This window comes from Bradyrhizobium sp. RDM12 (genome assembly GCF_051917485.1).
GTDB lineage: Bacteria > Pseudomonadota > Alphaproteobacteria > Rhizobiales > Xanthobacteraceae > Bradyrhizobium.
Map to the genome: position 1 here is coordinate 5,499,060 of NZ_CM133064.1, position 54,693 is coordinate 5,553,752.

The following is a 54,693-nucleotide window of genomic DNA, read 5'->3' on the forward strand; positions in this document are numbered from 1 at the left end:
AGCGCTGGTGGGAAGGCTTTCGTGATCCGACCCTCAACAAGCTGATCCAGATCGCGTACAATCAAAATCTGACCTTGGAGAGCGCGGGGACCAAGGTGCTGCAAGCACGTGCGGTGCTGGGAATAGCCATCGGCATAACCTATCCGCAGGTGCAGCAGGGCGTGGGGTCGGTCATTTACAATCGGACCAGCGCGGCGACGCCGCTGGCGGGACCAAACGCGACGCCCTCATATTTCTGGACTGACGCTCTTGCCGCGCAGGCTGCGTGGGAGCTGGACTTCTGGGGCAAGTTTCGCCGCGGGGTCGATCTGCCGATGGCGTGTACCTGGCTTCGATCGCGACCTATGACGGCGTTCTGGTGTCGCTTCTCGCCGATGTTACCGCGACTTATATCGGAATCCGCACCACGGAGCAGTTGATCGGAATTGCACGGGCCAATGTCCGCAGGCAGGAACAGGCGCTTGGCATCGCAAAGGCAAAGTTCACGGGCGGCGGGACTTCGGAGCTTGATGTCTTCCAGGCGACAAACGTCCTCGAGCAGACCCGTGCGGCAATACCCCAATTGACGATCCAATTACAGCAGGGACAAAACGCGCTCTCGGTCCTGCTCGGCCTTCCGCCGCAGTCGCTCGGCATGTTGCTTTCACGATCAACCGGCAGGATACCGCTGCCGCCCGGCTCCGTCGTCGTTGGTATACCTGCGGATCTGCTGCGCCGGAGGCCGGACGTCCGCGCCGCCGAACTCGCAGCCCTGGCGCAGAGCGCGCAGATTGGAGTTGCCAAGACGCAACTCTATCCGGCCATCAGCATCACGGGCACGTTCGGCGGCTCGGCCAGTACCGCCAACGGCCATACTCTTGGTCAAGTCGTCAGTTGGAAGGGCGTGGCGTATGCTGCAGGCCCGTCGTTTCAATGGAATCTCCTGAACTACGGGCAAATCACCAACAACATTCGTTTGCAGGACGCCAAACTTCAGCAATTGCTGATCGACTATCAGAACACCGTTTTGAGTGCCCAGCAGGAGGTGGACAACGGGCTTGCGACATATCTGCAATCACGGAGCCAGGCCGCGTATCTGCGTCGCAGCGTTGACGCGGCGAATGGTGCCCTCAAAATCGCGTTGGAGCAGTATGAGCAGGGCGGGACATCATTTACCACCGTCCTGACCGCCGAACAGAATCTCTTTCAGGCGCAGAACAGCCTGGCGGGCGCAACGGCCAGCGTTCCGCTCGGCCTCACTGCGGTGTTTCGGGCGCTGGGCGGCGGATGGCAGATACGGGAAGGTGGCAATTTCGTGAGCCCGGCGAATGCTGACCAGATGCGTGCGAGAACGGACTGGGGCAGCTTGCTTCCGCCCGCGAACGAGCCGCAACGGCCGGCTCCGGGCCTGCCAGGCCCTGAGGACATTGGGCCGACGATCCGGCCTCCGGAGTGGTGAGAACCGACACAGCACCCAAGAGCCAGAAAGCTGTCAGAAACTGTTGCGGATAAAGAAAGGCTGTACTTCAATGACGAACTGCGAGGTCACTTCCACTCGCCGTCTTTTTTCAACCTAAAGGGGTTGGGCCATGAAATCTTGCAGGCAGTTGTCAGCCGCTATCTCCGTACTCTCCGCTGTGCTTCTGTCATCGAGTGCCGGAGCGCTCGATACCCGCGACGCCGATCTCGCCCCTTTTACCTTCGCGGCTGCGCAGACCCCCAAACAGCAATGCACGAATTCCTGTCGTGCACGGTACCGCAGCTGCCTGTCCTTGAAGATGATACCATCCGGCGAGTGTCGAGGCATTTACCAGGACTGCAACCGATACACTTGTACTGGTTTAGGACCAGGATGACCGCAATTGCGGTGACAGCGTCACCGTAATTTATGCGTAGATGCCCTAGGCCCGCCGCATCAGCTTGAGCGAGGCCGCCAGCCGCAAGCTGCGCTTCCCTGCCAGTGCGACGCCATCGAGCTCTCCGCTGTCTTCCGCGCAGGTCCCCGAAAACCCGATCCCGACCTCGTTGCCGCCGAATACGGGATTGTCGCCCTTTGCCGGCGTGTGCTCCTGGTTGAGCATCTCGCCCTTCCAGCGGCCGTCCGCCGACGAATAGGCGCCGAGATAATAGAAGAACGCATCGCCGCCGAGGATGCGGCCGTCGATCAGCAGCATTACGCCGGAAAGGGAGGCGTCGACGCCGTCGAGCGCGCGGAGTTGGATCGCATAGAGCCCATTGGCGATGGCGCCCTGCCCGATCGCGCCGCGCGGCGGCAGCGCCTCGTCGTCAAGCGGCGCGAGGTTTGCCCAGAACACGAAGTCCGGCATCGCATCCGCCCTGCCCTCGAGCAGGATCATCGATCCCTCGGTCCGGCCGCGCACCTTGATCGCGGTGACGTCGGCGCCCATCAACGGCTTGAAATGGGGATCGTCATTGTGGCGCTCGGTGATGACCTCGGCTTCGATCACGCCGTCCCTGACATCGTAGCTGCCGAGATGCGCGAAGGCGGAATTGCCGCCCAGCATCTTGCCGTCGTGCAGGCACATGATGCTGCGGCCGAAAGCGCCGTTGATGCCGTATTCAACCTTGTAGAGTCCGTCGAGCAAAACCATGAACCCGCAAAATCAAAGGAATCGCGGGCGAGATAGCACCATCGCCAAGGCAAGGCCATCCGGCTTATCCGCGCAGGGGGCGCTCGCGGAGCCGATCGTGCCATGATGCCAGCATGCACCTGTTTTGCCCGACGGGTCAACCGGATTTCGCAAAATCCGCATCACACCGTTCGGTTCGGCCGTTCGGCAATTCAGTCAGCCACTTGGCTACTGTGCATGGGGTTATTTTCGAAATGAGCGCTATCAGCTGGAGCGCTCGATTCACCTCTCCTCCCGATTGCGCGTGCGCGGTGGCGGGCACGGCACGCGCGACGACGGTGGCAAAGACGTAGATCCGCATCGCCATCACGTTGCGTCCGCGTGCCGGCGATTTCAAGGCTCGAGTCCTGACTGGCGCAGCACGGGCACGACCGCCGGCGATGCCAGATAGCGCAGCAGCGCCTCGGCGGCGCCGGCCTGCTTCGCATCCACCATGCGTCCGGCGGAGAACACGGCCGGCGTCTGCAAATCGTGCGGGACCGGGCCGATCACCTCGATGCCCTCGACCTGCTTCAGCTCGCTGATCTGCTGCACGGCGAGATCGGCCTCGCCGCTGACGAGCCGCTCGGCGGTAAAACCCTGCTCGACGACGGTCGCCTTTGCGTTCACCTCGGCCGCGATGCCCATCCGCGCGATCAGCTGGGCGAAGTACACCCCGCTTGCGCCGAGCCGCGAATAGGCAACGGACCGCGCCGCGAGCAGCGTCTTGCGCAACGCCGCTTCATTGGCGATGTCGGGATGCGGCGCGCCTTTGCGCACGGCGAGGCCGACATAGGAGTGCGCCAGGTCGGCTGCAGTGTCCGCGATCACCCGGCCCTCGCCGATCATCTCGTCGAGCCCTTCGCGCGTGAGGATCACGAGGTCGGCCGCCTCGCCGGCGCGCAAGCGCTTGAGCAGCGCGAGCGTCGGCGCGAAGTCGGCATCGACGTGAATGCCGTGCGCCGTCTCGAACGCGGAGGACAGGCTGCGCATCGCGCCCATCAGGCCGAGCGTCGAGAGCATGCGAATTTTTTCCATAGGCAATTCCCTGTGGCGGTCAGGCGCGGTGCATCAGCTTGAGCGCGGCAGTCAGGCGCAGGCTGCGCTTGCCGGCGAGCGCGGTTGCTTCCAGCACGGCCTCCTCGCCGTCATAGCTGCCGGAGAAGCCGATGCCGACCTCGTGACCGCCGAAGATCGGATCGTCCTTGGCGGGCGTGTGCTCCTGATTGAGGATCTGCCCCTTCCAGCGGCCGTTCGCGGCGGTGTAGCTGCCGAGGTAATAGAACGACGCATCGCCGCCGAGGATGCGGCCGCGGTTGAGCAGCATCACGCCGGTGAGCCCGCCGTCGATCCCGTCGAGCATGCGCAGGTGAACCGAGTAAAGGCCATCGGCGATGCCGGCCTCGCCGATGCGGCCGGTGATCGGCACCTCGTCCTCCGTGATCGGCGTCATCAGCGACTGAAAGGGCACGCCGGGCAGCTCCCTGAGCTCACCCTTGAAGCGGTAGAGATCGCCGTCGGCAAAACCTTTCGCGATCAGCGTCGCGTCGTCGGTACCGGCCATGGCGCGGTAGTTCAGATCGGGGTTGTGGCGGACGGTCCTGATGACGATGTCGACGCCGTCTGTGGTCTTCTCGTAGGTGCCGATATGGGCGAACGCCGAATTGCCGCCGAGCATCTTGCCATTGCCGGCATGCATCACGCTCCGGCCGACCCTGTCGCCGAGCTGAAACCGCACCTTGTAGAAGCCTTCAAACACCAGCCGTGTCTCCGGCCCCGCGCGCATCCGGCGGGCACTCTATCCCGGTTTGGGCTGAATTGGACAGGCTCCAGGTCAGCATGGCCGGCAGGCCCACAACCAGCGCTGTCATCGGCAAGCACTGGCATCGAAATGCAAAAATCCGCCGGAGCCTTTTGAGCTCCGGCGGATTTGAAAGCCAACCCGGGCCAGTCCCCAAGCCCGGGCCGGGAGGATTTTTAGGCCGCAGCCTTCTTGTCAGCCGGGACGGACGCGATCGTCTTCAGGATCTGCGAAGCGATCTGGTATGGGTCGCCCTGCGAGTTCGGACGGCGGTCTTCCAGATAGCCCTTGTAGCCGTTGTTGACGAAGGAATGCGGAACGCGGATCGACGCGCCACGATCGGCCACGCCGTAGCTGAACTTGTTCCAGGGCGCGGTCTCGTGCTTGCCGGTCAGACGCTTGTCGTTGTCCGGGCCGTAGACGGCGATGTGGTCCATCAGGTTCTTGTCGAAGGCCGCCATCAGCGCCTCGAAGTACTCCTTGCCGCCGACCGTGCGCATGTACTCGGTGGAGAAGTTGGCGTGCATGCCGGAGCCGTTCCAGTCGGTGTCGCCGAGCGGCTTGCAGTGGAACTCGATGTCGATGCCGTACTTCTCGGTCAGGCGCAGCATCAGGTAGCGGGCCATCCACATTTCGTCAGCGGCCTTCTTGGAGCCCTTGCCGAAGATCTGGAATTCCCACTGGCCCTTCGCGACTTCCGCGTTGATGCCTTCATGGTTGATGCCGGCCGCCAGACAGAGGTCGAGATGCTCTTCGACGATCTTGCGGGCGACGTCGCCGACGTTGGAGAAGCCGACGCCGGTGTAGTACAGGCCCTGCGGCGCCGGATAACCGGAGGCCGGGAAGCCGAGCGGACGGCCCTCCTTGTAGAAAAAGTACTCCTGCTCGAAGCCGAACCAGGCGCCGGGGTCGTCGAGGATGGTGGCGCGCTTGTTGGAGGCGTGCGGGGTCTTGCCATCGGGCATCATGACTTCGCACATCACCAGCACGCCGTTGGTGCGGGCACCGTCCGGGAACACCGCGACCGGCTTCAGCACGCAATCCGAGCTGTGGCCTTCGGCCTGCTGGGTGGAGGAGCCATCGAAGCCCCAGAGCGGAAGTTGCTCGAGCGTCGGAAACGACGCGAATTCCTTGATCTGAGTTTTGCCGCGCAAGTTCGGAGTCGGCGTATATCCGTCGAGCCAAATGTACTCGAGCTTATACTTGGTCATTGAGCCTCTCTGTAGATGATGCGAAAGGTGGGGTTGAGAGCCCCGCACGTTTGTACCCGGCCATCATCGGCCGGCCCTTCACAAGCATTTTGCGTGCCAAAAAGCCGCAGCGCTGGAGGTTGTCCACCGCCACCGGGACCGGCCCGGCGGCGGCAAACCGTTACAGCAGCGTGCGTCATAGAAGCGCACCTTCGCGTGAAGCTGCACTGCAAAAATCACGCGGAAAACGCCTGATTCTGGAGCACGCGGGTCCCTGCCGCAGGTTGCCGATGAAACGCGCATCAACGTCCGGCAACTTTCGCAAAGGCCCGACCCCTGCCTCGCAACCTTCGGAATGGCCCATGCGTTAGTCACAAACACGCTGCCTTGGGGGATGCAGATAGTCGACTGCCTACAAAATAGGCGAGAACTGATCTCGTTTTCGGCACTTTCCAATTCGGGATGCGCGGCCGATATGGAGAGTCCAGTAACCACAATCGAACGAGTCGGGCGCACCATGGAGGCCAAGGCGCTTCGATCGAGGAGCAAATCGAAATGATGAACAATGGACTGAGTCACGGATCTGCGAAGATCTATCAATTCCCCGTCGGGGGCCGCGCGGCTCTCGCCGGACGCCGCAATGGCGACATCCGCTCTCCCGCCGATCACGCTTCGCTTCCCGCGAACGTCTCGATCTGCAGCGACAGCTGGTACCACCAGGACGCGGTCGACGAAGCAAAGCCCAAATGGGAACGCTAATGCCAGTGTCTGGTTTGAGACCGCCGCGCTCTTTCAAGCGCTCAGCGGAAGTTTGAAGAAGGGTCGAAACAATGAGGTTTCGACCCTTTTTGATTCCGACATGATTGCGGGCTCAGATCACGGCGCGCCGTCAGCGGCCGCATCAAATGCTTGGCCGTGGGCGCCCCGGTCTTGCCGACCGATCATTGCCGCCTGTAATGATCCGTCGGCAACATAACAAAAGAAGCTCCGATGTCGGACTCTCCTACCCGTCACCTCGCTTTGCAAGGCGCCAGCAATTTTCGCGACCTCGGCGGCTACACCACAAGCGACGGCCGCACCACGCGCTGGCGCCACATCTTCCGCTCCAACCATCTCGGCCAACTCACCGCTGAAGACATCGCGATCGTTCGCGCACTCGGCGTCAGAAGCGCGTTCGACTTCCGCGGCGTCGAGGAGCGCGCGGCCGGCGTCTGCGTCGTAAACGAGATTACCGTGCATTCGCTGCCGATCGAGCCGACGGTGGTGGCCTCACTGCGCGCCGAACTCGCCAAAGGCGCGCTGACGGCGCCGGTCGCCCTTGAGCTCATGCGCGAGTCCTATCGCAACTATGTCCGCCACAGCACGCACAGCTTCCGCATGCTGTTCGGCCATCTCCTGCAGGACCATGCCCCGCTCGTGATCCACTGCACCGCCGGCAAGGACCGCACCGGCTTTGCCAGCGCGCTGATCCTGCATGCGCTCGGCGTGCCCGAGGAGGTTACTACGGAGGATTATCTACTGACCAATCGCCACTACAAGCGCGACGCGTCGAGCGTCTCCGATCTGCCCGCGGATGTGCTCGACGCCATCGGCTCGGTCCAGGCCTCCTATCTCGACGCGGCTTTCGATGCCATCAGCCGCGACTATGGAAATGTCGAGACTTACTTGCGCGACGGCCTCAAGCTCGGGGCGGCAGAGCGGAGCGCGCTGAAGGAGCGCTATCTTCAGGCGTGAGCGACGCCAGGCACTCACGCCGTCGGAGTTGCAGCCTTAATGATGGATTTGGTCAGCGCGAGCGATACCTGCATGGTACTCCAATTGCTCTGATGCAGCTTCAGATCATCCTCCGGATCGAGCAGTTGCTCGAACGAAGCGTTATTTAGCACGTGCCAGTGGCGCATTAGCGCCCAGCGCTGGAACAGGTTGACCTTGGCGTCCTCCGCCGCAGTTCGGATCGCCGAAACCATCTTCTCCGCGAGATCAGCGTTGTCGTCGAACAGCATGGCCGTCACGTATTGCGGGTCGATCAGGACAACATCCATGGTCGAGTGATCGCGCAGGAGCGCCAATCCCCGATGATATTCGCGACCACTTCATCGAAGTTGAACTCTTTCTGGCGAAAGACGGCATTGGTTCCGACCTGCCAGAGAACCAGAGAAGGATCGTCAGCAAAGATATCGTCTTTGAACCGCGCGACTTCCAATGGCGCTTCTTGACCGCCCTGGCCACGGTTGAACACGTCGATCCGGATGTTCGGATGCGGATCGTCATCCTTGTAGTGCTTTCTCAAATACAGCTCGAGCCGCGCGGGATAGGGAACGACATTGCGAAGTCCCGCAGTCGAGGACGACCCCATCGCCACGACGCGCACGGAACCTCTTCCGCTCAACGCGGCCCGGAAATTCTCCAGGGGACGCTTCAAATCAACGATCTCAGGGGGACAATCGAGAGCCGGCAATTCGTCAGACATGGACCAACCTCCGCGCCATCCAAAGTTGCAGCTATCATTCAGCCTTGATGCCGCCGCCATTGCAAGTCCCATTCGCCTCACGCAATAGTCGGGGCGAGTGAGACGACGGAGAGTATCATGCAGGGAAAAATCATTGTCGTGACCGGCGCGCTCGGCGCTCTTGGCAAGGTGGTCGCCGACCTCGCGCAGTCGCGCGGCGCCCGGGTCGCCGGCATCGATCACGCGCCCTCTCAACTGCCGGCGACGCCCGCGCGGATCGAGATTGGCGGCATCGACCTGTCCGACGCGGCACAGGCGAAGGCTGCGGTGGAGGCCGCCGCGAAGCATTTCGGCAGGCTGGACGCCCTCATCAACATCGCCGGCGGTTTTGCCTTCGAGACTGTTGGCGACGGCGACATCAAGACGTGGCACCGCATGCATGCGCTGAACCTGCTGACGGCCCTCAACGCCTCGCACGCGGCGCTGCCGCACCTCGTCGCTTCGAATGCTGGCCGCATCGTCAATATCGGCGCCATGGGCGCGCTGCAGGCGGGCTCCGGCATGGGTGCCTACGCGGCATCGAAGGCGGGCGTGCACCGGCTCACCGAGGCGCTCGCCAACGAATGGAAGGACAAGGTCACCGTCAACGCGGTGCTACCGTCGACCATCGACACCAAGGCGAACCGCGCCGACATGCCGAAAGCCGACTTCGCCAAATGGGTGACGCCGCAGGAGCTTGCCGAGGTGATCCTGTTCCTCGTGAGCGACGCCGCGAGCGGCGTCACCGGTGCGCTGATTCCAGTGAGTGGACGGGTCTGATCAATCCGGCACAAGCAGCCGCAGATTGCCCTTGAAACGGATGCTCTGCTTGCCGGCGAGCGCCATGCCTTCGCCATAGGCGGTCTCGTCGGTGTAGGTGCCGCTGAAGCCGATGGTCACGACCTTACGCCCCCAAACCGGACGCTCGTCGAACGAGGGCGAATGCTCCTCATTGGTCAGTTCGCCCTTCCACTTGCCGCCGGCGGACGTGTAGCTGCCATGGGCGAAGAAAAAGGAATCGCCGCCGCGCATGGTGCCGTCACGCAGCACCATCACGCCCTGATTTGCCGCCCTGCACGCCATCCAGCATCTCGATCCGGATGTGATAAAGCCCGTTCCTGATCGTCATCTTCGCGTGCGCCCGCCAGTTCCCGCACAGGGGTACAGCTGGCTTGGCCGGGTCCGGGCAAATGGCCGGCAGCCCGAGTCCGATCCGGGCTAAACTGCCGCAACCGATTCTCCGATTGGAAACTCCCCTTGGAAACCGCGCTTTATCTCCCCGTCAAACGCTTCCTCGAAGAGCTCGGCTTCTCCGTGAAGGGCGAGATCGGCGGCTGTGATCTCGTGGGCCTGAGCGCCGGCGATCCGCCGGTGGTGGTGATCGGCGAGCTCAAGCTCACGTTCAATCTCGAGCTGATCCTGCAGGCGGTCGATCGCGCGCCGGCCGGCGACGAAGTCTGGATCGCCGCAAGGATGTCGATCCGCGGCAAGGGCCGTGAGAGCGACGCACGTTATCGCAATCTGTGTCGGCGCCTCGGCTTCGGGATGCTCGGGGTGAGCGATAACGGCCAGGTCGAGGTGCTGGTGAAGCCACCGACGGCGGCACCCCGCCGCGAGCCGAAGACGCGCTCGCGGCTCGTGGCCGAACATCAGCGCCGCCAAGGGGATCCCGTGCTCGGCGGCAGTACGCGAGCGCCGATCATGACGGCATACCGGCAGCAGGCGCTGGCCTGCGCATCTGAGCTCGCTGCACGCCCGCGGCGCGTGCGCGAATTGCGCGAGCGCTGTCCCGATGCCGGCAAGATCTTGCTTAACAATGTGTATGGCTGGTTCGAGCGCGTAGACCGGGAATCTACGGGCTCACAGAGGCAGGACATGCGGCGCTGAAACGCTGGCCGCAGCAACGGGTTACGATCGATGCCGGTGTCGCGTCACCGCCGTGACACCCGACCGGTGCATAGCTGAGATGCCACACCGATTTCATATTGCAATGCAGCATGTCAGGCACTAGGTATTCCGGCATCCAAACGAGGCGGTTATGAGCGCAGACTGGAATACTAAATATGGCACGCGGCGCGTGCGCCACGATCCGCCCACCCTGGACGAGGCGATCTTCGCCGCCGTCGGCATCACCGACGACCAGGAGCAGCAGGCCGAGATCGCTGCTGCGCTAATGGGCATGCCACTCGACGCCGTTCAGGCCGAGGTCAAGAAGCAGGCGCGCACCAACAGCCGCATCACTGCGACGCGCGTGATCGCCGGTGAACAGGGTGCGCAGCGCTCGGTCGTGGTCGAACGCCGCGTTGTCCGCCGCTTCGGCAACGACAAGCGCACCGGCACCTGAGCGCTCATTGCTTTGCTCAATCAAATAGCGGACCGGCGTTGCCGGTCCGCTTTTTGATTCAGACGTTTGAATTTCAGGCCTTTGAATTTCAGGCCGCGCGATTGCCGTACATGCTGGAGATCAGCTTCCAGCAGGTTGAGTTGAAGTTGAGAATTGCGCGGCCGGCTTTGAACGGCCCCGCGGCGAGATCGGCGAACTCTGCCTCGGACGTCTTGCCAAGATCGATTGTGCCGGTGGATTCGCCATGCCGGAAAGCGAGATGCGCGCCGAACTTCTTGGCGAGCGCCCGCATGGCGTAATTCTCTGCTCCCGTGGTGATGCACAGGCTCTTGTAGCCCTTCCAGCGAGCTTCCGCGATCAGGCGGCTGAACAGCACGGTGCCGACGTTCTGGCGGCGGGCGGAGGCTTCCACGCTGAAGGCGACCTCGGGCAACGAATCGCCCTCCGGCGGATGCAGTTCGGCCGCGCCACGGACCACGCCATCGACGATATAGGCGACGATCACGGTGCCATCCTCGGCACAGCGCTCGGCGTAACGCTCGATGAAGCTGTCGTCGAGAAAACCGTTGAAACGGTCATGCCGGCTCTCGGCATCGAGCCTCAGCAGATGATCGCGCAACAGCGGCAATTCTTCCTGCTGGATCAGGGTCCGCACATAACCCGGAGCGGTGCGGACGGTGTCTTCAGGTACCACGTCAAAACTCCTCTTGGTGTCCCTCGAGGAGGCGTTCAGATCCCTAGACCTCCAATATTGTGCGTTGCAGCAAATTTTTCAAGACGGGAACCTGCTCAAGTTTGAGGCAGCGAGAACGTCTAATTCGTTAACAAAACCAAGCCTCCGTGGTCTTACAGGACCAGCTGCGTCTGGGTCACGACGGCGACCAGCTTGCCGTCCTCGGTCTCCATACGTGTAGTCCAGACCTGGGTCCGCCGGCCCCTATGGACCGGCGTGGCGGTGGCGACGACCGTGCTCCCCTCCTTGGCGCCGCCGATGAAATTGGTCTTGCTCTCCAAGGTGGTCGTGCCTTTGGCGTCCTCCGGCAGGTTGATCACGGTCGCCGCCGCACCGACGGAATCGGCAAACGCCATCACCGCGCCGCCGTGGACGGTGTGGTGCAGGGTGCAGAGATCGGGCCTGACAATCATCCGCGCCACCACGCGATCCTTCTCCGCTTCGACGAACTCGACGCCCTTGAGCTCGGCAAACGGCATCTTCATCGCTTTGACTTTCTCAAGCGGCGTCATCGGATCTCCTCCCAGTTCGTTCTGTTCTCAAGGTGAATTGTTCCGCGCGGCAAAGCAATGACGCCGGAGGTCATGGTCACCCGTGACGTGGGGCGAGCGCAACTCTATCGTCCGTCGTTGCAAGCGCAGCGAAGCAATCCGGAATCTTCCCGCGGATACATTCCTGCATCGCGTCGCTGAACTCGCAATGCCGGTTGAGGCAGCGTTCTTCCTCACGTTACCGCATTGACGACCTGATACTCTGGTCGCCGCCACACCTCACCTGCGATCACGTCCTCGATGATCTCGGCCGCCCGCACGATCTCGCTCTCGCCGATATACAACGGCGTGATCCCGAACCGCATGATGTCAGGCGCGCGGAAATCGCCGATGAGGCCGCGGGCGATCACGGCCTGCATGGCGGCGTAGCCGCCCTCGAAGGCGAACGAGACTTGCGAGCCGCGGCATTCGTGTGCGCGCGGGGTCACGAGCTTCAGGGATGGACAACGCCGTTCGACTTCCGTGATCAGGAGATCACCGAGCGCCAGCGAACGGGCGCGGACCTCCTCGATGTCGACGCGATCCCAGATGTCGAGCGAGGCTTCGAGCGCCGCCATTGCCAGCACCGGCGGCGTGCCGACGCGCATGCGCTCGACACCGCCCGCCGCTGCATAGCCAAGCTCGAACGCGAAGGGCTTGGCGTGGCCCATCCATCCGGACAGCGCGGCGCGCGCACTGGCGGCGTGACGCGGTGCGACGTAGAGGAAAGCCGGCGCGCCGGGGCCGGCATTGATATATTTGTAGGTGCAGCCGGCCGCAAAATCGACGCCGCAACCGGCGAGATCGACCGGCAGCGCGCCGGCCGAGTGGGCGAGATCCCAGACCGTGACGATGCCGAGCTCATGCGCCTTTGCGGTCAGCTTCGCCATGTCGTGACGGCGGCCGGTGCGGTAGTCGACCTCGGTGATGTACAGCACCGCGATCTCTTCCGACAGCGCGGCCTCGACTTCCTCTGGCGCCACCAGGCGCAATTGATGGCCTCGCCCGAGCGTCGCGATCAGGCCTTCGGCCATGTAGAGATCGGTCGGGAAATTGCCGGTGTCTGACAAGACCACCCTGCGCGTTGCGTTCATGTCGAGCGCGGCGGCGAGCGCTTGATAGACCTTGAGCGACAGCGTGTCGCCGACCATGACCGAACCCGCCTCCGCGCCGATCAGCCGCGCGATGCGGTCGCCGACGTGGCGCGGCTGGACATACCAGCCGGCGGTGTTCCAGGCACGGATCAGCTCGTTGCCCCACTCCGCCGTGATTACGCGGTTGACACGCTCGGCAACGCGAAGCGGCAATGCACCGAGCGAATTGCCGTCCAGATAGATCACGCCGTCGGGAAGGTGGAACAGCGCCCGTGTGTCGTCATAGACGCGAAGCTTGGTCATAGAAATCTCTACAGAATCGTGCGCACGCGCCAGAGCTCGGGAAACAACTCGACCTCGAGCATGCGTTTGAGATAGCTGACGCCGCCGGTGCCGCCGGTGCCACGCTTGAAGCCGATGACGCGCTCGACCGTCGTCACATGGTTGAACCGCCACCGCCGGAAATAATCCTCGAAATCGACCATCTTCTCGGCGAGCTCGTAGAGCATCCAGTGCGCCTCCGGCGCCTCGTAGACGATACGCCAGGCGTGAAGCACGTCTTCGTTGAAGCTGTGGGTCTCGCGAATGTCGCGCGAGAGCACAGCGGCCGGCATCTTGAGCCCGTTGCGGTCCGCGAGACGCAGCACCTCGTCATAGAGGCTCGGCGTCGCAAGCTCGTCCTCGAGCAGCTTCGTCGTCTCGGCATCGTGCGCGTGCGGCTTGAGCATGGCGTGATTGCGGTTGCCAAGCAGATATTCGATCAGCCGGTACTGCCGCGACTGGAAACCCGATGATTGCCCGAGCTGCGAGCGGAAGCGCGTGTATTCGCTCGGCGTCATGGTGCGCAGCACGTCCCAGGCGCCGTTGAGTTGCTCGAAGATGCGCGACATCCGCGCCAGCATCTTCATCGCGGGCTGCACCTCGTCTTTGGCGATGGCGCGGCGTGCGGCGCTGAGTTCGTGGATGGCAAGGCGCATCCACAGCTCCGTGGTCTGATGCTGGATGATGAACAGCATCTCGTCATGCGCTTCCGAGAGCGGATGCTGCGCACCGAGGATCGCATCCAGCGCCAGATAATCGCCGTAGGACATGCGCCGCGCGAAATCGGTCTCGGCGCCGTCGCTTGAAGGATCGTAATCGCTGGACGTCATGACAGGCCCTCTCGATCGATCATCCCTTTGCGCCCCGTCAGTCGAGGCCGATCAGCCGCGCTGTGATCGGCGACGACGGGTCCTTGAGCGCATCGATCACAGTGAAGTGATTCAGTCCGGGATCAACGACGAGACGCGTCGGCACGTCAAAGCCGGTCCAGACGTTGGCGAACAAGTCGGACTGGCGGACGAATTCGGGCCGCTCACTGCCGCCGACCCAGGCGGTTACAGGCGAATGTCCACGCGGCAGATGCAGCGCCGCGCTTTCGAGCGTCGCCTCCTCCACGGTCATGCGCAACGTCTCGTTCATCCTGGTCTTGAGCAGGGGCCGCAAATCGTGCAGCCCGCTGATCGAGAGCGTACCGGCGATGCGGCTGAAGACGGCGGGTTCGAGGCGGCTGTCGTCGCAGAGCATGCGGGTCACGAGATGGCCGCCGGCGGAATGGCCGGCAAGCCGGATCGGCCCCGCGACGAGCGACGCCGCCTTCGCGATCGCGGCGGTCATCTCCGCGGTGATATCAGAGATGTGCGCGGCCGGCGTCAGCGTGTAGCTCGGCAGCGCCACCGTCCAGCCATGGTGCCGGGCACCTTCGGCCAGATCGGTCCAGGTCGACTTGTCGAAGCGCATCCAGTAGCCGCCGTGCACGAATACGACGAGGCCCTTGCTGTCGCCGTCGGGCAGGATCAGGTCAAAACGTTGGCGCTCACCGGAGCCGTAGGCGATGTCGGGACGAAAGCCCTTCAACACGGCGCGGTAGGCCGCCGCCCGCTCCGCCCATTGCGCCGGCATCTTGTCCGAGCCCGGGATATGGGCCGAATTGGCGTAAGCATCATCCCAATCGCGCATCGTGACTCCCGCGGACTTGCCCAGCACACCGAGCGCCAGTGTGCCACCGGTCAGGCCCGCATCCTAGTCTTTCTTTTAAGCTTAAAGGATTCGACGGAGCCGGTGTTTCGGGCAACGTGGCCTCAATTTCAGAAGCGAGTGGGCAAAGCGGAGCGTGCCCACCATCGCTTGGAGTCGAGGAAACATGGCGGGCACGGCGCAAGGGCGCCTTTGCCCTCGACCGCAGCCTGGATTGCTTCGTCGCTTCGCTCCTCGCAATGACGGCGAGAGTCTTACGCCTTCTCCACCCCACACCATTCCGCGATGAACAGTGCCATCGCCTTTGTCGTCTTCTTCAGCGAGTCGAGATCGACATATTCGTTGAAGCCGTGCATCTCGCCGCCGCTGGCGCCGAAGCACAGGCTGGGGATGCCGTGGTTGAGGCCGTAGAAGCGGGTATCGGTGAGCGCGGTGAAGACGAGATCTTCGACTGCGCCGCCATAAACCGTATTAAAAGCTTTGCCGAATGCGGCTTCCGGCGCCGCGGAATCGGTCAGCTCATAGCCTTCCGACAGGAAGCCCGACCATTCGACCTCCGGCGGATTGTTGGCGAGGAAGCGATGGTTGCGCGAGGCAGCGGCAACGCAGGCCATGATCTCCTTCTGGTGATCGGCGACCGACCAACCCGGCAGGATGGCGATACGGCAATCGACGTCGCACCAGGCCGGCACGCTGGAGGCCCAATCGCCGCCCTTGATGATGCCGGGGTTGAAGTTGATGGGGTGGTTGAGCGTCTTGAAGTGACGGTCGGCCTTGGCGCGCTCGTTCCACTCGATCTCGAGCTTCTGTAGCGCGTGGACGAGGTGATACGCCGCCATGATCGCATTGGAGCCGGAGCCGGCAAAGGCCACGTGGGTCGGATGGCCCTTCACCCGCAGCCGAAACCAGATTACGCCCACCTGAGAGCGCACCATCTTGCCGGCGGTGGGTTCCGGGATGAAGCAGGCATCGGCGCGGTAGCCGCGCTGCAGCGTCGAGAGTGCGCCGACACCGGTGCTCTCCTCTTCGATGACTGATTGAAAGTGAATCCGCGCCGTCGGCCTGAGGCCGGCCGCCTTGATCGCGTCTAGCGCATAAAGCGCGCCGATGGTACCCGACTTCATGTCGCAGGCGCCGCGGCCGAACATCTTGCCGTCCTTGATGACAGGCGAGAACGGCGGTGTGTCCCACAGTTCCAGCGGCCCCGCGGGCACCACGTCGCAGTGCCCCTGAAGGATCAGCGATTTGCCGGCCTCGGTGTTCGGACGGTAGGTGCCGACCACCGTGCGTGCCCTGGAGAAATCATGCTCGATCGGGCCGAAGCCGCGCAGATCCTTGAGATCATCGACATTGATGTGCCAGTCGTCGACCTCGTAACCGCGCGCGCGCAGGAGGTCGCCGATCATATCCTGGCACGGTCCCTCCGCCCCGCGGGTCGAAGGGATCGCGACGAAATCGCGTGTGGTCGCAAGCTGGGCTTCGAAGCCGGCATCGACGGCGTCAAGAATCCTCTGCTGCATTTCGGCATTCATCAGGCAACTCCGGGCATCCATTTGGTCAAGGTGCGCGCAAGCTAGCCGATTTCAGCCGTTTGGGTACTCTACAAAATAAGCATCCCGCAATGCATCTTCGAGCAAGCGGCCTTCCGAATAGCCATTCAGCGTCGCCGGCCGGCTCACGCCATCGAGCAGCCGCGGGCACGGCTCCGGCGCGCCGAGAACGGTGCGGACCGGAATGCGCTCGGCGTAGATCGGCAATTCGTAGTCCTCATCGTCGTCGGCGACACCCTTGGCGCGGACTTTTGCGGAAGCTTCCTCGATCTCCATCGCGATGAAGGAGGTCGCCTTGATCTCCTGGGTGCTGCTGGCCCGCAGGCTTGCGGTCCGATCGGGGAAGAAGCGATCGACCATCGCGACCACGGCGCGCTCTTTCTCCGCCGGGTCGGTCACGAGATAGGCCGTGCCGAACGCCATCACGGCGCGGTAGTCGGCGGAATGATTGAAGCCGCAGCGCGCCAGCACGAGGCTGTCGAGATGGGCGACCGTCAGGCACACCCGCTCGCCCCTGGTCTGATTGCGCAGCATGCGGCTGGCGCTCGAGCCGTGCCAGTAGAGCTTGGTCCCCTCGCGCCAGAAGAAAGTCGGCGTGCAATAGGGCTGACCGTCTATGACATAGGAGACGTGGCACAGCATCGAGGAATCCAGGATGCGATGAACCGTCTCATGATCATAGAAGCCGCGATCGTGCCGGCGCTTCACCTGGTTGCGCGCCGAGGTCGGATAGAAATCTTGGCTCTCAGTCTGGCTCACGGCCGCTCCTCATCAGAAATGGAACAATCCCAGAGCAGTTGTAGCCCCGCATTTGGTCTGCGATAGTGCCAATTCCATGCAAAAAATTCCGACCAATTCTCTCGCTCCGGCCAAAGCCGAGCTGCCGCTCGATCTCTCCGGCCCGCACATCACCGCCGGCGCCTCCTCGGCGCACCGGCTGCACCAGGCGCTGTGCGAGATGATCGTCTCTGGCCTCGTCAAACCCGGCGAGCCGCTACCGCCCTCGCGCAAGCTGGCCAGGCAGACCGGCTTTCGGCGTAACGCGGTCGTCACGGCTTATGAGCGCCTGATCGCCGACGGGTTCGCGCAAGCGACCGTCGGCTCCGGCACGTTCGTCGCAGCGCGCATTCCCGCGCGTGCCGCCACACAGAAGAAGCCGAAGATGATCGTGGAGGCGCCGGGGCAAGGCGCGCTCTCGCTCGGCTGCACTCATATCGACGAGCGCGCGATACAGCGCTTTCGCGCTTTCGTTGGCCGACGCATGCGCGCCTTCGGGGCCGAGCATCTGCACTACGGCGATCCGCGTGGCGGCCGCGAGTTGCGCGTCGCGATCGCGGACCATCTGCTCTCCGCGCGGGGCTGCGCTGCGACCCCGACCAGATCATGCTCACGTCAGGAACGCTGCACACTCTGCGCATCGTTCTCGGCACGATCCTGAAATCCGGCGATCAGGTCTGGTGCGAGGACCCCGGCTATCCCGTCGCGCGCAGGACCGTCGCGCAATGCGGCTATCGCACCGTGCCCCTTCCCGTCGATGCCCATGGCCTGCAAATCGCGAGAGGCCGCGCCGCCGCACCGTCCGCACGCGCGGCCTATGTCACGCCGTCGCATCAGTTTCCGCTCGGCGTGCAGATGTCGATGCCGCGGCGGCTGGAGCTGCTCGACTGGGCGAAGCAGGCGGGCGCCTTCGTGTTGGAGGACGACTACGACAGCGAGTTCCGCTATGACGGCGCTCCGCTGATGTCGCTCGCCGGCATCGACCATCTCCAGCGCGTGATCTACATGGGCACGTTTGCCAAGACGCTGTTTCCGGGACTGCGCATCGGTTATTGCGCATTGCCCGAACGCCTGATCGGCGACGTCACGGCCGCCCGGGCCGCGCTCGACCGTTTTCCCGGAACGCTGATGGAAGGCGCGGTCGCCGACATGCTGAATTCGGGCGCGTTTGCCGCAAATTTGAAGCGCGTGCGCAAGCTGTACCGTGAGGCCCGCGATGCGCTGGCCGAAACGCTCGAAGCGGCATCGGATGGCGCGCTGTCGGTCCCGGTGCCGTCGCAGGGCCTGCATCTCGTCGCGCGATTCGATCCGGCCGTGGCGCCAGCGGTTGCGGCCGAAGCGAAACAGGCCGCGGGCGCGGAAGGCTGGCTGCTCGCCGACACCTATGCACGGGCGCGTCCCCTGCCCGGTTTCGTGCTGGGATTTTCGGGGCACGAGGTTCCATGCCTCGTCGCCTCCGCCGAACGGCTCGCGCGGGAAGCGCGTGCTGCCTTGCGCGCCAGAGGTAAGTCGACCGGGCGCGCATGACAAAGGTCTACTTTGAGAATCGTGTGCCGCTCCCTAGATTGCGGCATCGAGGCCGGGAACTCTCATCATGCCACTTCGCCACGTTGTCTGCTTGTCGCTCTTAATTTCAGCCACGCTCGCGACGACGGCGTACGCAGCCACGATAGGCCGCGAACAGGATATCGTCGATCTCAAGCTTGGTCAGCGCGTGATGGTGGATGACGGAACCTGCCCGGCCGGGCAGATCAAGGAAGTTCGCGGTTCGAAGATGAGCGACAAGGGTATCGTTCGAATCAGTTCTTGCGTCGCCCGGTACGGTCCGAAATCCAAGTAATCGTCAGGATTTCGCCGGGTCGAACATGCACTGCAAGGTCGGCTTGGCGATCTTGGTGAAGGTCGCGCCGATTTCGCTTTGCTTTGCCGCCGGCACCCAATCGGTTTCGATCGTGGGAACGCCGGTCTCGCTGATGCCGCGCAACAGCGCCTCGCGCAAGTCGCGATCCTCGACCACGGCCGCAGCATGATCATGCAGACACCCGCAGACCTCTTCCGGATGCTCCCAGCGCCCGAGCATGCGCGGGGCACATTGCCGCACGAATTCGGTGCGCGGGTCCGGCAATCGGCTCGGCGCGCGCACCTGTGCCTGGACGGAACTGATCGTCAGAAGGGAGAGGACCGCTGCAGCGCTGACACCAAGATGCATGATGGCTTTTGCCGACTGATTTTCTTGTTGCGGATCAGAAGCGCGCTGCAACAACGATTGGCTGCCGCGCGGTGGTCGTTATGGGCGAGCCGCTGTACTGGAAGGTGCCGATGCCAGGCAGATTGCCGTCCGGCGCGCCCGCGAACGAAGAACCGGCAAGCACGAACCCGATAGCAAGGATGAAGCTGAGCGCGCGCATGGACATGTCACCGAATCGCGTGGCCGGCGGTCTGCCGTCTTCGTTGTGAGGTTGATAACCATTTGCGGTTTCTCCCGTGATGCGCCCAAAGCCCAAAATGGTTTCGTTCCCGATGAAAATTATTTCGTCGCCCCCGTCCTGACGAAACAATTCCCGGAAAACCTCAATCATTTCAGATGGGCCGCGTGACGGTCTGAACCGGCTTGGGAGCAATCATCCATGCAGGTTGAGGTGGGGCGGTCACATCCATGACGTCAGCGCTTCAACATGCATTTTACATTTTTCTGCTGAAGAGACGCAAACGAGGTCGGTCCCACCCATGAACCCGAAGCTCGCCGGGCGCAACCAAAGCCTTTGAAAACCGAAAGGCCCGTCAACCGGGCACATGTGAGGACCATCATGGCGCAAGATCGCGCAACGGCGCGCGACGCAGCCGACTGGAACGACCGCGCGGATCAACGCGCCGCTTCGCCAGGGGCGATGGCTCTCCAATCATACCGCGGCTACGAGGCCGCGCCACAGGTGTTCGTCCGGCTCAGCGGCTCGCACCTTGTAAAACCGCGTGTCAGCCGCGATCACATCATTGAGTGAAGAAGTCGCCGCACTTCTGGACGTTCGCGTCGGTCGGTCCCCACGGCATGATCGGCACCGTCGAGGTCGAGTTCTTCGGCGATCCCTCGATCAGCTTGTCCGAATAGAGCATGTAGACGAGCACATTCCGCTTGGCGTCGCAGCCTCGCACGATCTGCATCTTCTTGAAGAAGAGCGAACGGCGCTTGCGGAACATATCGTCGCCCTGTTCCATCTTGTCCCTGAACTTGATCGGACCGATCTGGCGGCAGGCGAGCGAGACGTCAGAAACCTCCTCGGCAAGACCGAGCCAGCCCTTGAAGCCGCCCTTTTCCGGCACCCTAAAATGGCAGGCCACGCCCTCGACCTCGGGGTCGTCGAGGCCATAGGTCGCGAGCTTGTCATTCGGGCTCACCCATTTGAACACGGTGGAGCGGCGAAAGATCAGATCCGGTTCGTCGGCGGCCCGCGCGACGCGGCCGGCATGGCCAGAACAAGGAGAAATAAAGCGAGATCTTTCAAGCGGATGCCCGAACGACCGGTGAAACGAGATGACATGAAGTTCTCCGAGAACAAGTCCCGGCAACGTAAGTATGGAGTCATCATTCAGGAAGATGATGGCGGCCAGGCGCGGCGGCCGTTTACCGCTCCGTGAGGCTTTTTTGCTACGTCTTGGACAAAATGTACCTGATGGCAGAACTGCCCTGCTGGTGAACGCGTATCCCCTCTGCGAGACTAATGTCTAATTTGGATTACGGATTCGAGGAATGACTAGCGTGAACGGGTCCCGTTTTGCTGCCGCGCCGGCATGGCTGTGGCAGTTCGCCGTTCTGACGGCCGCGGGTACGATCGCTACGGCCAGCCGGGCAGAAGCAGCGTTCTATTACACGCCGGATTATTCGGACGGGTCGTACTATTCACGGCCGGTGCGACATCCCGACGAGCCGCAGCAGAGGCCGCTCAAGCGCGGCTCGGCAGCCAAGAACAAGAACGCGGCGCGCGTCGAGAAGGAGACCGGCGCGAAGCCGCAGGGTCCGCTCGTCATCGTTGTCTCGATCAACCGGCAGAAAGTGACCATCTACGACTCCAACGGCATATTCGCGGAGTCGCCGGTGTCGACCGGCATGAAGGGCCACTCGACGCCGATGGGGGTGTTCAGCGTCATCCAGAAGCACAAATTCCACCACTCCAACATCTACAGCGGCGCGCCGATGCCGTACATGCAGCGGATCACGTGGTCCGGTATCGCCATGCATGCCGGCGTACTGCCGGGCTATCCGGCCTCACACGGCTGCATCCGTATGCCCATGGCATTCGCGGTAAAGATGTGGAACTGGACCAAGATGGGCGCGCGCGTGATCGTCACGCCCGGCCAGATCACGCCGCAAAGCTTCTCGCATCCCATGCTCACCTCGCTGCGCGTCCCGCCGCAGCCGGCTGCAAGCCTCGAGCCGACAACGAGCGTTGGCGAGAAAGCCGACAAGAGTGCGCCTGACACCAAGGTCACGGACGCCAAGCCCGTCGAGACCAAGTCATCTGAGACGAAGACCGCCAGCGCCGAGGGCATGCTCGAGCTGCGCTCCACGGTCGGCCATACCGTGATGTCGGATGTGACCACGGGCAATGCGGCGGTCCGCGAGGAAGCGGCCGAGATCGAAGTCAAGCCTGACACCAAGTTCGCCGAGGCCTCCGCGCCGGCCAAGCAGCCCGAGGCGGCGACGAGCGACGAAGCGAAGCCTGGGGAAGCTGCCGAGGCGAATTCGGACGACAAGCCGGCTGACAAGATCGAGGCCGCGAAGTCCGAGCCAGCCAAAGCTGACGCGGCTACGACCGAGAACAAGCCCGATGCGGCGGTGACGGCAATTGCGCCCGCGCTGGCCGCTTCGCCAGACGCGAAGAACGACCAGACCGGCGTCGCCGATCCCGCGCCGTCCGTGAAGCCGGACCTGCCGAAGCGGACCGGTCAGATTGCGGTGTTCATCAGCCGGAAGGATTCCAAGCTCTACGTGCGGCAGAATTTTGCGCCGTTATTCGAGGTGCCCGTGACGATCGCGGCAAGCGACCGGCCGCTCGGCACTCACGTTTTCACCGCCGAGATCGACAAGACTGATTCCAATGCGCTGCATTGGTCCGTGGTGTCTCTGCCCGTTGCCGTTCGTGCCGCCGCGCGCGAGGACGATGGTCGCGCCACGCGCCGCCAGCGCGGCGCCGCCGTGATCCCTATCGCCGCAAAATCGGTGATCACGCCGGATAGCCCGACCGAGGCTCTGGATCGCATCACGATCCCTGCCGACGCCATCGCGAAGATCAACGAGATGCTCACCATGGGCGGCTCCGTCATCGTCTCCGACCAAGGCATCAACCAGGGCGAGACCGGCGAAGGCACCGACTTCATCGTCCGCCTGTACTAGCTTGGTACCGCGTCAGATAACGCGGTGTTGAGCGGGCCGGCCGTCTCGCCGGAGTAAGCTCGGTGCCGGATCACATCTGGAGGACGCCGCGCCACGGCCGAGGGCAGTTCCGACGCGGAACTTCCACAAGTGCCTGATCGTCGGCTCTCGAGCCTCCAGACACGCGCGCATCAAGACGGCAATTGCCAAGGCCCTCGCGGACAGCTGAGGGGCCTCGCCCAAACAGGCCTGGGCACAATTGGGGCTAGGCGCCAAACAGCCGTTGCAATGGCGATGGGCCTCCAACTAGGCTAGGATGATCAGGGGCAGGATGGGTTTTACCGGAGGCGAAAAGCCGCGGCGGAACAACGGGATCAATCTCGAGGACAACACCATGCGTGTGGCGGCAACACTGATTTTGGCAAGCGCGATGTCGGTTGCGCTGACAGGCGCGGCATGGTCGCAGACCCCGGCCGCGAAACCCGCAGCCGCCACCCAGGCCGCCCCCGCGGCCAAACCCGCCGCTGCTGCGGCTCCGGCACCCGCTGCAGCGCCTGCCGCAGCGCCCGCGGCACAAGCCGCCGCGTTCCCGCCCCCGCCGCAACAGGCACCGCAGCCGGCGCGCGCGGCCTGTAACAATCCGAACGCGCTGGGCGTTGCCCGCACCGTGGAAATCGACACCACGGGCGGTCCCGGCTTCGGCTTCGAGCATTTCAAGGAACTCGACTTCCTGCGCGACAAGGAGGTCGTTCTGACCTTCGACGACGGTCCCTGGCCGCACAACACGCCCGCCGTGCTGAAGGCGCTCGCCGACCAGTGCACCACCGGCATCTTCTTCTCGATCGGCAAGCACGCCACCTACGAGCCGGAGCTCCTGAAGCAGGTCTACGCGGCCGGCCACACCATCGGCACCCACACCTGGTCGCACGCCAACCTCAACAACAAGAAGCTGACCGAAGCGCAGCGGAAGGAAGAGATCGAGAAGGGCATCAGCGCCGTGAAATGGGCGCTCGGCGGCATCTCGCCTGCAGCGTTCTTCCGCTTCCCGGCGCTGCAGCATCCGCCGGAGATGGTCACCTATCTCGGCAACCGCAACGTCGCGATCTTCTCCTGCGACATCGACTCCTTCGACTTCAAGGCTTCGAAGCCCGAGAAGGTGATCGACACGGTGATGAAGGGGCTCGAGAAGAAGGGCAAGGGGATCCTCCTGATGCACGACTTCCAGAAGCACACCGCGGAAGCCCTGCCCGAGCTTCTGAACCGTCTCAACGCCGGCGGCTACAAGGTGGTGGCGATGCGCGCCAAGGCGCCGGTCGCCTCGCTGCCCGAATACGATCAGGAATTGATGAAGGACGTCAAGCTGCCGACGGTGAGCACGCGCCCGGTCAATTCCGTGGTGACAACCGTTTCCGAATAGAAGTCGCTTGTCTTACCATTTCGAAGGGTACGTCATCATCTCGGCGGACGGCATGCTTGCCGACGCGAGCCGCGTCATGCCCGACAGTCTGAAGTTCAAAGGCGACAAGCTGTTCTTCGAGCAGGCGCTCGACGGCGCGGCGCTGATCGTACACGGGCGCAACTCGTATGAGCAGCAGCCGAACTCGCCCAAGCGCAAGCGGCTGATCACCACCCGGAAGATCAAGGCGCTCACCGTCGATCCGGAGATGCCGAACGCGACGCTGTGGAATCCGGCCCATGCGAGCTTCGAGCAGGCTGCCGCCTTTGCCGATGTCGCCTCGGGACGAATCGCGGTCATCGGCGGCCCCCTCATGTTCGACCTGTTCATGGACCGCTTCGACACGTTCTGGCTGTCGGAAGCCCCGCATGTGCGGCTGCCCGGCGGCGAAGGCTGTTTTGCGGGCGTGCCGGAGCGGACGCCGCACGAGGTGCTGGCGTCGCATGGGATGAAGCCGGGCACGCCGTATCTGCTCGACGCGGCGCACGACGTGACCGTCACGCCGTGGCGGGCCGCCAGACGCTCCACCTGAAACGCGCAAAACAACCCCATGCACAGTACCGGTGCTGTGATACCCGCGTACAATGCGTAGGCTTGCCATGCATGAGGCTTACTGCACGGCGGGTCTGGCCAAGCTGCGCGCCTCGAGTTCAGCGCGCACGTCCTGGAGCACGCCGGTCCAATCGCCGGGGTGAATTTGCCGGAATTGCCGCAGCGTCGGATACCAGGGGCTGCCGTCGCGGTCGAGCAACCACCGCCAGCACCGATCGAAGCGATTGAGCAGCCAGACCGGGCGGCCGAGTGCTCCCGCGAGATGCGCCACCCCGTATCGACACTGATGACCAGATCAAGCGCCTCGATCAGCCCTGCGGTTTCACCGAAATCGTGGAGATCGTCCGTCCAGTCGTGCAAGGCCAGACCCGCCGGCGGCGACTGGCTGGCCACCGGTCCTTTCTGCAGTGAGACGAAACTCACCCCCGCCAGGTCCGCCAGCTCGAAAATCGTTCGAGCGGAATCGACCGGCGCCGGTCGCCGCTCATCGTCTGATTGCCGGCCCAGACGAGACCGACCCGCAAGCCATCGAACTGCCCCACGCGCTCGCGCCAGGCCGCCACGCGTTGCGGATCGGCCCGGAGATAGGATGCCTCCGCGGGATGGTTTCGAGAGTGATGCCAAGGGCCCGCGGCAGACTCAACAGCGGACAATGCAGATCGAATGGCGGCAGAGAATCGCCCCGCGCGACGATGCGCTCGATTCCGGCAGCCCCGTCAGCAGCGGCAGCAATGGCCGCTGAACCTCGAGAACGATCCGCCGCCCCGCCGCAATGGCCGGCACGAAGCGACAGAACTGGAGCGTGTCGCCCAGGCCCTGCTCCGCATGCAGCAGCAGGACCCGATCACCGATATCTCCTCCATCCCAGAGCGGCTGGCGGAAGCCGCGCAGATGCGGCTTTTTCGTCTCCTGCTTCCACCGCCACTCATATTCCCGCCAGCCTTCGTCGAACTGGCCGGCCAGCAACAGCGTGATCGCAAGATTGAAATGCGCGTCGGCATAATCCGGCTTTTGCGACACCGCCGTTCGCAAGCTCTGAATGGCTTCATCAGGGCGCCCAAGATCGTACAGCAGCGTGCCGAGATTGTTGAGCGCCTCCGGCCAGAGCGGATTGCGATCGAGAGCTGCCCGATAGCAGGACTCCGCGTCGTGGAAACGACCGGACTCGCGAAGGGCGTTGCCCAGGATCAATTGCGCCGGAACATAGTCCGGCTTCAGACGCAAAGCTTCCTGCAGCATGCTTCCGCCTCTTCCGACCGTCCCCGGAGACGCAGCAGGTCGCCGAGATTGTTCAAGGCCTCGGGGAAATTAGGCCGGAGTTTGCAGGCTTCGCGAAGATTGAGCTCGGCGTCGTCGAGGCGCCCCAGCTTGATGAGAAGACCACCAAGATTGTTATGGGCTTCCGCAAATCCCGGGTTGAGGCGCAGCGCCTCGCGATAGCAATGTTCGCATTCCTCGAAGGCGGCGAGATCGAACAGCACGGCCCCAAGATTGCAATGGGCCTCCGCAAATTCCGGCCTTTGCCGCAGCACCTGCCGAAACTCGCTGATCGCATCGTCGAATTGTTTCCGTCTCACCAGCAGATTGGCGAGATGGAAACGGGCATCGACCTGAGCGCGAACTGCAGCGAGATCGAGGCCAACGGGATGTCGCAGCACGAGCCGGTACTGGGCCTCCTCGCTTGCGACATCCCCGCATTCACCAAGCAGGAGACCAAGCTGAATGTGCGTATCCAGATTGTCGGGCTGATGCAGCAGCGCTTCCCGATAGCTCGCGATGGCCTCGCCCCTGCGTCCGAGCGCGCGTAGAGCGACAGCCATGTTGCTGTGATAGAGGCTGTTGCGCGGCTGGAGGCCGACGGCACGAACGAAGAGATCGAGCGCCCTGTCGGGGTGACCCGTCTGCAGCGAAGCAACCCCAGGAGAAAAATACTGTCCGTATGATCCGGCTCGGATGCCAGTATCTGCCGATAAATCGCCTGCGCTTGCGGCAAGCGGCCCGCGCGATGATGTGCAAGACCGGCCTCGAGCGAGAGAGAAACTGACGGCGCTTCAGCAAACATTCCGGGGGGTTCCATCATCGATGCGATGACTCGCTCCCCATCATCCTGCAGCAACGATCTTGCGCGAAGCTGGGCACACCGCGAGCGTCCGGGCCTCGAGCTACGGAACCTACACGTCCCCGTAGGCCGTTTCGGCCGAACGCGTGGCGCGGCCGTAGCCCATGATCATGAAGAGCGCGCCGATGATCGAGATATTCTTTAGCGCGTCGATCACCATCTTGGCATTGTCAGGCGCCGGCTGATTCCAGAAGTCGTAGAACAGGACGGTCGACGCCGCGGTGTAGATGATCAGCAGCATCGCGAAGAAGCGCGCGCCGAAATTCAGCGCAATCATCAGGCCTGCGATGATCTCGAGCCCACCGAGCGCGATCGCCAAAAGCTGCGGCGTCGTCATCGCAGTCGCCGCCTCCACCTGCTTGGCGTAGGGCGCGATCACATCGGGCACCACGACCTTGGTGGCGATGAAATCGGCGGTCGCCTGGATGGCGATCAGTTTCGTCGCGCCCGTGTAGATGAACAGCACGGCGAACAGGATTCGCCCGAAAGTCACGAACGCTGGCATGGTCGGCCTCTTGGCTCAGGCGTTTTGAAATCGGCGTCTTGACGAGAGTACCGCGCGATTATGAAGACTAGTGCGCCGGTTTACAAACGGGGAAATGGCGAACTGCGAGTAATTCAAAGTTGGCGGCGAAGACGGTGCCTTGGGGCTCCCTAGCAAAGGGGCAGAAATAAGCAAAATCAGATCGTTGCCCCAAAGTTTGGGGAATAATTCGATCATTGTTTTGCAAGGCGTTTCAGAGCCCGTACCCAAACCGACAACGACCAACTTAGCGGGCGCTACCCACCCCCAAGGGGACGAAGCCGGGCTCACATTGAGACCACCCTGAAAACGAAAACCCCGCTGGAGGCAACCAGCGGAGCTTTCTGAATTTCAATATCAACACGATGGAGGCAACCACCGTGAACAACGACAGCGATATACATCCTGCCGCGGCTTTGCGCAAGAGTCGTTACTTTCCAGGTCGCGCGAAGACGGCGATCGCCGCAGAGCGCAGCCTGCCGCGAATGCACTGGCAATGGCGGCGCCGGACTGGGGAGATCTCCGCACTGCTCGACCGACGATCGGTCACCGTCCTGCCGAACAATGCCGCGGGTCTACAAGCCGCTAAGCTCCTTGCCCAGCACTTTGTGAAACTCAAGGTCGGCGCTGAGGCCGTCACCCGGGCAAACCTTCGGTTGCTGGCGCCGTGGCTGACGAGGGAGGCAGTGGCAAGCACCATTGAGGCCGCGGCCACGAAGACCGAGCCACCGTCTGCGGCGCAGCTTGGTCGGGCCTTTCGGGTCACCGCTGAAGAGGTGGCTGCTCTCGACCTAAAGAGCTTCCGCGCCTTCACCGTTACGCTGGCAGACGACGCCGACAAGGTCGCCGACGGCGAAATGCTGGCGGCACCAGACGGCCCGGCCGTCCTCCGCTCGAATTGACCGTTGAGGAGATGAGGGCTCACACAAACGCCCAGGCCGCCGCTCGAATGCGGAAGAAGCGAGCGTTACGCAAAAATAGTCACGCACCATCCTCTATAAGGGGAATGGAGCGTGACGAATTAAGCGTAACGCAGTTACCCCAAAAGACATCATCATCACGACTCCGGACGTCGCTCGCCGCGCGCCGAAGCGCGACGGCGCCTCAGATCAGTGGTGGCTTGAGGACGATGATCTCCACGCCGGCGTCGGCTTGGTGCCGCCGCCCGGTCGAGTACCGAGCCTGCCGCCAGTACGAGGGAAAGCCCGATGAGCACACGAACGGATCTGGAGAAGCGTTTCGGCCAACTGATCGTGGAGGCGCGCCGCGCTGACATGACCCCCGCAGAACGAGGACGAATCGTCGACGTCCTGGAGCGAGAAACTAGGATGATCCTGGAGCCGATCGATAATGGTGCGAACGTGTGGGCCGATCTGGGGTTTCGGCGAGTTGCGCGGTGACGTCGACCGCTTAATCTGACTTAACGGAGGCTGGCCTTAGTCGATCATCCTTGCGACAGATATTATGCAAGACGTTTAGGATGTGGATGAGCTCGAGAAATCTAATCTCCGATGCCGAATCCCGCTCGTACAGGTATCGCCATTCGACGAAAACGTGACGCAAGCGTTCGATCTCCACCCGGAAACCTGTCAGATCCTTGATGCCATCGGTTGCAGGAGCGAGGACAATTTCCTGTCGTAACTGCTCGAGGGCCTCCTCGGGTAGCTGATCGAAGAGTCCAAGGAGATCATGCCCCCGCATCTCAAGACCGTGAACACATGCAAGAGTCTTAAGGTAAAGCTCCACGGCAAATGCGGCATTGACCGCAAATGGGATCACGTTAATCGGATTCCGCGGTGGGGCACCTGTTAGCCCCGTGTTGAACAGGTGAGAGGCGTTGATAGCAAACGCGGACGCTTGTCTGAATGTCGCTTGGCTCTTATTGAGTGGCTCCGCGCTGCCGCTTGAGCGCAACAGTTCGGTCATCACCTTCATATCCGCCTTCAGGTCTCCGGTATCAGGGACCTCGCCGACGAACTTTCCGTCAAAATAGAGTTTCCGCGGTTCTTTCATGGCGGTCTCGTGTGATGCGTTACGCTTGTCTAATGTGCTGCCGAGGGTAACAACTCGCACGCGCCCTTTTTCAGGACTTCGACCCTTCGGTCTTGGCAAGACCGCTGAGGCCTTTTCGGTCGAAGTTCACTTCATTGTCGCCGACCTTAAGCTTCAACTGCGAGGCGTTGCCCACTAATGCTGATGCCAAATCATCCGCTGCCGTGTGCTCCTGAGAGGAGCTGTCGCCATAGGCAAATAGGTTCCGAGTGACACCTTCGAGCAGAGGTGCAGGGATTTCGGAGTGCTGGTCTCTTCGCCACTCCATCGCGGTCTCCACGACCCAACTGGCGCGGTTGATATCGAGTTCGAACTGCTTCAGTAGGAACTCGGCGGAGGCATGCTGTTCGAACCACCGGTTCATCCATCTCACATAGAAAAACAAGGCGCCGACGAGGGCGATCGTCACAATGCTTTGCTTACCAAATGCCCAAGCGAGCACAGGCCACTCGACTTTTCCCGCGTCCAGACTCAGGACGGTACTCGCCGTGACGAAATTCGCGCCAAGCAGAGCTGATATCAGAACAATCAGTGCGATATGGATTGGCCAGCGCAGGCGGGTCGTCTCAGGTGTCAATGTGAACTTCTGCTGCCTTTCAAGAATCCTCTTGCGCAACTCGCCGAGCGTCCCGCGCCTCGCGTGCATATAGTCTCGGTCATCGAGGTCTTTATGGCGCTCTTCTAGTGCTTCAGAATCACGCCGCAGCGCCTCTAACCTGCTCTCGTGTTCTTTGCTCAACCGTTCTCGTTCGGTGGCGGTCTCGCCTGCCAGCCTGAGCTTCTCCTGCTCTAAGGCTGTGGTCTGTTCCACAGTCCAATCCGTGATCTTTTCGATTTGCTGGGCGAAACTGGTTTCCAGTTTCAAGACTGTCGAGTGATAGATCGCCTGTAGGTCGTCGATCGATTTGGCCGCCAGTTCGTCGCGCTTACTGACACCTCCGAGCCTGATCTTGCGATCGAGATGGTCGAGCAGCGCAATACGAGTTTCGAAAGCAAGACCACCTTGATTGTCGCTGTGGTTGATATCGATTTCGTCGTAAAACGGGCTTAGCCGGCCTGTGTCTTGATTGCGGGCGTAGCTGATGTTGAAATTTTGGAAGCTCAGGCTGATGCGGGTGATGAGATAGCGGCCAGACCCTCGCTCCAATTCGTCTAAAGCCCCCTTTTTATCTCCAGGGTTGAGGACGTCGATTGGGTCGAGACCTGCTGCTTGCAACGACATGCTGGAGGGGGATTGTATCCCTTGCAGTTCTCGGAAAATCGCAAGTGCCGTTTTGTCATCGAGACGCGGAACTGCTGATTTGGTACTGGCCATCGTGATCCCCCCGGGGGCTCACTTGTACGCCGCCTGGTTGAATTGCCCCATAACTCACACGCAGCCGTCCTCAGAATTTTTTCGAGCGAAATTCCGACCTCAGCGGGCGCCCAGCGCCCGCGCGGGGAAATCCCGGCGGGGTCATCGCCTGGTCCCAATCCGGCCTTGTTCAACTGGAACTCTCACGCGTTTCACGGGAGGCCCCGATGCTGAAAATGTCCGTCTTGCGCCGGCCGCTGAGCGATCACCCCTATTCATCTCGGAAATCCTTTGAGGGGGCGCTGTCCGTGGATCACAACGGTCCACCGAATGACGAACAGCGGTGGCTCCGATTTGGCTTCTGCGACGAGCCAAACGGCCATCTGTATGCCGCCGCTATTTACCTCAGGGATTTCGAGAAGCTCGCGCGCCTGATGGTCGAAGCCGATCCCGTAGCTGCTATCCACGCGTTTGGAGCTGCTTTGCAGGCCGCACCGATCGAACGACAGCAAGCCATGCTGGGCGACGACGTAGCCGCTTGACCGTCGCGAACGCGCAGCCCGCCCCTTACGTAAACAACGTCGGTTGCTGCCGCGCCGCACGCTCCTGGGCTTCGACGACGGCCACAGCGGTCATGTTGAGGATGCCGCGTGCGGTCACCGATGGCGTGAGGATGTGGGCGGGCCGCGCCGGGCCGATCAGGATCGGACCGACCGGCAGCGCGTCGGCCAGCGATTTGATCATCTGATAGGCGACGTTCGCGGTGTCCAGCGTCGGCATGATCATGATGTTGGCCTCGCCCTCGAGCTTGGAGTGCGGCAGCACCATTTTGCGCGCCGCAGCGGAGAGCGCGGTATCGCCCTGCATCTCGCCGTCGGCCTCGATCTCCGGATGCTTTTCCTTCAGCAACTGGGTCGCGCGGCGCATCTTGCGCGAGGAATCCGTGTCGTAGCTGCCGAAGTCCGAATGCGACACGAAAGCGATCCTAGGCTTGAGCGCAAAGCGCTGAACATGGACCGCCGCGAGCGAAGCGATCTCGGCCAGTTCCTCCGCACTCGGATTGGGACGCACCTGGGTGTCGGCGATGAAAAAGGCACCCTTGCTGGTGATCAGCAGCGCCAGCGCGGCATAGTCGCTGACGCCGGCCTGGAAGCCGACGATCTCGCGGACATGACGCAGATGATGCATGTAGCGGCCTTCGACGCCGCAGAGCATGGCGTCCGCCTCCCCGCGCATCACGGCAAGGGCCGCGATCACCGTGTTGTTGGTGCGCACCACCGTGCGCGCCGCATCCGGTGTCACGCCGCGGCGGCCGGCGATCTCGACATAGGACTGGACATAGGAGCGATAGCGCGGATCATCCTCGGGATTGACCAGGTCGAAATCCTTGCCGGCCCGGATCAAGAGGCCGAAGCGGTTGATGCGCGCCTCCACCACCGAGGACGGCCGACCAGGATCGGCCGCGCCAGATTCTCCTCCAGCACCACTTGCGTGGCGCGCAGCACGCGCTCGTCCTCGCCTTCGGCGTAGATCACACGCACCGGCTGGGTCTTGGCCTTGGCGAACATCGGCTTCATGACGAGGCCGGAGCGGAAGGCGAAGCGCTCGAGCAGCGCGGTGTACTCATCGAAATTGGTGATCTGCCGGGTCGCGACGCCGGACTCCATCGCAGCCTTGGCCACGGCGGGCGCGATCCGCAAAATCAATCGCGGATCAAACGGACTCGGGATCAGCGAACCCGGGCCAAAACCTTGCGTCTCGCCGGTGTCAAAACCCTGCGCCACCGCATCCGACGGCGCCTCGCGCGCGAGCTGCGCGATGGCCTCTACGGCGGCGTGCTTCATCTCTTCATTGATGGCGCTGGCACCGACGTCGAGCGCGCCGCGGAAGATGAAGGGGAAGCAGAGGACGTTGTTGACCTGGTTCGGATAGTCGGAGCGGCCAGTGCAGATCATGGCGTCGGGGCGCACCTTGCGCGCCTCTTCCGGCATGATCTCCGGCGTCGGGTTGGCGAGCGCCATGATCAGCGGCTTCTCGCCCATCGCCTTGGCCATCTCGGGCTTGAGCACGCCGGGCGCGGACAGGCCGATGAAGATGTCGGCGCCGCCGATGACGTCGGCAAGCGTGCGCTTGTCGGTCTTCTGGGCGTAGACCGCCTTCCAGCGGTCCATCGTGGTGTTGCGGCCCTCGTGCACGAGCCCGTCGATGTCGCAGACCCAGATGTTCTTGCGCTGCGCACCCATCGAGACCAGCAGGTTGAGCGTCGCGATGGCGGCGGCCCCCGCCCCCGACGCCACGATCTTGACGTCCGAGAGTTTCTTGCCGTTCAGGCGCAGGCCATTGGTGATGGCGGCGGCGACGATGATCGCGGTGCCGTGTTGATCGTCATGGAAGACCGGGATCTTCATGCGCTCCTTCAGCTGCGCCTCGATCTCGAAACATTCCGGCCCGCGGATGTCCTCGAGATTGATGCCGCCGAAAGTCGGCTCGAGCGCCGCCACGGTCTCGACAACGCGCTCGATGGTGTCGGCGGCGATCTCGATGTCGAACACGTCGATGCCGGCGAATTTCTTGAACAGCACCGCCTTGCCTTCCATCACCGGCTTCGAGGCCAGCGGGCCGATATTGCCGAGGCCGAGCACCGCGGTGCCGTTGGAGACCACGGCGACCAGATTGGCGCGAGCCGTCAGCGTGGCGGCCTCCGACGGGTTCTTGGCGATCTCGGTGCATGCAGCCGCCACTCCGGGTGAGTAGGCGAGCGCGAGGTCGCGCTGGTTCGCAAGCGGCTTTGTTGCCTGGATCTCGAGCTTTCCGGGGCGCGGCAGACGGTGATAGGCCAGCGCCGCCTGGTGGAGATCATCAGAATAGGACGACATGCGGTCTCTTGCCTCGCGTTACCGGCCTCAAACTACGTTGTCCTGACCGGTCTGTCGCGGGTCGCGGTATTCCGGGTCATGGAAACGGGATGAAGCACGCCCGGCGCCCCGGTGGCAACATCCGATTGCGCGGCCATCAACAGGGCGCACGGTCAAATATCTGACAGCGCTGGCTTTCCCTGGACCGCGCGTGGTCACGCTCGACAAGAACTCCGGGCTGGTCACTATCGATGCGCTCAGCCTGGACTGTGGCGAGTTGGTCGGCTGCGCTGGCACACTTCCGGATGGAGGCGTCGACGGGGCTCTAGGGCACGAGACGCAGCTCTCTCCGCGTCATTGCGAGGAGCTCTTGTGACGAAGCAATCCAGAGTCCCTCCGCGCAAAGATTCTGGATTGCTTCGCTTCGCTCGCAATGACGCGTGGAGAGACCCTCACTTTTGCGGCAGGTTCACCTTCACATGCAGCTCGCGGAGCTGCTTGGTGGTGGCGTCCGAGGGCGCGCCCATCAAGAGGTCCATGGCCTGCTGGTTCATCGGGAATAGCGAGATCTCGCGCAGGTTGTTGGTGCCACAAAGCAGCATGACGATGCGGTCGACGCCCGCGGCCATGCCGCCATGCGGCGGCGCGCCGTACTGGAAGGCGCGATACATGCCGCCGAAGCGGTCGACCACTTCCTGCTCGCCATAACCTGCGATCTCGAACGCCTTCACCATCGCTTCCGGCACGTGGTTGCGGATGCCGCCCGAGGCGATCTCATAGCCGTTGCAGGTGATGTCGTACTGGAACGCCTTGATGGTCAGCGGGTCCTGGCCCTTCAGCGCGTCGAGACCACCCTGCGGCATCGAGAACGGGTTGTGCGAGAAGTCGACCTTCTTATCGTCCTCATTGAACTCGTACATCGGGAAGTCAACGATCCAGGCGAGCTCGAACCGCTCCTTGTCGGTGAGGTTCAATTCCTCGCCGACCTTGTTGCGGGCGAGCCCTGAGAACTTCCAGAACTTGTCGGGATCGCCGGCGACGAAGAAGGCGGCATCGCCTTCCTTGACGCCGATCTGCGCGCGGATCGCAGCGGTCCGCTCAGGCCCGATGTTATTGGCAAGCGGACCCGCACCCTCGCCGCCCTCGCGCCACATGATATAGCCCAGCCCAGGCTGGCCTTCGCCCTGCGCCCACGAATTCATGCGGTCGCAGAAGGCGCGGCTGCCGCCGCCCGGTGCCGGGATCGCCCAGACCTGGTTCTTGGGGTCTTCGAGCATGCGCGCAAACACCTTGAAGCCCGAGCCGCGGAAGTGCTCGGAGACGTCCTGCATCTCGATGGGGTTGCGCAGGTCCGGCTTGTCGCTGCCGTATTTGCGCAGCGCCTCGGCGAACGGAATCCGGCGCCAGTTCTTGCTCACCGGCTTGCCCTTGGCGAACTCCTCGAACACGCCGGTGATGACCGGCTCCATCGCCGCGAACACGTCTTCCTGCGTGACAAAGCTCATCTCGACGTCGAGCTGGTAGAACTCGCCCGGCAGACGGTCGGCGCGCGGGTCCTCGTCGCGGAAACAAGGCGCGATCTGGAAGTAGCGGTCGAAGCCCGACATCATCAAGAGCTGCTTGTACTGCTGCGGCGCCTGCGGCAGCGCGTAGAATTTGCCCGGATGGATGCGGGACGGCACCAGGAAGTCGCGCGCGCCTTCCGGCGAGGACGCGGTCAGGATCGGCGTGTTGAACTCGAAGAAACCCTGCCCCTCCATGCGCCTGCGCATCGACTTGATGATCTCGACACGCGTCATGATGTTCTGGTGCAGTTTTTCGCGGCGCAGGTCGAGGAAGCGGTACTTCAGGCGGATGTCTTCGGGATATTCCTGGTCGCCGAACACCGGCAGCGGCAGGTCGCCGGCGGGGCCCAGCACCTCGATCTCGGTGACGTAGATCTCGATCTTGCCGGTCGGCAGATCGTCATTGTCGGTCCCCTCGGGGCGGCGGCGGACCTTGCCGTCCATCTTGACCACGAATTCCGAGCGCAGCTTTTCGGCCAGCGCGAACGCCGGCGAGTCCGGATCGACCACGCACTGGGTCAGGCCGTAATGGTCGCGTAAATCGATGAACAGCACGCCGCCATGGTCGCGAACGCGATGGACCCAGCCCGAGAGGCGAACCGTCTCGCCGATGTTGCTCTCGCGGAGCGCGCCGCATGTATGTGACCGGTAGCGATGCATGGTCGTCCCAAAATTGATGTCTGAGGATCGAATCGGACGACTGATCCAGCCGGTCCGACGTTGCGGCAGGGTTTACCCGACGAGGCCGGAGGCGGCAACCAAGGAACGTGCCGTTTGGGGCGGAAGTGCCCATTTTCAAGGCCCGAGCCTTTGCCGATTGCCGTTCCAGCCCTATCTTGAGGTCATGACGGTCCATTTCCCTTCCAGAACTCATATTCGGCGCTGCCGGACAGCTTCTTTGCCCGCGTCGCGCCTACCCCTGTGGCCGCGCCCCGGCTGATCAAGCTGAACCGGCCGCTGGCGGTCCAGCTCGGGCTCGATCCTGACCTGCTGGAGACAGCGGAGGGCGCCGAAATCCTGGCCGGAAAAACGGTTCCCGCCGGCGCCGATCCCATTGCCATGGCCTATGCCGGCCACCAGTTCGGGCACTTCGTGCCCCAGCTCGGCGACGGCCGCGCGATCCTGCTCGGCGAGGTCATCGACAAGGACGGCGTCCGCCGCGATATCCAGCTCAAGGGCTCAGGCCCTACTCCATTCTCCCGCCGCGGCGACGGCCGCGCGGCGCTTGGGCCCGTGCTGCGCGAATACATCGTCAGCGAAGCCATGTGCGCGCTCGGCATCCCGACCACGCGCTCGCTGGCCGCCGTCGTCACCGGCGAGCCCGTCATCCGCGAGACCGCCCTGCCCGGCGCGGTGCTGACACGCGTCGCCTCGAGCCACATTCGCGTCGGCACCTTTCAGTTCTTTGCCGTCCGCCGCGACACCGACGCCGTCCGCCGGCTCGCCGATCACGTCATCGTCAGGCACTACCCGGACCTGCTTCACGCCGAGCGGCGCTATCATGCGCTGCTTGCTGGCGTCGTCTCACGTCAGGCGGAGCTCATCGCGCGCTGGCTGCTGGTCGGCTTCATCCACGGCGTGATGAACACCGACAACTCCTCGATCTCGGGCGAGACCATCGACTACGGCCCGTGCGCCTTCATGGATGCCTACAATCCCGCGCAGGTGTTCTCGTCGATCGACGAGACGGGCCGCTACGCCTACGCCAACCAGCCGCGCATCGCGCTGTGGAATCTGACGCGGCTCGCCGAATGCCTGCTGCCGCTGTTCGGCGAAGAGCAGGAAAAGGCAGTCGAACAGGCGCAGGAGATTCTGGGCGCATTCCCCGAGATATTCAGCAAGGCCTATCAGGCCGGCCTGCGCAGGAAAGTGGGCCTGTTCAGCGAGCGCGACGGCGACGAGGCGCTGATCCAGGACCTGCTCGATGCCATGGCCAAGAACCAGGCCGACTTCACCTTGACCTTCCGCAAGCTCGGCGAGGCCGCAGGCGACGAGGCCGGTGTCGCCGACGTGCGCGCGCAGTTCATGGACCCCGCAGCTTTCGACGACTGGGCCAAGCGCTGGCGCGAGCGCACGGCGCTGGAGCCGCAGAGCGCAGCCGAACGACGAGCCGCGATGCACGCCGTCAATCCCGTCTTCATCCCGCGCAACCACCGCGTCGAGGCCGTGATCCAGGCCGCAGTGAACGATGACAATTACGCGCCGTTCGAGGAGTTGGTGAAGGTGCTGGCCAAACCCTACGAGGACCAGCCGGAGTACGCGCCCTACGCCGACCCGCCGCTGCCGGACCAGCGGGTGTTACAGACGTTCTGCGGGACGTGAGCCGCAAACTCAGCTTCGCACGGCCTTGGCGCGAACTCAGATCGTCACCACGATCTTGCCGAATTGCGTGTTCGACTCCAGAAAGCGATGCGCCTCGACAATGTCCTCGAACGGGAACGTTCGGGCGATGATCGGCTTCAACGTGCCGTCCGCCAGCCCGTCGAGGATGAAAGCCTTGGCCGTCGCGAGGCGCGCGGGATCGCGGGTGATCTCGTGCACGAGGTAGCCGCGCAAGACCAGGCACTTGGTCAGCACGTTGACGAGCGGGAACGGCGTCGGCTCGGGGCTCAGCCCGCCATATTCGATCAGGATGCCGCCTGGCGACATCGCCGCGGTCAGCGGCTCGAATGCGGGCCCGCCGACCGCGTCCAGCACCACACGGACGCTGTTTGGACCTGCGACGTCCTCCAGCCGCGATCGGATGTCCCCTTCGGCTGTCGCGATGACGTGCGCGGCGCCGGCATCGCGCAGCGCGCGCTGCTTGGCCGAGGTTCGCGTCAGGGCGATCGGAACGGCCCCAATCCGGTTGGCGATCTGAATGGCCGCCAGCCCAACACTGCTCGATGACGCCGTAATGGCGACGACATCCCCTCGCGACAGGCCGGCGATGTCGACCAGCGCGCCGTAGGCCGTGAGATATTGCATCCACATCGCAGCCGCCGTCTCGAAATCCAGCTCCGGTGGATGCTTCACGACGAGTTCGGAAGGAAACGTCGCGAGCTCCGCATAAGCCGGCCATCGCACCATCGACAGCGGCGGCACGATGCTGACGGCATCACCAGGCGCGAGGCCGGCCACGCCCTCTCCGACAGCCTCGACAATACCCGCCGCCTCCAGCCCGAGGCCGGACGGAAACGCCGCGGTTTCGATATAAGTCCCCCTCCGCAACAGTGCTTCCGCACGGTTGAGGCCGAGCGCCTTGACCCGGATCTGCACCTCGCCCCGTGCCGGGGGCGCAACGTCGACAGTCTCGATGCGCAGCACTTCGGGACCACCATGCCGATGAAAGCGAACGACGCGGGCCATGACATCCACTCCAATACAATTGAACCGAATGGAGCTATGCCGCGCCTGCAGACACATATAAATGGTTCAATTGAGCAAGCAGTCGAAACCTGGAGTTTTCAATCATGGACCGGCTGACCAGCATGGCCGTGTTCGTCAAGGCCGTCGACCTCGGCTCGTTCGCGGCCGCGGCCGACGCCTTCGAGATGTCCGGGCCGATGGTCGGCAAGCACGTGCGCTTCCTCGAAGGACGCCTTGGCGTCCGTCTCCTCAACCGCACTACGCGGCGCCAAAGCCTCACCGATGCGGGCCAGGCCTATTACGAGCGCTGCCGCGCTGTGCTCAGCGAAGCCGAGGCCGCCGAGGCGGTCGTGACCGACCAACAATCGGAGCCCCGCGGAAAACTGCGCGTGACCATGCCCGCCCTGCTCGGGCGGCACTGCATCGCTCCCCTGCTGATGAAGCTCGCGCGAAAATATCCGCATCTCGAGCTCGACCTCTCGTTCGGCGACACGATCGCCGACATCATCGAGGCCGGCTACGATTTGGCGATCCGGACCGGCGATCTCGACGACCGGTCCGGCCTGACCACGCGGCGTATCGCAAGCCAACGCATGGTGGTGTGCGGCGCGCGGTCGTATTTGCGCGCCAATGGCAAGCCGAAGTCGCTCGACGATCTCGCCGCGCATCAGGCGATCATCTATCGCCGATCGGGGCGGGTCCGCCCGTGGCTGTTTCCGAGCGACACCCAGCCGCCGCACGAGATCATGCCTTCAGGCAGGCTGCGGCTCGACGATCTAGAGGCGATCGCCGATGCCGCCGCGCAAGGCATGGGGCTCGCATGGCTGCCCTATTGGCTGGTCCGCGAGCGCCTCGACAGCGGCGCGCTGATCGGTCTCTTCGGCGGCCAGGGCGGATTTCTCTACGACTGCCACGCGCTGTGGCCACGTTCGCCCTGCATGCCGCCAAAGGTCCGCGCCGCCGTGGATGCCCTGGCCGTGGCCCTGCCGAAGCTCATGACGTGACGGCCGGCCCGAAGGCCGCATTAACCACCCGTCCACCATCGCGGCCGGCGCACCGGCGGTAACCATTAGAATTAACAGACCCTCAACGCAGAGCCGACAAATCTAACGGTGTTTCTGGAGATTTCCGCCGTGGATTTGCTGGTTTTCGAGTTCCTGGGTCTGGCGCTGATTGGCATGTGCCTGGTCGTGGTGGCGCTGCCCTGCGCCCGCAAATCCTCGCACCGGATCCGTTACGAATAGGATTTTCGGCGATAAGAGCGATTCCGGTCCCAATGCAAGGCTCGAATTCGCTTAGAGCCCCTTGACATCACAGCGCTTTCGGCAGAACGGCTGATACCAAGTGTCATGGGCCGTTCATGGATTTGATTACCACCACCGCTGACCTCGCGGCTGCCTGCAGCCGGCTGGCCAAGCACCCCGTCATAACAGTCGATACCGAGTTCCTGCGCGAGACCACCTATTACCCGCTGCTGTGCGTGGTGCAGATGGCCAGCCCCGAGGAAGCCATCGTCATCGACACCCTGGCCGAGGGCATCGACCTCAAGCCGTTCTTCGAGCTGATGGCCAATGAGGGCGTGCTGAAGGTGTTTCACGCCGCGCGCCAGGACATCGAGATCATCTGGCACCAGGCCAACATCATTCCGCATCCGGTGTTCGACACCCAGGTCGCGGCGATGGTGCTCGGCTATGGCGACAGCATCGCCTATGACGCGCTGGTCGAGAAGGTCACCGGCCACCGCCCGGACAAGACCCACCGCTTCACCGACTGGTCGCGCCGCCCGCTAACCAAGGAGCAGATGCATTACGCGGTCTCCGACGTCACGCATTTACGCGACGTCTTCGCCGCGCTCGACGCCGATTTGAAGAAGCGCCGCCGCAGCGAATGGGTCTCCATCGAGATGGAAGTCCTGACGTCGCCCAAGACCTACGACTTTCACCCCGAGCGTGCCTGGGAACGGCTGAAGACGAGGGTGCGCAAGCCGAAGGACCTTGCGGTGCTGATGGAGGTCGCGGCCTGGCGCGAACAGGAGGCGCAAAGCCGTGACGTGCCGCGCGGCCGCGTGCTGCGCGACGAGGCCATCAGCGACATCGCCACCCACGCGCCGAACACGCTGGAGAAGCTTGCCCATCTGCGCTCGGTGCCGAAGGGGTTTGAGAAATCCAAATGGGGCGCGGATATCGTCGCCGCGGTCGAGCGCGGGCTGGCGCGGGACCATTCCACGCTGCCGAAGCTGGAGAAGCCCCGCAACAACAACAATGGTGCCGCGACCGTCGAGCTCTTGAAGGTGTTGCTGCGCATGACCGCCGAGCGCCATGCCGTGGCTAGCAAGGTGATCGCGACCGTCGACGATCTCGAGGAGATCGCGGCCGATGACGACGCCGACGTGCCGGCGCTCCGCGGCTGGCGCCGCGAGCTGTTCGGCGACGCCGCGCTGAAGCTCAAGCGCGGCGAGCTGGCGCTGGCGATCGAGAAGGGCCGCGTGATCGGCGTTCAGCGGGCGTAGCGATCACGCAATGACGGAGGTTGACGAGCCAGCTCGCCGTTACGCCGGCGTCAGCTTCGCCACTTCCGGCTTCATGTCATTCAACACGCCAGTGATCGCCGCGATCAGCTCGTCGATCTGGGCCTTGGTGACGATCAGCGGCGGGCAGATGGCGATGGCGTCCAGCATGTTGCGCGAGATCACGCCGCGCTCCTGCAGCATACGGCTGGCCATGCCGCCCACCGCACCGGGCGTCGCGGCGGCGGTCTTGCGGCCCTTGTCGAGCACAAGCTCGAGCGCTGCGATCATGCCGACGCCGCGGACCTCGCCGACCAGCGGATGGCTGGTGAGCTCGCGCAGCTTGCTTTGCATGTAACCGCCGAGTTCGGCGGCATGCGCCACCAGGCCGCGTTCCTCGATGATCTTGAGGTTTTCCAGCGCAATCGCCGAGCCGACCGGATGGCCACCGGCGGTGAAGCCGTGGCCGAGGACGCCGATCTTGTTGCTCTCGTCCGCGATCGGCTCGAACATGCGCTCGTTCATGATAATCGCCGACAACGGAAAGTAGCTCGAGGTGATCTGCTTGGACACCACGATCGCATCGGGCTTGATGCCAAAGGTCTCGCAGCCGAACATCTTGCCGGTGCGGCCGAAGCCGCAGATCACTTCGTCGGCGATCAGCAGGATGTCGTACTTGTTCAGGACCTTCTGGATCTTGTCCCAATAGGTCGCCGGCGGCACGATGACGCCGCCCGCCCCCATCACCGGCTCGCCGAAGAAGGCCGCGATCGTATCGGGCCCTTCCTTCTGGATCAGCGCGTCGAGCTCCTCGGCCCGGCGCGTCGCAAAGGCTTCCTCGCTCTCGCCGGGCGCGCCGTCCTTGTAGAAATGCGGCGAGCCCGTGTGCAGGATGTTCGGCAGCGGCAGATCGAACGAGCGGTGATTGTTGGGCAGGCCCGTGAGGCTCGCCGACGCGATGGTGACGCCGTGATAGGCGCGCATGCGGCTGATGATCTTCTTGCGCTGGGGCTGGCCGAGCGAGTTCGAACGATAGGCGATCAGCTTGAGGACGGTGTCGTTCGCCTCCGAACCGGAATTGGTGAAGAACACCTTGCTCATCGGCACCGGCGCGAGCGCGACCAGCTTCTCGGCGAGGTCGATCGAGGGCCCGTGCGATTTGGCCGAGAAGGTGTGATAGAACGGCAGCGCCTGCATCTGCTTGTGCGCGGCCTCGACCAGCCGTTTCTCGTTGAAGCCGAGTCCGACGCTCCACAGGCCCGCCATCGCCTCGAAATAGCGCTTGCCCGACGCATCGAACACGTAGGGGCCCTCGCCGCGCTCGATCACCAGGGGACCGGCCTGCTGATGGGCGCGCGCGTTGGTGTAGGCGTGGAGCTGGTAGGCCACATCGCGGGCTTCTTGCGAATTCGGTAGCACGGACATTTGCAGGTATCCCTCAAGTCATCACGTCGCCGGCACGGTCAACGCCATCGGTCGGTCTCAGATCAGGTTATCAGATTACTTGGCTATTGCGGCGACGCAAAACTTGCAACGCCAATTCGTCGGCAGCAAGCGCTCAGCAGCGATGCGCAAAGCCGCACACAGGACGGCGCTCAGGCCACGCCGTCGTCATGTCCCTGGTCATGTCCCTCGTCGTCGGCGGCGGCCTCCTCACCTCGACCAGCGCCATCGACAGCAGATAGACGGTCGTGGACAGGCCTGCCCGGCGCGCCGTCTCGACGGCACGCGACAGATCGCTCGCCAGCTCCTTGAGTTCGTCCTCCCGAGACAATGTCCCACCCCATCCATCCGCCGATCGCGTCTGTCTCAGACCGCGACGGCGCCGCTGGTTCTGATCAGTTCGGCGCTGGACTGGAGTGTAGCAAAGTTGGCGATGACATTCACCATCGACTCTTTGTAGGCGGCCGCCGCGCTTGTTCCCGGCTGGCGGCAGGCGACGGCATCGGCAACCACCTGATAGTGGTGGCTGCGGTGAAAACCCTCGACCACAGTGGCCAGGATCGTCTCGTCGAGGGAAAAGCCTGTGACCGCGCAGCGCACATTGCGGATGCTGGACATGTAATCCACGAAACGCCACGAGCTGTAGGCGGAGGGCAACGGGTGCTCGAAAATCATCTCGCCCGGACGCGGCCTCGCTTCCGCGATCCAATCGGTCAGCCTGGATGACGGATTGAACCATGCCGCCTGCGCGATGCGCTTCAAATGCATCACCGGCCAGTGGTTGCTGCGCCACAGCGTCAGCAGTTCCAGGCAGCGCGAGACGGCGGCGTCGCCGTCGAGAATGACGTGGCGACGCCCGGGGGTCAGATATTCGACCTGAAGGTCCGCACAGACCAGGACCAGCGGATCGTCTTGGATGGAAACCGGCATCGTCTTGCGTCGAGCTGCACGCGTTTCAGCGGCCGGCGAGCGCGAGATCGCGCAGCGGCGAGGTCACTGCCCGTCCCGCCGAAGCATCGAGCACGCCCGGCCGGTCCCAGTCGCCCTCGGGGCGGATGATCACATAGGGATCGCTGTCCAGCGTGATCGCGTCCGGCCCCGGCTCGATCTCCAGCAGCATTTCCGTGTAGGAGAAATCCGAGAAGGTGATCTTGCGATTGTGGCCGAGCGGCTTGGCGCCGAAATGAGCCCAGAAATCGACCAGCCGGTCCTGGGCCTGACCATAGATCTTGCGGAAACCCTTGCGTTTCACATAGTCGACGCTGGCCTGCACCAGCTTGAACGAGATGCGCGAGCGCCGAAATTGGTGACGCACCGCAAGCCGCTCGACCTTGGCGAAGTCGCCGAAGAAGCGCACCCGCAAACAGCCCGCCGGCTCGTTGCCGATGTAACCGATGAAGTGTGCGGCAACCATGTCGTTGCCGTCGAACTCCTCATTAAACGGACAATCCTGCTCGGCGAGATAGACCGCGGAGCGAATGGCCGTGACCAGCATGAGGTCACTCGGATCGCGCGCAAGGCGAACGGTGATCGCGCGGGAGTCGGGCTTGGCGAGAGGAATCCTAGTGCCGTGCATCTGAAAAACTCCTTGCTTGGATGATCGCGCCCGGCATGAGCATGGGCTGCCGGTGCCAGGGGCGCTCGTAACACCAGAGGTCTGGCTGGAAGCTCGCGATGGGCGAGAAACCCGTGGCCTTCATGATTTCGCGTCCGGCCACGGTTGACGGCTGCGCATAGCAGTCCGCGCCGCGAAACCTTATCTGCCTGAGATGAGCCGCGGCCTTGTCAAGACCGGCGATGCCGCGGCCGGTGGCCGCGATCGCCCAGATGTAGATCGCCGAAACATCCTCATTCCCGGAAGCGAGGTAGCGCGTCTCAGGCGCCGTCAGACTGATATCGTCAAGCAGCAATGCATCATGCCCGCGATCGTCGAGAAACAGGAAGGCCATGCCGCCGAGCAGTTTGCCGTTCCGGGTGAACGTCAGGATGCTCTGGGGATCGAAGGCGAAATACTTCGCAAGCTCCATCGCCCCGATCTGCACGCCCGGCACCAGGCGGTGCGCCATTTCCGCAAGCGCGGCGATTTCCCCGAATTGCGCGCAACGGACCTCCACGTCAGGGCTAAGCGGCAAGGCGTCGAAATCATGCCTTGCGGCAAACGAGCCCCTTTCCATACTCATGTCGTCCCTCTATCGTTGCGGGGTTTTGTACGCCGCTATGAGGAGAAGCTTAGCGGCTGGAGATCAGGAGTATGCAGCAAGTATTGCACCGGGGTGCTGCAATGAAGCACCACCATGAAGAAGCTCTAAATGCGTCCTGGGACGATTTGAAACTCTTTTTAGCCTGCGCAAAATTTAAAAGTTTCCGAAATGCGGCCGAAGAGCTCGGGCTCACCTCCACCACATTGATGCGCCGGATCGACCGGCTCGAAGAGAGCATCGGCTGCAAGCTTTTCCTGCGCGACCAGAGCGGACTCACGCTCAGCGATGAAGGCACCGCGATGATTGCCGACGTTGCGCATATGGAGCGTCACGCCTTCAACGTCTTCCGCCGTGCCTCGCGATCCCAAAACGACACGTCGGGCACGGTGCGCGTCGCGGTGACGGAGGGCCCGGGCAATTTCTGGATCCTGCCGCGGTTGATCGACTTCCAGAAGACCTATCGAAAGATCACCGTCGACCTGCGTTGTGCGATGGAGCAGGCCGATGTCGCGCGGCTGGAGTCGGACATTGCAATCCAGCTCGAGCCGCCGACCAATCCCGATCTCATCGTCGCCAAGCTCGGCCGGCTGCACATCTTCCCCTTCGTCTCGAGGGACTATGCGGACCTCTACGGCGTGCCGGCGACACTCGCCGAATTGCCGAGCCACCGCATCATCAAGCAGAGCGCGCCGCAGGTCGACGACGGTGCCTATGCCCGCGTGCTCGGGTTGAAATCGCTGGAAGGCATCGTCGGGATCAAAACCAATTCTTCCGTCGGCGTGCTCTACGCGGTCGAGCGCGGCGCCGGCATCGGTTTCCTGCCGACGGTGTCGATCGCACTCGGTGTACCGCTTGTCGCCGTCGACCTCGGCGTCAGCCACCACGCCGACCTCTGGCTCACCTATCACAAGGAGTTCCGCGCCTCCGAACGGCACAAGATCGTGGTCGACTGGCTGAAGAAGATCTTCGATCCAAAGACCCATCCCTGCTTTCGCGACGAGTTCATCCATCCGAACGCGCTGGTGCCGATGATGACGGCCGCGCGCGAAGGCTTTGGATTATCCGGATACGTTGCAGCGACGCCGAAGTGATTATTTGAGCACCCCGCGCAAACGCGTTGCACACCCTTACGGGTCATACCCGCCCTACCACCGATATTCGAAGCCGATCGTGCCCTGGTGCGATGTCAGCTCGTTGCGGAACTTGCCGTCGTAATTGACGTAGAGCCGCGCGGCATTGGTCAGGCTGAGTGATGCCGAGGCGCCTGCGTCCATGCCGTAACGGCTCTCGCCGATGCCGGGGACGACGATGTTCTGGGTGCCGAGGCTGACCTGGACCGATCCGAGATCCTGATAGAAATTGTCGACGAACTTGCCATAGGCCGATAGGTCCAGGATCTTCTGATCGAAAATGAAGTATCGCCCCATCTCGGCGCCGATCATGACGCGCGCGCGCGCAATCGCGCTCGAGCCGACGTTGAGCGGATCAAGCCCGCCGGCCTCCTGGAACGCCGCGCCGGTGGCTCGCAAATATTCGAGCGCCCCCTTCGGCACGACGCGCATCTGGTCCTTGGTCCAGTAATAGCTGATCTCGGTCAGCGCACCGTCGACGGCGGCACGATAGCCCGCCGTCGCCAGGCCAAAGCCGGTGTCCCGGCTGGAATGGACTTTGCCGAAACCGTGCACCACCGCGAAGGCCCAGGTCCACGGCCCCTTGTCGACAGAGCCGTTGAAGCCGATCTGGGTCAGGTCGAGCGTCGCCGATTGCAGCGCGAGCGGCACGTCGATGTCGGTATGGCTCTGGTCGACGGAGAAGCCGAGATTGACGCCCGGCGCGACCCGCGCACCGAAGCCGGCGACGCCGCCGAACGTCTTGCGCTTGTCGCCGACGAAATCGCCTTGCGGATCGGTCCGCATCGAAATGCCGTAGCCCTCGTACCAGGTGCGGTAACGCGGATCCTCCGTGCTCACGGAGGCCCCGCCACCGCCGGGGTTGGTGCGGAACGCGCGATTGACGCCGCCGGACGCCTGGTTGCCGAGGCGCTCGAGAAAGTTCGAGCCGAGATCGAGCGCAGTGTTGCCGGCGGACGGGTCGTAATTGGTCGATGTCGGGACCGGGATCGGCGTCGGAGACGGCGTGGGTGTTGGGGTCGGCGTCGGCGTCGGCGTCGGGCTCTGTGCGAAGGCCGGCGTCGCCGCCGATGTCGTCACGGCGATGGCCAGCGCCATCGCAGTGGCTACCGCAATCGCGGCGGCGACCCGGCGGACGCGATCCTGCCCGATCGTCAGCCGTGTTCCGGAGGGCTGCGAAGGGCAGCTCATGACGACAAATCCTCAAAGCAAGATAGCGGTCCGCAAAAATGCCACACGAACAACACGCGTGCGGCGATTTGTGCTGAACTGCCACGGAGGGTCAATCGTTTGGCACGGTATAGCCGAGGCGATTGCCTTCGATTGTGGTTCCGCTGCCACAGGTCGCAAATTGCAACGGCGCTGGCCCGGTCCGACCTTGAAAATCGCGCACAGCTTGCTATCGCGCGATTTTCATGTTGCAATATCCGACACAATCGGAATTGGCCGCTCGGCTGTGCGTTTCGCGACAGACTCAAGACTCGAACAGACTTCCGGAAGCCCGTTTGTGACGTGGCACGCGAAAAGCGGCCGCGTCTTTTTTGTATCTAGCGGAGGAGACTAACGATGCCACAAAAGGGCACCGTCAAATGGTTCAACCCGACCAAGGGCTATGGGTTCATCAAGCCGAACGGCAGCGACAAGGACGTGTTCGTCCACATCTCCGCCGTCGAGCGTGCCGGACTCTCGACCCTCAATGAGAACCAGGTGGTTGAATACGACCTCGTGGAGAACCGCGGCAAGGCATCCGCGGAGAACCTCAAGGTCTCCTGATTTCTCTCAAAGCCAAGCGTGAGAGATCATCATGACGTTGCCCCCGGCTCTGCCGGGGGATTTGTTTTGGCCCTGCTTCTTCCAACTGGACCTTATGTGGATTTCCGGTTATATTACCGGACATTTATCTCGGAGCGGTCCGTGGCGACGAAATCCCAGCGAAAAGCAACCCGAACCCATCGGCGCCGCGCCGCAGCGCGCGGTTTGGTACGCGTTGAAGTGCAAGCCGCGAAGAAAGATGCAAGCCTCATCCGTGCCTTGGCGGAAACTCTACGCGACAAACCGGAAAGAGCTGCGGCACTTCGCTCGACGCTCGCCAGCGCCCTCCTCGATCCTGACATCAGAACGGCCTTTGATATTTTTGGTTCGGAACTTCCCGATGACGCATTCGAGGGTGTGTTCGACCAGCCACGGCGTGACGGCTGGCGAGAGGTCGACTTGTGAAGTTTCTGGTCGATACCAACGTCATTTCCGAAATTCGAAAGCGCGAGCGGGCCGACGCAAACGTCATTCGTTGGGTCAATCAGATCCCAGCCGAGGAAATCGGAACCAGCGTCTTGGTTCTGGCTGAAATTCGCCGAGGCATCGAACTAACGAGGCGAAGCGATCCGCTCCAGGCAAAATCTCTCGATCAGTGGTTTTCGCAGATGAGGACAAGACTTGCCGATCGGGTTCTGCCCATTGATGAGAGCATCGCCGACACCTGGGCACTCCTTGGAATTCCCAATCCGCTGCCACTCATCGACAGTCTTCTCGCCGCCACTGCCAAGGTCCACGGCCTAACACTGGTGACCCGCAACATTGCGGATGTTGAATCGACCGGTGTGGCGCTGCTCGACCCGTTTGCAGCGCGGTGAGCGATAGATCGATGGTGCAACGATCGGAGTACTTCTCTGTCGCTAATGACACCAAATGGCGAGAACTGCGAACTGCAATACTCGACCTCGACCGAACCGATCAACCCGCTTTTCGTTGCAAAGACGTAGAAGGGGGCGTCCTCGGCTCCTCGGATGGAGAAACTGTCCGTGGAGACGCCGCAGCAGCGCGACCTCGTCCGAGCAATTTGAATCGTATCCGGTTCGCAGGAGAGGAGACGGCGACAGGTTTCCGCATTCTCGGATATGTAGGCAAAAGGCGAGCCGGCAAATTGCATCGAACAGCCGCGGTTCTACCCTAGCTCACCACCGGCGCGATCAGGAAATTCTCCGACGCCGAACTGCCCGCCGTCTTGCAAACATCGCCCTCAATCCGGGCCTTGCCGGTCGCGAGCAGCCTCAGCGCTGCGGGATAGATGCGGTGCTCGACTTCGAGGATGCGCTCCGACAGCGTCTCCGCCGTGTCGTGATCGCTGACGGGCACCGCACCCTGCATCACGATCGGACCGGCGTCAGTCTCGGGGATGACGAAGTGCACCGTCGCGCCGGACAGTTTGACGCCGGCGCGCAAGGCCTGCCCATGCGGGTCGAGGCCGGGGAAAGACGGCAGCAGCGAGGGATGGATGTTGAGCATCCGCCCGTACCAGGCCTTGGCGAATTCGGCGGTGAACAGGCGCATGAAGCCGCCGAGGCAAATCAGCTCGATCCCGTGCTCGTCGAGCGCTGCCTGCAGCACCGCCTCGAAGCCGGCGCGGTCCTTGCCGAACGGCCTGCTCTCGATCATCTGCGTTTTCACGCCGGCCGCTCTGGCCCGTTCAAGGCCAAGCGCGTCGGCCTTGTTCGAGATGACGAGCGAGATTTCCGCCGGAAAATCCGCCACGCTTGCTGCCTTGATCAGCGCGGACATGTTGGAGCCGCGGCCGGAAATCAGGATGGCGACGCGGCGCTTCATCACAGCGCCAGGTCGAGATGGCCGTTATAGACGACGCGGTGCTCGCCCTCGGCCGGGATCACGGTACCGAGCTGCGCAACGGTCTCGCCGGCATCGGTGAAGACCCGCACGACCTCGTCGACCTTCTCAGGCTCGACGATCGCGATCATGCCGATGCCGCAGTTGAAGGTCCTGAGCATTTCGAGCTCGGCGATGCCGGCTTGCGCCGCAAGCCATTTGAACACCGGCAGCACCGGCAGGCGCGCAAGGTCGATGCCGACGCCGAGATGGTTCGGCAGCACGCGCGGAATGTTGTCAGTGAAGCCGCCACCGGTGATGTGGGCGAGGCCCTTCACCGCAGCCGTTTCGCGGATCGCACGCAGGCAGGATTTGACGTAGAGCCGCGTCGGCGTCAGCAGCGCGCCGCCAAGCGTCATCACCGGCGCGAACGGCGCCTGCGCCTCGAAGCCGAGGCCGGATTGTTCCACGATCTTGCGCACCAGCGAGAAGCCGTTGGAGTGCACGCCCGACGAAGCCAGGCCGATCACGGCATCGCCCGCGGCAATGTCCTTGCGCGGCAGCAGCGTGCCCCGCTCGGCGGCGCCGACGGCAAAGCCACCGAGATCATAGTCGCCGTCCTTGTAGAGGCCGGGCATTTCAGCGGTCTCGCCGCCGATCAGGGCGCAGCCGGACTCGCGGCAGCCTTCGGCGACGCCGGCGACGATCGAGGCGGTCGCCTCCGGATCGAGCTTGCCGCAGGCGAAATAGTCGAGGAAGAACAGCGGCTCGGCGCCCTGCACCACGAGGTCGTTGACGCTCATGGCCACGAGGTCGATACCGATCCCGCCATGCAGGCCGGTCTCGATCGCGATCTTGACCTTGGTACCGACGCCGTCGGTGGCCGCGACCAGGACGGGGTCCTTGAAGCCGGCCGCCTTGAGGTCGAACAGGCCGCCGAATCCGCCGATCTCGGCGTCCGCCCCGGGCCGTGCGGTGGCGCGCACCATCGGCTTGATCAGGTCGACCAGGCGGTTGCCCGCGTCGATATCGACGCCTGAATCGGCGTAAGTGAGGCCGTTTTTGCGGTCGGTCATGCCCGATTTCCAGTGGGTTTGCGGCTGGTTACGTCGAATTCCGGGGACGTGCAATGGCAAGCGTGGCGCCCCGCCCTATACTATGTAGATATCAACCGGTTCAGCCTTCAAACGGGCCGGATTCGAGGTCAGGCCGGGTGCCGGGAAGCGCCGCGTGAGTATTCCGAACATCATTACCTTGGGCCGCATCATGCTGGTCCCGATCATCGTCTGGGCCATCGTGTCGAGCCAAATGGAGGTGGCCTTCGGCGTCTTCCTGGTCGCCGGCATCAGCGACGCCGTCGACGGCTTTCTGGCCAAGCGTTTCAACATGGCGAGCGAACTCGGCGCCCTGCTCGACCCCTTGGCCGACAAGGCGCTGCTGGTGTCGATCTATCTCGCGCTCGGCATCTGGGGCGACATTCCGCGCTGGATCGTGATCCTGGTGGTGTCGCGCGACATCATGATCGTCGCGGCTGTGATCGTGTCCTGGCTGTTCGACAAGCCCGTCGAGATGAAGCCGTCGATGGTCTCCAAGCTCAACACCACGGCCCAGGTGGCCTATGCTGCACTGGTGCTGGCCTCGCTCGCCTTCGGCTTCAAGCTGGGGCCCTATGATATGATCCTGATGGGCCTCGTTACGGTGTTCACGCTGTCCTCCGTGTCGCTCTATCTCGTCGAGTGGCTGCGGCACATGAGCACCATTGAGGCCAAGTAGCATGATCGAGGCCAAATGAACCGGGAGGCGGCCCCGCAAAAGGCCAACTCCCGATCGAATAAGTCTATCCTCTTCAAACACAGCCGGCGCGCCGGCACGGAGTAAAGCAAGCGTGGCAGGCCGCGTTCATCCCCGACAATTGGCGTTTTCGCTTCCGCACGCCGAGAGCCTCAGTCGGGACAATTTTCTCGAGGGCCCTGCCAATGCCGCCGGCCTCGCTCTGATCGACGGTTGGCCGGAATGGCCGAACCGGATCATGTGGCTCGCCGGCCCCGAAGGAAGCGGCAAGAGCCATCTCGCGGCGATCTGGGCCGAGGAGGCCGGCGCCCGCTCGACCGCGGCCAATGCGCTGACCGCGGCCAGCGTCCCCGGCGCGCTCGCGACCGGCGCGCTGGTGGTCGAGGATCTCAAGGCGCGGAGCTTTGACGAGCGCGCCCTGTTCCATCTGATGAATCTTGCCCGCGAGGACGGTGCCTATGTGCTGTTCACCGGACGCGAGGCGCCGGCGGCGATCGAGGTCGATCTCCGCGACCTCAAGTCGCGGCTTCGGACGATTCCGGTGATTTCGCTGGCGCCGCCTGATGACCAGCTGTTCCGCGGCCTGATCATCAAGTTCTGCGCCGACCGCCAGCTCTCCGTGGATGAAAGCGTGGTGAGCTACCTCGCAACCCGGCTGGAGCGGTCGTCGGCCGCCGCCCGGCGGGCCGTGGAATTGCTCGATGGTGAGGCGCTGCGGCTCGGCCGCCCCGTCACCCGGGCGCTCGCCGCCGAACTGCTGCGCGATGCCTGACCGCCAAGCCCTCTTTGGTCCCTTTGCGCCCGCTTGACGGGGCGAGGCGGCGGAACATCAATGTCATCGAAACGTCATCGCGCTAACACATGCTCCGGCCGGTTTTGCGCATAAATCGCGGACTGGGGCAAACTGGATGGATCGATTTCTCATGGATTCCGCGCAAACTGTTGAAACAAAAGAAAAAGTCGCGGAAACCGAGGGTCTGCCGGCGATCGCCTCGAGCCCCGAGCGATTCATCAATCGCGAGCTCTCCTGGCTGCACTTCAACCGGCGCGTCCTGGAGGAATCGGTCAATCCCAGCCACCCCGTGCTGGAGCGGGTACGATTCCTGTCGATTTCCGCAAATAACCTCGACGAATTCTTCATGGTCCGTGTCGCCGGCATCAAAGCGCAGGTGCGCGAGGGCATCGCCGAGCGCGCCCCCGATGGCCTGACTCCGTCCGAGCAGCTCGCGCTGATCAACCGCACCGTCTCGCAGCTCGCATCCGACCAGCAGGCGATCTGGGCCGCGTTGCGCGGCACGCTCGCCGACGTCGGCATCGTGCTGCTCGAGGGCAAGGAGGTCACCAAGGCGGAGCGGACCTGGCTTGAGGACTATTTCCTCAACAACGTGTTCCCGCTGCTGACGCCATTGGCGATCGATCCGGCGCACCCCTTCCCGTTCATCCCGAGCCTCGGCTTCACCATTGCGCTCCAGCTCACGCGTGCCATCGACGGCAAGCAGATGAACGCGCTGATCCGTATGCCAGGCAAGATCGATCGCTTCATCCGCCTGCCGACCGACGGCAAGGTGGTGCGCCTGATCTCGCTGGAGCAGGTGACCGGTCTTTTCATCAACCGCCTGTTTCCCGGCTACAATCTCCACGGCCAGGGCGCCTTCCGCATCATCCGCGACTCCGAGCTCGAAATCGAGGAAGAGGCCGAAGACCTCGTCCGCCTGTTCGAGACCGCGCTGAAGCGCCGCCGCCGCGGGTCGGTGATCCGGCTCGAGATCGACGCCAAGATGCCGGAGCAGCTGCGCAGCTTCGTACAGCACGCCCTGTCGGCCGCCGACGACGAAGTGTTCCTCGTCGATGGCGTGCTCGCCATGAACGAGCTCTCGCAGCTCACCCGGCTCGACCGGCCCGACCTCGAATTCACTCCCTACGTGCCTCGGCATCCCGAGCGCGTGCGCGAGCATGGCGGCGACATTTTTGCCGCCATTCGCCAGAAGGACCTCGTCGTCCACCACCCCTACGAATCGTTCGACGTGGTGGTGCAGTTCCTGCAGCAGGCCGCGCGCGACCCTGACGTCGTCGCGATCAAACAGACGCTTTATCGCACCTCGAACAATTCGCCCATCGTGCGCACGCTGGCCGAAGCGGCCGAAGCCGGCAAGTCCGTCACCGCGCTGATCGAGCTGAAGGCGCGCTTCGACGAAGAGGCCAACATCCGCTGGGCGCGCGACCTCGAACGCGCCGGTGTGCAGGTCGTCTACGGCTTTCTCGAATTGAAGACGCACGCGAAGCTTTCGATGGTGGTACGCCGCGAAGGCGGCAGCCTCACCACTTACGTCCATACCGGCACCGGCAATTATCACCCCGTCACCGCGCGTATTTACACGGACCTCTCCTACTTCACCTCGGAACCGACCATCGGCCGCGACGCCGCGCGCGTGTTCAACTTCATCACGGGCTACGCCGCGCCAAGCGATCTGGAAAAGATGGCGGTGTCGCCGCTGACCCTGCGCAAGCGCATCATCGAGCACATCCAGGGCGAGACCGAGCACGCGCGTCACGGCAAGCCCGGCGCGGTCTGGATGAAGATGAATGCGCTGGTCGACCCCGATATCATCGACGCGCTCTACGAGGCATCGCAGGCGGGCGTGCAGGTCGAGCTCGTGGTCCGCGGCATCTGCTGCCTGCGCCCCGGCATTCCCGGCCTGTCGGAGAACATCCGCGTCAAGTCGATCATCGGACGCTTCCTGGAACACGGCCGAATCTACTGCTTCGGCATGGGTCAGGGCCTGCCGAGCGCGAAAGCGGCTGTGTATATCTCGTCGGCCGATATGATGCCGCGCAATCTCGACCGCCGCGTCGAGGTGCTGTGTCCGTTGCAAAATCCCACGGTGCATCAGCAGGTTCTCGAACAGATCATGGTCGCGAACCTGAAGGACAATGAGCAGAGCTGGCAATTGTTGCCGGACGGGTCCTCAACGCGTATGAAGGCCGCGAAGGGCGAGGAGCCTTTCAACGTGCACAACTACTTCATGACAAATCCGAGTCTGTCTGGCCGTGGAAAGTCGCTCAAGGAATCCTCGCCGCGCCGTCTCACGCGCCGGAACGAACGCCATCAGTCCTGACCGGAGATTTCTGCGGTGAAACGGCCGCGCAAGCGTGGCGCTAGCGTCGCGGTCATCGACATCGGCTCCAACTCGGTTCGTCTCGTCGTCTACGAGGGACTGACACGCAGCCTGATTCCGATCTTCAACGAGAAGACGCTGTGCGGCCTCGGGCGTGAGGTGCAGAGCACGGGTCTGCTCGCGCCGGATGCCGTCGACAAGGCGCTGACCTCGCTCAAGCGCTTCCGCGCGTTGTGCCGCGTGATGCAGGTCGGCCGCGTGTTTGCGATCGCGACCGCGGCTTGCCGTGATGCTTCTAACGGCCCCGACTTCATCGCCAAAGCCGAGCGCATCTGCGCCGTGAAGATCGAGATCCTGTCGGGACCGCGCGAAGCGAAGCTGTCGGCGCTCGGCGTGATCTCGGGCATTCACCGCCCCGACGGCATCGTCGGCGATCTCGGCGGCGGCTCGCTCGAACTGATCGACGTGCGCGGGAACAGCGTGCGCAGCGGCGTGACGCTGCCGCTCGGCGGCCTCGCGCTGCAGGACCTCGCCCACAAATCGCTGAAGCGCGCCGACCGGATCGTCCGCGAGGCGATCGACGAGGTCCCGCAACTCAAGGCCGGCAGCGGCCGCAGCTTCTATGCGGTCGGCGGCACCTGGCGC

General features: G+C 63.3%; 60 protein-coding genes and 3 pseudogenes (2 of these 63 running past the window's edge). 28 read left to right on the top strand and 35 right to left on the bottom strand.

The genetic code is table 11. The features are described 5' to 3' along the window. Together ACTGJ9_RS27010 and ACTGJ9_RS27015 are read left to right on the top strand one after the other, a co-directional pair. Positions 1-419, top strand: partial view of a hypothetical protein gene (locus ACTGJ9_RS27010; protein ID WP_456673562.1) — the 3' portion only. The gene continues 208 nt to the left of window position 1, outside the view; only the last 419 of its 627 coding nucleotides appear in the window; its start codon lies off the left edge, out of view; it ends in the stop codon at positions 417-419. Then, positions 320-1,438 (top strand): TolC family protein, encoded by a 1,119-nt coding sequence (locus tag ACTGJ9_RS27015; protein ID WP_456673563.1) that lies wholly within the window; start codon positions 320-322, stop codon positions 1,436-1,438. The genes ACTGJ9_RS27010 and ACTGJ9_RS27015 overlap by 100 nt, the downstream gene beginning before the upstream one ends. A gap of 442 nt (positions 1,439-1,880) precedes the next feature. Here ACTGJ9_RS27015 and ACTGJ9_RS27020 read toward each other — a convergent pair whose 3' ends face one another. The 5 genes from ACTGJ9_RS27020 to ACTGJ9_RS27040 form a co-directional block, all read right to left on the bottom strand. Then, a complete protein-coding gene (locus tag ACTGJ9_RS27020) occupies positions 1,881-2,585 on the bottom strand; it encodes a GrlR family regulatory protein (protein ID WP_456678637.1) in 705 nt (234 codons plus the stop codon). 142 nt (positions 2,586-2,727) lie between these two features. Beyond that, positions 2,728-2,967 (bottom strand): hypothetical protein, encoded by a 240-nt coding sequence (locus ACTGJ9_RS27025; protein ID WP_456673564.1) that lies wholly within the window; start codon positions 2,965-2,967, stop codon positions 2,728-2,730. Then, positions 2,964-3,647 carry a substrate-binding domain-containing protein gene (locus ACTGJ9_RS27030; protein ID WP_456673565.1) on the bottom strand — a complete coding sequence of 228 codons (684 nt, stop codon included), beginning with the start codon at positions 3,645-3,647 and terminating at the stop codon, positions 2,964-2,966. The genes ACTGJ9_RS27025 and ACTGJ9_RS27030 overlap by 4 nt, the downstream gene beginning before the upstream one ends. Positions 3,648-3,666: 19 nt before the next feature. Then, positions 3,667-4,368: a GrlR family regulatory protein gene (locus tag ACTGJ9_RS27035; RefSeq protein ID WP_456678638.1), complete on the bottom strand. Its 702-nt coding sequence runs from the start codon at positions 4,366-4,368 to the stop codon at positions 3,667-3,669. A gap of 218 nt (positions 4,369-4,586) precedes the next feature. Further along, positions 4,587-5,621 carry a glutamine synthetase beta-grasp domain-containing protein gene (locus tag ACTGJ9_RS27040; RefSeq protein ID WP_456673566.1) on the bottom strand — a complete coding sequence of 345 codons (1,035 nt, stop codon included), beginning with the start codon at positions 5,619-5,621 and terminating at the stop codon, positions 4,587-4,589. A 534-nt stretch (positions 5,622-6,155) separates the two neighbouring features. Here ACTGJ9_RS27040 and ACTGJ9_RS27045 point away from each other — a divergent pair. Further along, positions 6,156-6,359, top strand: coding sequence for a DUF2735 domain-containing protein (locus ACTGJ9_RS27045; protein ID WP_456673567.1), 204 nt, complete (start codon positions 6,156-6,158; stop codon positions 6,357-6,359). 231 nt (positions 6,360-6,590) lie between these two features. Beyond that, positions 6,591-7,334 carry a tyrosine-protein phosphatase gene (locus ACTGJ9_RS27050; protein WP_456673568.1) on the top strand — a complete coding sequence of 248 codons (744 nt, stop codon included), beginning with the start codon at positions 6,591-6,593 and terminating at the stop codon, positions 7,332-7,334. Positions 7,335-7,348: 14 nt separating this feature from the next. Here ACTGJ9_RS27050 and ACTGJ9_RS27055 read toward each other — a convergent pair whose 3' ends face one another. Then, entirely contained in the window at positions 7,349-7,669 is a 321-nt protein-coding gene (locus ACTGJ9_RS27055; RefSeq protein ID WP_456673569.1) for a hypothetical protein, read from the bottom strand. Continuing rightward, positions 7,627-8,070 carry an SGNH/GDSL hydrolase family protein gene (locus ACTGJ9_RS27060; protein WP_456673570.1) on the bottom strand — a complete coding sequence of 148 codons (444 nt, stop codon included), beginning with the start codon at positions 8,068-8,070 and terminating at the stop codon, positions 7,627-7,629. Before ACTGJ9_RS27060 ends, ACTGJ9_RS27055 begins: the two co-directional genes overlap by 43 nt. 117 nt (positions 8,071-8,187) lie before the next feature. Here ACTGJ9_RS27060 and ACTGJ9_RS27065 point away from each other — a divergent pair, with 117 nt between their 5' ends. Beyond that, the gene (locus tag ACTGJ9_RS27065; protein ID WP_456673571.1) at positions 8,188-8,868 is read left to right on the top strand and encodes an SDR family oxidoreductase; all 681 of its coding nucleotides are present in this window, start codon (positions 8,188-8,190) and stop codon (positions 8,866-8,868) included. On the opposite strand, the gene ACTGJ9_RS27070 is transcribed toward ACTGJ9_RS27065, so the two are convergent. Next, complete coding sequence (locus ACTGJ9_RS27070; protein WP_456673572.1) at positions 8,869-9,171, bottom strand: hypothetical protein; 303 nt, start codon at positions 9,169-9,171, stop codon at positions 8,869-8,871. A 174-nt stretch (positions 9,172-9,345) separates the two neighbouring features. Between ACTGJ9_RS27070 and ACTGJ9_RS27075 the strand changes: the two are divergent. Together ACTGJ9_RS27075 and ACTGJ9_RS27080 are read left to right on the top strand one after the other, a co-directional pair. Then, positions 9,346-10,031, top strand: a pseudogene (locus ACTGJ9_RS27075) (DUF2161 domain-containing phosphodiesterase). A gap of 95 nt (positions 10,032-10,126) precedes the next feature. Beyond that, positions 10,127-10,432, top strand: a complete 306-nt coding sequence (locus tag ACTGJ9_RS27080; RefSeq protein ID WP_456673573.1) for a hypothetical protein — start codon at positions 10,127-10,129, stop codon at positions 10,430-10,432. An 88-nt stretch (positions 10,433-10,520) separates the two neighbouring features. On the opposite strand, the gene ACTGJ9_RS27085 is transcribed toward ACTGJ9_RS27080, so the two are convergent. The 7 genes from ACTGJ9_RS27085 to ACTGJ9_RS27115 form a co-directional block, all read right to left on the bottom strand. Then, on the bottom strand, positions 10,521-11,126 hold the full coding sequence (locus ACTGJ9_RS27085) for an N-acetyltransferase family protein (protein ID WP_456673574.1): 606 nt from the start codon (positions 11,124-11,126) through the stop codon (positions 10,521-10,523). A gap of 152 nt (positions 11,127-11,278) precedes the next feature. Next, complete coding sequence (locus ACTGJ9_RS27090) at positions 11,279-11,677, bottom strand: PaaI family thioesterase (RefSeq protein WP_456673575.1); 399 nt, start codon at positions 11,675-11,677, stop codon at positions 11,279-11,281. 212 nt (positions 11,678-11,889) lie between these two features. After that, positions 11,890-13,092: a kynureninase gene (gene kynU, locus ACTGJ9_RS27095; RefSeq protein WP_456673576.1), complete on the bottom strand. Its 1,203-nt coding sequence runs from the start codon at positions 13,090-13,092 to the stop codon at positions 11,890-11,892. Between the two features lie 8 nt (positions 13,093-13,100). Continuing rightward, entirely contained in the window at positions 13,101-13,940 is an 840-nt protein-coding gene (kynA, locus tag ACTGJ9_RS27100) for a tryptophan 2,3-dioxygenase (RefSeq protein WP_456673577.1), read from the bottom strand. A gap of 37 nt (positions 13,941-13,977) precedes the next feature. Further along, positions 13,978-14,787: an alpha/beta hydrolase gene (locus ACTGJ9_RS27105; protein ID WP_456673578.1), complete on the bottom strand. Its 810-nt coding sequence runs from the start codon at positions 14,785-14,787 to the stop codon at positions 13,978-13,980. 272 nt (positions 14,788-15,059) lie between these two features. Next, positions 15,060-16,337, bottom strand: coding sequence for an ArgE/DapE family deacylase (locus ACTGJ9_RS27110; protein ID WP_456673579.1), 1,278 nt, complete (start codon positions 16,335-16,337; stop codon positions 15,060-15,062). 51 nt (positions 16,338-16,388) lie between these two features. Beyond that, the gene (locus ACTGJ9_RS27115) at positions 16,389-17,114 is read right to left on the bottom strand and encodes a pyridoxamine 5'-phosphate oxidase family protein (RefSeq protein WP_456673580.1); all 726 of its coding nucleotides are present in this window, start codon (positions 17,112-17,114) and stop codon (positions 16,389-16,391) included. Between the two features lie 76 nt (positions 17,115-17,190). On the opposite strand from ACTGJ9_RS27115, the pseudogene pdxR reads away from it, so the two are divergent. Beyond that, a pseudogene (pdxR, locus tag ACTGJ9_RS27120) lies at positions 17,191-18,659 on the top strand (MocR-like pyridoxine biosynthesis transcription factor PdxR). A gap of 67 nt (positions 18,660-18,726) precedes the next feature. After that, the gene (locus ACTGJ9_RS27125) at positions 18,727-18,972 is read left to right on the top strand and encodes a DUF6719 family protein (protein ID WP_456673581.1); all 246 of its coding nucleotides are present in this window, start codon (positions 18,727-18,729) and stop codon (positions 18,970-18,972) included. 3 nt (positions 18,973-18,975) lie between these two features. On the opposite strand, the gene ACTGJ9_RS27130 is transcribed toward ACTGJ9_RS27125, so the two are convergent. Further along, positions 18,976-19,341, bottom strand: a complete 366-nt coding sequence (locus tag ACTGJ9_RS27130) for a hypothetical protein (RefSeq protein WP_456678639.1) — start codon at positions 19,339-19,341, stop codon at positions 18,976-18,978. Between the two features lie 34 nt (positions 19,342-19,375). Beyond that, positions 19,376-19,711 (bottom strand): hypothetical protein, encoded by a 336-nt coding sequence (locus ACTGJ9_RS27135; RefSeq protein WP_456673582.1) that lies wholly within the window; start codon positions 19,709-19,711, stop codon positions 19,376-19,378. A gap of 228 nt (positions 19,712-19,939) precedes the next feature. Here ACTGJ9_RS27135 and ACTGJ9_RS27140 point away from each other — a divergent pair, with 228 nt between their 5' ends. After that, on the top strand, positions 19,940-20,131 hold the full coding sequence (locus ACTGJ9_RS27140) for a hypothetical protein (protein WP_456673583.1): 192 nt from the start codon (positions 19,940-19,942) through the stop codon (positions 20,129-20,131). Here the strand turns inward: ACTGJ9_RS27140 and ACTGJ9_RS27145 are convergent. Then, a complete protein-coding gene (locus tag ACTGJ9_RS27145; protein ID WP_456678640.1) occupies positions 20,121-20,615 on the bottom strand; it encodes a CreA family protein in 495 nt (164 codons plus the stop codon). The genes ACTGJ9_RS27140 and ACTGJ9_RS27145 overlap by 11 nt on opposite strands. A 262-nt stretch (positions 20,616-20,877) precedes the next feature. Between ACTGJ9_RS27145 and ACTGJ9_RS27150 the strand changes: the two genes are divergently transcribed. The 3 genes from ACTGJ9_RS27150 (at position 20,878) to ACTGJ9_RS27160 (ending at position 24,488) form a co-directional block, all read left to right on the top strand. Further along, complete coding sequence (locus ACTGJ9_RS27150) at positions 20,878-22,521, top strand: L,D-transpeptidase family protein (protein ID WP_456673584.1); 1,644 nt, start codon at positions 20,878-20,880, stop codon at positions 22,519-22,521. Between the two features lie 373 nt (positions 22,522-22,894). Next, a complete protein-coding gene (locus ACTGJ9_RS27155) occupies positions 22,895-23,917 on the top strand; it encodes a polysaccharide deacetylase family protein (protein WP_456678641.1) in 1,023 nt (340 codons plus the stop codon). A gap of 7 nt (positions 23,918-23,924) precedes the next feature. After that, positions 23,925-24,488 (top strand): dihydrofolate reductase, encoded by a 564-nt coding sequence (locus ACTGJ9_RS27160; protein WP_456673585.1) that lies wholly within the window; start codon positions 23,925-23,927, stop codon positions 24,486-24,488. 78 nt (positions 24,489-24,566) lie between these two features. On the opposite strand, the gene ACTGJ9_RS27165 is transcribed toward ACTGJ9_RS27160, so the two are convergent. From ACTGJ9_RS27165 to ACTGJ9_RS27180, 4 genes are all read right to left on the bottom strand, one after another. Continuing rightward, positions 24,567-24,779, bottom strand: coding sequence for a hypothetical protein (locus ACTGJ9_RS27165; RefSeq protein ID WP_456673586.1), 213 nt, complete (start codon positions 24,777-24,779; stop codon positions 24,567-24,569). A gap of 368 nt (positions 24,780-25,147) precedes the next feature. Beyond that, entirely contained in the window at positions 25,148-25,747 is a 600-nt protein-coding gene (locus tag ACTGJ9_RS27170; RefSeq protein ID WP_456673587.1) for a tetratricopeptide repeat protein, read from the bottom strand. Beyond that, the gene (locus ACTGJ9_RS27175; RefSeq protein WP_456678642.1) at positions 25,723-26,463 is read right to left on the bottom strand and encodes a tetratricopeptide repeat protein; all 741 of its coding nucleotides are present in this window, start codon (positions 26,461-26,463) and stop codon (positions 25,723-25,725) included. The genes ACTGJ9_RS27170 and ACTGJ9_RS27175 overlap by 25 nt, the downstream gene beginning before the upstream one ends. 216 nt (positions 26,464-26,679) lie before the next feature. Next, entirely contained in the window at positions 26,680-27,132 is a 453-nt protein-coding gene (locus ACTGJ9_RS27180; protein WP_456673588.1) for a DoxX family protein, read from the bottom strand. Between the two features lie 398 nt (positions 27,133-27,530). Between ACTGJ9_RS27180 and ACTGJ9_RS27185 the strand changes: the two genes are divergently transcribed. Continuing rightward, positions 27,531-28,052, top strand: a complete 522-nt coding sequence (locus ACTGJ9_RS27185; protein ID WP_456673589.1) for a hypothetical protein — start codon at positions 27,531-27,533, stop codon at positions 28,050-28,052. A 508-nt stretch (positions 28,053-28,560) separates the two neighbouring features. On the opposite strand, the gene ACTGJ9_RS27190 is transcribed toward ACTGJ9_RS27185, so the two are convergent. Beyond that, a complete protein-coding gene (locus ACTGJ9_RS27190; protein WP_456673590.1) occupies positions 28,561-29,163 on the bottom strand; it encodes a hypothetical protein in 603 nt (200 codons plus the stop codon). Positions 29,164-29,233: 70 nt separating this feature from the next. After that, positions 29,234-30,517, bottom strand: a complete 1,284-nt coding sequence (locus ACTGJ9_RS27195; protein ID WP_456673591.1) for a hypothetical protein — start codon at positions 30,515-30,517, stop codon at positions 29,234-29,236. Between the two features lie 206 nt (positions 30,518-30,723). Between ACTGJ9_RS27195 and ACTGJ9_RS27200 the strand changes: the two genes are divergently transcribed. Then, complete coding sequence (locus ACTGJ9_RS27200) at positions 30,724-31,038, top strand: hypothetical protein (protein ID WP_456673592.1); 315 nt, start codon at positions 30,724-30,726, stop codon at positions 31,036-31,038. 25 nt (positions 31,039-31,063) lie between these two features. Here the strand turns inward: ACTGJ9_RS27200 and ACTGJ9_RS27205 are convergent. Together ACTGJ9_RS27205 and aspS are read right to left on the bottom strand one after the other, a co-directional pair. Continuing rightward, positions 31,064-33,372, bottom strand: a pseudogene (locus tag ACTGJ9_RS27205) (NADP-dependent malic enzyme). 431 nt (positions 33,373-33,803) lie between these two features. After that, the gene (gene aspS, locus ACTGJ9_RS27210; protein ID WP_456673593.1) at positions 33,804-35,576 is read right to left on the bottom strand and encodes an aspartate--tRNA ligase; all 1,773 of its coding nucleotides are present in this window, start codon (positions 35,574-35,576) and stop codon (positions 33,804-33,806) included. 222 nt (positions 35,577-35,798) lie between these two features. On the opposite strand from aspS, the gene ACTGJ9_RS27215 reads away from it, so the two are divergent. Further along, positions 35,799-37,238, top strand: a complete 1,440-nt coding sequence (locus tag ACTGJ9_RS27215) for a protein adenylyltransferase SelO (protein WP_456678643.1) — start codon at positions 35,799-35,801, stop codon at positions 37,236-37,238. Between the two features lie 36 nt (positions 37,239-37,274). On the opposite strand, the gene ACTGJ9_RS27220 is transcribed toward ACTGJ9_RS27215, so the two are convergent. Continuing rightward, complete coding sequence (locus tag ACTGJ9_RS27220; protein WP_456673594.1) at positions 37,275-38,264, bottom strand: zinc-dependent alcohol dehydrogenase family protein; 990 nt, start codon at positions 38,262-38,264, stop codon at positions 37,275-37,277. 104 nt (positions 38,265-38,368) lie between these two features. Between ACTGJ9_RS27220 and ACTGJ9_RS27225 the strand changes: the two genes are divergently transcribed. From ACTGJ9_RS27225 to rnd, 3 genes are all read left to right on the top strand, one after another. Continuing rightward, a complete protein-coding gene (locus ACTGJ9_RS27225; RefSeq protein ID WP_456673595.1) occupies positions 38,369-39,268 on the top strand; it encodes a LysR substrate-binding domain-containing protein in 900 nt (299 codons plus the stop codon). Positions 39,269-39,376: 108 nt separating this feature from the next. Further along, the gene (locus ACTGJ9_RS27230) at positions 39,377-39,508 is read left to right on the top strand and encodes a hypothetical protein (protein WP_456678777.1); all 132 of its coding nucleotides are present in this window, start codon (positions 39,377-39,379) and stop codon (positions 39,506-39,508) included. 116 nt (positions 39,509-39,624) lie between these two features. Continuing rightward, positions 39,625-40,773 carry a ribonuclease D gene (rnd, locus tag ACTGJ9_RS27235; RefSeq protein ID WP_456673596.1) on the top strand — a complete coding sequence of 383 codons (1,149 nt, stop codon included), beginning with the start codon at positions 39,625-39,627 and terminating at the stop codon, positions 40,771-40,773. A gap of 39 nt (positions 40,774-40,812) precedes the next feature. Here the strand turns inward: rnd and ACTGJ9_RS27240 are convergent, their stop codons facing one another. The 5 genes from ACTGJ9_RS27240 to ACTGJ9_RS27260 all read right to left on the bottom strand — a co-directional run bounded on the left by ACTGJ9_RS27240 (position 40,813) and on the right by ACTGJ9_RS27260 (position 44,393). After that, the gene (locus ACTGJ9_RS27240; RefSeq protein ID WP_456673597.1) at positions 40,813-42,195 is read right to left on the bottom strand and encodes an aspartate aminotransferase family protein; all 1,383 of its coding nucleotides are present in this window, start codon (positions 42,193-42,195) and stop codon (positions 40,813-40,815) included. Between the two features lie 133 nt (positions 42,196-42,328). Further along, positions 42,329-42,544, bottom strand: coding sequence for a hypothetical protein (locus tag ACTGJ9_RS27245; protein WP_456673598.1), 216 nt, complete (start codon positions 42,542-42,544; stop codon positions 42,329-42,331). A 35-nt stretch (positions 42,545-42,579) separates the two neighbouring features. Then, positions 42,580-43,143, bottom strand: a complete 564-nt coding sequence (locus ACTGJ9_RS27250; RefSeq protein ID WP_456673599.1) for an isochorismatase family protein — start codon at positions 43,141-43,143, stop codon at positions 42,580-42,582. Between the two features lie 25 nt (positions 43,144-43,168). After that, on the bottom strand, positions 43,169-43,789 hold the full coding sequence (locus tag ACTGJ9_RS27255) for a GNAT family N-acetyltransferase (protein WP_456673600.1): 621 nt from the start codon (positions 43,787-43,789) through the stop codon (positions 43,169-43,171). Continuing rightward, positions 43,776-44,393 (bottom strand): hypothetical protein, encoded by a 618-nt coding sequence (locus ACTGJ9_RS27260; protein ID WP_456673601.1) that lies wholly within the window; start codon positions 44,391-44,393, stop codon positions 43,776-43,778. The genes ACTGJ9_RS27255 and ACTGJ9_RS27260 overlap by 14 nt, the downstream gene beginning before the upstream one ends. A gap of 71 nt (positions 44,394-44,464) precedes the next feature. Between ACTGJ9_RS27260 and ACTGJ9_RS27265 the strand changes: the two genes are divergently transcribed. Continuing rightward, positions 44,465-45,505, top strand: coding sequence for a LysR family transcriptional regulator (locus ACTGJ9_RS27265; RefSeq protein ID WP_456673602.1), 1,041 nt, complete (start codon positions 44,465-44,467; stop codon positions 45,503-45,505). Between the two features lie 54 nt (positions 45,506-45,559). On the opposite strand, the gene ACTGJ9_RS27270 is transcribed toward ACTGJ9_RS27265, so the two are convergent. Then, a complete protein-coding gene (locus ACTGJ9_RS27270) occupies positions 45,560-46,735 on the bottom strand; it encodes an autotransporter outer membrane beta-barrel domain-containing protein (RefSeq protein ID WP_456673603.1) in 1,176 nt (391 codons plus the stop codon). A gap of 375 nt (positions 46,736-47,110) precedes the next feature. On the opposite strand from ACTGJ9_RS27270, the gene ACTGJ9_RS27275 reads away from it, so the two are divergent. From ACTGJ9_RS27275 to ACTGJ9_RS27290, 4 genes are all read left to right on the top strand, one after another. Next, a complete protein-coding gene (locus tag ACTGJ9_RS27275; RefSeq protein ID WP_007591938.1) occupies positions 47,111-47,317 on the top strand; it encodes a cold-shock protein in 207 nt (68 codons plus the stop codon). A 141-nt stretch (positions 47,318-47,458) separates the two neighbouring features. Next, complete coding sequence (locus tag ACTGJ9_RS27280) at positions 47,459-47,761, top strand: hypothetical protein (protein WP_456673604.1); 303 nt, start codon at positions 47,459-47,461, stop codon at positions 47,759-47,761. Beyond that, positions 47,758-48,174 (top strand): PIN domain-containing protein, encoded by a 417-nt coding sequence (locus tag ACTGJ9_RS27285; protein WP_456673605.1) that lies wholly within the window; start codon positions 47,758-47,760, stop codon positions 48,172-48,174. The genes ACTGJ9_RS27280 and ACTGJ9_RS27285 overlap by 4 nt, the downstream gene beginning before the upstream one ends. An 11-nt stretch (positions 48,175-48,185) precedes the next feature. Continuing rightward, complete coding sequence (locus tag ACTGJ9_RS27290; protein ID WP_456673606.1) at positions 48,186-48,494, top strand: DUF6678 family protein; 309 nt, start codon at positions 48,186-48,188, stop codon at positions 48,492-48,494. Here ACTGJ9_RS27290 and purN read toward each other — a convergent pair. Both purN and purM read right to left on the bottom strand, forming a co-directional pair. Then, on the bottom strand, positions 48,491-49,144 hold the full coding sequence (gene purN / locus ACTGJ9_RS27295) for a phosphoribosylglycinamide formyltransferase (RefSeq protein WP_456673607.1): 654 nt from the start codon (positions 49,142-49,144) through the stop codon (positions 48,491-48,493). The genes ACTGJ9_RS27290 and purN overlap by 4 nt on opposite strands. Beyond that, on the bottom strand, positions 49,144-50,217 hold the full coding sequence (gene purM / locus ACTGJ9_RS27300; RefSeq protein WP_456673608.1) for a phosphoribosylformylglycinamidine cyclo-ligase: 1,074 nt from the start codon (positions 50,215-50,217) through the stop codon (positions 49,144-49,146). Before purM ends, purN begins: the two co-directional genes overlap by 1 nt. Positions 50,218-50,371: 154 nt before the next feature. On the opposite strand from purM, the gene ACTGJ9_RS27305 reads away from it, so the two are divergent. The 4 genes from ACTGJ9_RS27305 to ppx all read left to right on the top strand — a co-directional run. Beyond that, the gene (locus ACTGJ9_RS27305; protein WP_456673609.1) at positions 50,372-50,914 is read left to right on the top strand and encodes a CDP-alcohol phosphatidyltransferase family protein; all 543 of its coding nucleotides are present in this window, start codon (positions 50,372-50,374) and stop codon (positions 50,912-50,914) included. 112 nt (positions 50,915-51,026) lie between these two features. Further along, complete coding sequence (locus ACTGJ9_RS27310; protein ID WP_456673610.1) at positions 51,027-51,704, top strand: chromosomal replication initiator DnaA; 678 nt, start codon at positions 51,027-51,029, stop codon at positions 51,702-51,704. 151 nt (positions 51,705-51,855) lie between these two features. After that, positions 51,856-54,048: an RNA degradosome polyphosphate kinase gene (locus ACTGJ9_RS27315; protein ID WP_456673611.1), complete on the top strand. Its 2,193-nt coding sequence runs from the start codon at positions 51,856-51,858 to the stop codon at positions 54,046-54,048. Between the two features lie 15 nt (positions 54,049-54,063). Further along, positions 54,064-54,693 carry the 5' portion of an exopolyphosphatase gene (gene ppx / locus ACTGJ9_RS27320; protein WP_456673612.1) on the top strand. 873 nt of this gene lie beyond the right edge of the window, so 630 of the gene's 1,503 nt are visible here — the first part of the coding sequence; its start codon is at positions 54,064-54,066; the stop codon falls past the right edge of the window.

Excerpts from the sequence above, each read along its gene's own strand:
- ACTGJ9_RS27030 (WP_456673565.1), bottom strand. The coding sequence starts at position 3,647 with ATGGAAAAAATTCGCATGCTCTCGACGCTCGGCCTGATGGGCGCGATG.
- ACTGJ9_RS27040 (WP_456673566.1), bottom strand. The coding sequence starts at position 5,621 with ATGACCAAGTATAAGCTCGAGTACATTTGGCTCGACGGATATACGCCG.
- ACTGJ9_RS27045 (WP_456673567.1), top strand. The coding sequence starts at position 6,156 with ATGATGAACAATGGACTGAGTCACGGATCTGCGAAGATCTATCAATTC.
- ACTGJ9_RS27050 (WP_456673568.1), top strand. The coding sequence starts at position 6,591 with ATGTCGGACTCTCCTACCCGTCACCTCGCTTTGCAAGGCGCCAGCAAT.
- ACTGJ9_RS27060 (WP_456673570.1), bottom strand. The coding sequence starts at position 8,070 with ATGTCTGACGAATTGCCGGCTCTCGATTGTCCCCCTGAGATCGTTGAT.
- ACTGJ9_RS27065 (WP_456673571.1), top strand. The coding sequence starts at position 8,188 with ATGCAGGGAAAAATCATTGTCGTGACCGGCGCGCTCGGCGCTCTTGGC.
- ACTGJ9_RS27070 (WP_456673572.1), bottom strand. The coding sequence starts at position 9,171 with ATGGCGTGCAGGGCGGCAAATCAGGGCGTGATGGTGCTGCGTGACGGC.
- ACTGJ9_RS27080 (WP_456673573.1), top strand. The coding sequence starts at position 10,127 with ATGAGCGCAGACTGGAATACTAAATATGGCACGCGGCGCGTGCGCCAC.
- ACTGJ9_RS27090 (WP_456673575.1), bottom strand. The coding sequence starts at position 11,677 with ATGACGCCGCTTGAGAAAGTCAAAGCGATGAAGATGCCGTTTGCCGAG.
- kynU (WP_456673576.1), bottom strand. The coding sequence starts at position 13,092 with ATGACCAAGCTTCGCGTCTATGACGACACACGGGCGCTGTTCCACCTT.
- kynA (WP_456673577.1), bottom strand. The coding sequence starts at position 13,940 with ATGACGTCCAGCGATTACGATCCTTCAAGCGACGGCGCCGAGACCGAT.
- ACTGJ9_RS27105 (WP_456673578.1), bottom strand. The coding sequence starts at position 14,787 with ATGCGCGATTGGGATGATGCTTACGCCAATTCGGCCCATATCCCGGGC.
- ACTGJ9_RS27110 (WP_456673579.1), bottom strand. The coding sequence starts at position 16,337 with ATGAATGCCGAAATGCAGCAGAGGATTCTTGACGCCGTCGATGCCGGC.
- ACTGJ9_RS27125 (WP_456673581.1), top strand. The coding sequence starts at position 18,727 with ATGCCACTTCGCCACGTTGTCTGCTTGTCGCTCTTAATTTCAGCCACG.
- ACTGJ9_RS27130 (WP_456678639.1), bottom strand. The coding sequence starts at position 19,341 with ATGCATCTTGGTGTCAGCGCTGCAGCGGTCCTCTCCCTTCTGACGATC.
- ACTGJ9_RS27135 (WP_456673582.1), bottom strand. The coding sequence starts at position 19,711 with ATGATTGAGGTTTTCCGGGAATTGTTTCGTCAGGACGGGGGCGACGAA.
- ACTGJ9_RS27140 (WP_456673583.1), top strand. The coding sequence starts at position 19,940 with ATGGCGCAAGATCGCGCAACGGCGCGCGACGCAGCCGACTGGAACGAC.
- ACTGJ9_RS27150 (WP_456673584.1), top strand. The coding sequence starts at position 20,878 with ATGACTAGCGTGAACGGGTCCCGTTTTGCTGCCGCGCCGGCATGGCTG.
- ACTGJ9_RS27155 (WP_456678641.1), top strand. The coding sequence starts at position 22,895 with ATGCGTGTGGCGGCAACACTGATTTTGGCAAGCGCGATGTCGGTTGCG.
- ACTGJ9_RS27170 (WP_456673587.1), bottom strand. The coding sequence starts at position 25,747 with ATGCTGCAGGAAGCTTTGCGTCTGAAGCCGGACTATGTTCCGGCGCAA.
- ACTGJ9_RS27180 (WP_456673588.1), bottom strand. The coding sequence starts at position 27,132 with ATGCCAGCGTTCGTGACTTTCGGGCGAATCCTGTTCGCCGTGCTGTTC.
- ACTGJ9_RS27190 (WP_456673590.1), bottom strand. The coding sequence starts at position 29,163 with ATGAAAGAACCGCGGAAACTCTATTTTGACGGAAAGTTCGTCGGCGAG.
- ACTGJ9_RS27195 (WP_456673591.1), bottom strand. The coding sequence starts at position 30,517 with ATGGCCAGTACCAAATCAGCAGTTCCGCGTCTCGATGACAAAACGGCA.
- ACTGJ9_RS27200 (WP_456673592.1), top strand. The coding sequence starts at position 30,724 with ATGCTGAAAATGTCCGTCTTGCGCCGGCCGCTGAGCGATCACCCCTAT.
- aspS (WP_456673593.1), bottom strand. The coding sequence starts at position 35,576 with ATGCATCGCTACCGGTCACATACATGCGGCGCGCTCCGCGAGAGCAAC.
- ACTGJ9_RS27220 (WP_456673594.1), bottom strand. The coding sequence starts at position 38,264 with ATGGCCCGCGTCGTTCGCTTTCATCGGCATGGTGGTCCCGAAGTGCTG.
- ACTGJ9_RS27225 (WP_456673595.1), top strand. The coding sequence starts at position 38,369 with ATGGACCGGCTGACCAGCATGGCCGTGTTCGTCAAGGCCGTCGACCTC.
- rnd (WP_456673596.1), top strand. The coding sequence starts at position 39,625 with ATGGATTTGATTACCACCACCGCTGACCTCGCGGCTGCCTGCAGCCGG.
- ACTGJ9_RS27240 (WP_456673597.1), bottom strand. The coding sequence starts at position 42,195 with ATGTCCGTGCTACCGAATTCGCAAGAAGCCCGCGATGTGGCCTACCAG.
- ACTGJ9_RS27250 (WP_456673599.1), bottom strand. The coding sequence starts at position 43,143 with ATGCCGGTTTCCATCCAAGACGATCCGCTGGTCCTGGTCTGTGCGGAC.
- ACTGJ9_RS27255 (WP_456673600.1), bottom strand. The coding sequence starts at position 43,789 with ATGCACGGCACTAGGATTCCTCTCGCCAAGCCCGACTCCCGCGCGATC.
- ACTGJ9_RS27260 (WP_456673601.1), bottom strand. The coding sequence starts at position 44,393 with ATGAGTATGGAAAGGGGCTCGTTTGCCGCAAGGCATGATTTCGACGCC.
- ACTGJ9_RS27265 (WP_456673602.1), top strand. The coding sequence starts at position 44,465 with ATGCAGCAAGTATTGCACCGGGGTGCTGCAATGAAGCACCACCATGAA.
- ACTGJ9_RS27270 (WP_456673603.1), bottom strand. The coding sequence starts at position 46,735 with ATGAGCTGCCCTTCGCAGCCCTCCGGAACACGGCTGACGATCGGGCAG.
- ACTGJ9_RS27275 (WP_007591938.1), top strand. The coding sequence starts at position 47,111 with ATGCCACAAAAGGGCACCGTCAAATGGTTCAACCCGACCAAGGGCTAT.
- ACTGJ9_RS27290 (WP_456673606.1), top strand. The coding sequence starts at position 48,186 with ATGGTGCAACGATCGGAGTACTTCTCTGTCGCTAATGACACCAAATGG.
- purN (WP_456673607.1), bottom strand. The coding sequence starts at position 49,144 with ATGAAGCGCCGCGTCGCCATCCTGATTTCCGGCCGCGGCTCCAACATG.
- purM (WP_456673608.1), bottom strand. The coding sequence starts at position 50,217 with ATGACCGACCGCAAAAACGGCCTCACTTACGCCGATTCAGGCGTCGAT.
- ACTGJ9_RS27315 (WP_456673611.1), top strand. The coding sequence starts at position 51,856 with ATGGATTCCGCGCAAACTGTTGAAACAAAAGAAAAAGTCGCGGAAACC.